Below are 57,671 nucleotides of genomic sequence, written 5' to 3'. Positions count from 1 at the left end.
ATACTTATAAAACCCTTTTCAAACCCCGTCATAAACAGTTATGTGATTATGTAAAATCGCATAGTCAGATGCACACCTTTATCCATTCCTGTGGTTCCATCTCTTCATTGATGCTCCATATGATCGAGGCAGGGATCGAAGTCTTCAACCCTATGCAAACAAATGCCATGGGCATGTCTCCCGAATTTTTGAAAAAAGAGTTCGGACAGGATTGTACTTTCTGGGGTGGTGGCGTAGAAACCGTCGGTACACTGAACAACGGCACACCGGCTCAAGTTCGTGAACAAGTTCTGGAGCGTTTAGAGATCATGTCGTCCGGAGGTGGCTTTGTCTTTAATACCGTACACAATATACTACCGGATGTTCCGCCGGAGAATATTATCGCGATGTTTGATGCGGTAAAAGAATTTAATGGGAATATTTAGATTGAAGAAGCCTGAAGTTAAATAGGAAAAAACGTTTCTCATAATTTGTGGAACTAAGGGCTTCTTCCTACTTTTGTAAACCAATCTCTGGCATCATAAGCTATGAGGTGATTTTATTTATTATGAGAAGCGTTTTTATGATATTATCCTAACATTGAAACTTCGACACTTTCATGCTCTTTGGATAGTAGACAGCGAACGCTCACATGCTTGTTTTTGTTATATCCCTATGTTTTTGCATATGGAAATATTCAAAATAAAAGGGTGTGAGCTGTTGTTTATATCAATGAGCAGGGCAGTCGAAGGCCTCAATGTTAGATATATCAGCAGTCCTCACGCCTCTTTTTATTTATTATCCAGTCAGAGGATTGATGGATTCAAATGTTTTCCTAAATTTGATGCCTCATATGGAAATGAATTGCAGTAAATCAGAAAATATTCTTTGGAAGAGTTTCAGAAACGGAGATAATGACAGTTTTGAACTCATCTATAAAAACTATGCAGATATTTTGTTTAGGTATGGTATTCAGTTCACCTCTAATGAGTCTCTGGTTAAAGATGCAATCCATGATGTTTATGTAAAACTATATAATGATAGACTACGTTTAAAAACGGAGGTTAATATCAAATTCTATTTATTTACTTGTTTGAAAAACCACCTGTATAATCTTTTAAAGCGGGAATTGTTTTTTGATAAAGTCGATCTGGAAGAAGGTGAATATCTGGATCCGTGTGCGGAAGAACAGGTTACAGTTACATTAAATCAGAAAGAATTACAACAAACAGTTCGAAAAGTTCTGAGTATGTTGACCGACCGGCAGCGGGAAATAATCTATTATCGTTATATGGAAGAACTTTCGATAGAAGAGATCGCTATTTTAATGGATATGAATTATCAATCGGTACAGAATTCCATACAACGTTCGATTAAAAAAATACGGGAGTCTTTTCCCGTTCTTGTTATTTTCTTCATTTTATACAAAAAAATGTATTCTTGCTGAGTATAAAATTTTCATTCGATTGTATTCTCCATAGGAAAACCTATTAGGTACAATTGAGAATGAAAGAAAAAGACTATACTGGTTATTCGGCAGAACAGTTGTTGGAAGATGATTTTTTTATGAAGTCATTTTTTCATCCGACTGATGAATCACAAGCTTTTTGGCAAGAACAAGCTCATAAAGATGAAGTTCTTGCTAAAGAAGTTGTATATGTGAGAGTTATTCTTTGTTCTGTTCCTTACCGTAAATCCACTTTTTCTTCTGAGGATAAAGAATTTCTTTGGAAGCGTATTTCCAAAACAAATAATAAAAAACGATTACGTAAATATTGGTATTCTTCTGTTGCTGCAATATTTCTATTATTAATGGCAACGGGAAGTTTTTATTATGCTAAATATCATAAAAGCCCTGAATTGACTGCGATTGAAAGAGTGCAAAAACCTGAATGTCCGGTAGAAACAATCCAATTAATTTTGGCAGATGAAAAGAAAGTTACTATTGAAGATAATAATTCACATTTACAGTATAATAAAGAGGGAGAGCTACATATTAATACTCAAAAGTTGAACACGTCACGTAAGCCGCTGACAAACTCTAATAATAAAAGTGAGCCGGTTTACAATCAGTTGATCGTTCCGTCTTCAAAACGATCTTTCCTAGAGTTGGCTGATGGTTCAAAAATTTGGGTAAATGCAAATACACGAGTCGTCTATCCGGTTACATTCGATGAAAAACAACGGGAAATATATGTAGACGGTGAAGTCTATATGGAAGTTTATCCGGATAAGGAACGACCGTTCATTGTTAAATCAAAGAAGATGGATGTTCAGGTGTTAGGGACGAAATTTAATATTTCGACGTACGAATCCAATCAGGAAGTATCGGTTGTTCTGGTTTCAGGAAAGGTGAATGTGCGGACTGATAATTCTATAGAAACAGTGTTGGATCCGTCTGATCGGCTCACTTATGAGAAGGGTACTACTGATATAAAAAAAGTGAATGTAGAGAATTATATATCCTGGAAGGATGGATTTTACACATTTGATAATGAATGCTTTTCAATCGTTTTGGATAAATTGTCTAATTATTATGGTAAAAAGATCACATATAGTGGTGCAGTAGGTTCCTTGCGTTGTTCCGGTTCCTTGAATCTGGATGAAGATATGATAAAAGTATTGACAGGCTTGGGATCGACGATGCCTATCGATTTTACACTAGAGAGAGAATATATATCAGTTATTGTTAAACCTCAAAAATAATATAATTATGAAGTAAAAGAAGAATGAAAAAACAGAACCGGATAATAGTGGGTATTATCCGGCCGTAATTTTGAAAGAAAGAATTTTAGCAGAATTCTTTCCAGTTAAATCAAAAATCAGTACAAATGTATGAAAAACAAACGAATAATTAACGTAGGAATACGTGAGTTTAGAAGATTATGGTGTATTGTAGTCGCATGTCTGGTTGCGACATCTTGTTGGGGCATGGAATTCTCTGTAAAATTGGCCTATTCACAAAAGACCCAGATATCCTTGAATCTTACCAACAGGACGCTAAAAGAAGTTTTCAGAGAGATTGAACGGAACAGTGAGTTCGTTATATTCTATTATGAAGGAGTGATTGATGCCGGTAAGCGAGTTGGAATTAGTGTAAAAGATCAAACAGTCGATAAAATATTGGATAGACTGTTTGAAGGAACTGATAATGCTTACAATATTGTAGACAAGCAAATTTATATTACGAAAAAAAATAAGAAAGAAGAAATAAAAACGAATCTCCCGGTTACTCTACAGCAAAAAAAGATTACTGGTAAAGTGGTCGATGATTTAGGGGAACCGTTGCCCGGAGTGGCCATCCAGGTGAAAGGTACACCGCGTGGTGTAACAACTGATATTGACGGCTCTTTTTCTATCGATGTAAAAGAAACGGATATATTAGTATTCAGTTATTTGGGAATGCAGGATCAGGAATTGGGGGTTGCTAATAAAAAACAGTTATTTGTAACTTTAAAAGAAAAGACCGATGAATTGGAAGAAGTTACTATTGTTGCGTTCGCTAAACAGAAAAAAGAAAGTGTGTTAGCTTCGGTAACGACTGTTAAACCCTCTGAGTTGAAAGTACCGAGTAGTAATCTTACTACAGCGCTTGCCGGTAGAATGTCCGGTATTATTTCGTATCAACGTAGCGGAGAACCAGGACAGGATAATGCCGATTTTTTTGTTCGTGGTGTTACGACGTTCGGTACAGGGAAGGCGAATCCGCTTATTTTGATCGATGGCGTTGAATTATCTTCAGAAGATCTGGCCCGTTTGAATACAGACGATATTGCTAGTTTTTCAATTATGAAAGATGCGAATGCTACGGCATTATATGGAGCACGTGGTGCAAATGGTGTCATATTGGTTACTACAAAAGAAGGTGTGGAAGGTAAGGCGAAATTTTCCGTCCGCTTTGAGAATTCTTTTTCTTCTCCGGCAAGTGAAGTGGAGTTGGCTGATCCGATCACCTATATGCAATTGCATAATGAGGCTATTAGAACACGTAATCCGCTGGGTATATTGCCTTATTCGAATGAAAAAATAGCAAATACGGGCAAAGGTCTTAATCCATATGTATATCCTGCTACTGATTGGAAAAAGACAATGTTCAAAAATTTCACGACTAATCAACGGCTTAATTTAAATATTAGCGGGGGCGGTAAAGTTGCTCGTTATTATGTCGCTGCATCCTACAATCAGGATAACGGTATACTTCGGGTTGATAAACGAAATAATTTTAATAGTAATATTGACCTGAAGAAATATCTGCTACGATCCAATGTAAATATAAATGTAACTCCTACGACAGAGTTGATTGTCCGTTTACATGGGACATTCGATGATTATACAGGACCAATAGATGGCGGTTCGGGTTTGTATAATAAGGTAATGAGAACGAATCCTGTCTTATTCCCAGCCTATTATCCTGCTGACAAAGCGAATAAATATTCTCAGCATATTTTGTTCGGTAATTATGATGGGGCGAAACATATCAACCCGTATGCCGATATGGTGAAAGGTTATAAAGACTATAGTAAAACACTGGTCTTGGCTCAATTGGAGTTGAAACAGGATTTGAGTTTTATTACAGAAGGTCTGTCTGTGAGAGGGTTATTTAACACATCCCGGTATTCCTATTTTGATGTATCACGCTATTATACGCCATTTTATTATAAGATCGGGATGTATGATAAACAGAATGACAACTATGTTCTTATGCCATTGAATGAGAAGGAAGGAAAAGAATATCTTGATTATTCTGAAGGGAAAAAAGAGGTGAACAGTACGATCTATTTTGAAGCTGCAGCCCAGTATAACAGGACATTCAATAAGAAACATGCGACAAGTGCATTGCTGGTATTTACAACCCGGGAAGAATTAAAAGGGAATGCCGGCGATTTACAACTCTCTCTCCCTTACCGAAATGTGGGATTGGCAGGACGTCTTACCTATGGATACGATAACCGTTATTTTATTGAAGGTAACTTCGGTTATAACGGTTCAGAACGTTTCGCAGCTTCTGAACGTTACGGATTTTTCCCTTCGGTGGGAGCTGGTTACCTTATTTCTAATGAAAAGTTTTGGGAACCATTTAGCAAAGTTGTCAGTAAACTGAAATTAAAAGCAACTTACGGGCTTGTCGGTAATGATGCGATCGGTGAGGATAAGGATCGTTTCTTTTATCTGTCTAACGTGAATTTGGATAATGGCGACCGGGGATATACATTCGGTACTGATTTCGGATATTCATTAAACGGTATATCTATTTCCCGTTATGAGGATCCTTATATTACCTGGGAAAAAGCGTATAAGCAAAATTATGGTATTGAACTGGGGTTATTGGAGAAATTAGAGATTCAGGCTGATTATTTCCGTGAAAACAGAAAAAATATATTACAGAGCCGTTCTTCTATCCCTACGACAATGGGACTTCAGGCCAGTCCGCAATCAAACATCGGAGAAAGCTTCGGTTCGGGTATAGATATTTCCGTAGACTATTCGGAGTCTTTTAATAAAGATCTTTGGGCTTCGGTCAGAGGAAACTTTACGTATGCAACCAGTGAATTTCGGGTGTATGAAGAACCAGATTATGCAAAAGCTCCCTGGCGTTCACATATTGGCCAGAGTCTCGGTCAACAATGGGGGTTGATCGCGGAACGTCTTTTTGTCGATGATGAAGACGTAAAAAATTCTCCAGTACAACAATATGGTGAATATAAGGCCGGTGATATCAAGTATAAGGACATTAACCGGGACGGAATTATTGACGATCAGGATAAAGTACCTATCGGCTATCCTACTACTCCTGAAATTATTTATGGTTTCGGTTTCTCCCTGGGGTACAAAAACTTTGATTTGTCCGCATTCTTCCAAGGGTCTGCCCGTTCTTCGTTTTGGATCGACACGAAAAACTTGTCTCCTTTTGCTGATACGGATGACGACGGTAATGTCGTTTCTCAAAATGCATTACTGGATAAAATTGCAAAAAGTCATTGGTCGGAAGATAATCGTGATCCTTATGCTTTTTGGCCTCGTTTGTCTGACTATGTTGTCAACAATAATAACCAGAGAAGTACCTGGTTCATGCGTAACGGTTCATTTCTCCGTTTAAAATCAGCTGAGTTAGGATATACTGTACCCAAAGAGATTACCCGTAAGATTCATATAGGAATGATCCGTGTTTATGTCAGTGGAACCAATCTGCTTACATTCAGTAAGTTCAAGTTGTGGGATCCGGAAATGGCAGGTAACGGATTGGGATATCCTGTTCAGCGGGTTATAAATTTAGGTATTAATGTTAGTTTATAATACATGTAAAATATGAAAATAATTAATGCATTATTGCTCTTTATAAGCTTAACCACATTAAGTTCATGCAGTGATTATCTGGATGTGGTTCCTGATAATATTCCTACAATTGACCATGCGTTCAATAATCGGGTTAACGCGGAAAAATATTTGTTTACTTGTTATTCTTACTTGCCTAATCCGGTTGATCCTAATGCAAATGAAGCATTATTGGGAGGATATGAAAGTTGGATCGCTCCGGAAGGATGGTGGTATTTTGATAATAGTAATAATCTATATGCCTGGAAATTAGCAAGAGACGGTCAGAATTCGAACGATCCTCTATTAAACTCCTGGGATGGGGGAAATGGTGCCGGTAATTTGTTTATTGCTATACGTGATTGTAATATTTTCCTTGAAAATATAGACAAACCGGTCGATCTGGAAGAATATGAGAAAGTCAGATGGGTATCTGAAGTCAAATTCTTAAAAGCTTATTATCATTTTTATTTATTGAGAAAGTATGGACCGATTCCAATCGTGGATGAAAATCTACCTGTTTCTTCTACCCCGGAAGAGGTACGCGTATATCGTGAACCTGTAGACGATGTTGTCAAATACATAGCAGATTTGTTAGATGAATGTTTGGAAGATCTTCCCGATGATATCCAAAATCAGACACAGGAAATGGGACGAATTACCAAATCTGCCGCATTGGCGTTAAAAGCCAAAGCCTTGATTTTATGTGCCAGTCCCATTTTTAATGGCAACCCTTTCTATACGAATATAAAAGATAATAAAGGACGTAGCCTATTTTCAACATCTTATGATCCTGCAAAGTGGACTGTAGCTGCCGAAGCAATAAAGCAAGCGATCGATTTTGCAGAAAGCCATGGTGCAGGCCTTTATTATTATCAAGGATTTGATCCGATTAGTGACTCTACTCGTATAAAATTAAATGTACGCGGTGCTGTTACGGAAAGATGGAATAAGGAAATTCTATGGGGTTCCACAAAGAATGATAATTTTCTGCAACAAGTAGCTGCCGTAAGGTTACAAAATGCCCCGGCTTCTGCCCCTGTTATTTCTATGATGTCGCCGACTATCCAGGTTGCTGAGCGTTTTTATAGTAACCATGGTGTACCTATTGAGGAAGATAAAACATGGGACTATGCCAACCGTTATAAAACAGGTATTGTATCGCAAGAGGAACGTTATTATCTGAAAGAAGGTTATGAAACTGCTAATCTTCATATGAAACGTGAACCGAGGTTTTATGCATCGTTAAGTTTCGATGGTTGTATCATTTATGGTAATGGTGTTGTTGGTGATCAGGACTATTCGAAACTGAATTATGCCCAGATGAAAAAAGGACAGACTGGTGGTATGACAGCTGCTGAGAAATATTCGGCTTCCGGCTATCTTCCCAAGAAACTGGTGGGAGTGGAGAGTGTTATTAATGGGAGTAACTGGACTTCCAAACGTTATTCTTTTCCGGTAATCCGTTTGGCCGATCTTTACCTGATGTATGCTGAAGCATTGAATGAGTCGAAAAGCACTCCCGATAACGACGTTTATTTTTGGATTGACGAAGTAAGGAAACGTGCCGGACTGGAAGGGGTGAAAGAAAGTTGGACTAAGTATTCAACCAATTCATCTAAAGTGAATACAAAAGAAGGCATGCGTGAGATTATACATCGTGAACGCATGATCGAACTTTCTTTTGAGGGCGAACCTTATTGGGATCTGCTACGTTGGAAAGAAGCGGAAAGTGAATTTAAGAAGCCGATTACAGGATGGAATGTGAAAGGTGAAAATACGACTGAATACTATGAAGTGAAAGTTCTGACTCAACCTCAATTCAGTATTAAGAATTATCTTTTCCCGATCAAACAAAACTCGCTGGATGTCAATCCTAATCTTATCCAGAATTTTGGCTGGGGAACTTCGAATTAATTTGATCACTAAATTTAAAAGATTCAAGAATGAAACGTTTATTATATATTGTTACTACCTTCTTGTTGGTCGTTTTGTTTAACGGCTGTAAGGAAGAGTTTGTGGGACAGCCTGCCACTGATAACGTTGCTCCCGGGTCGATCAGGAATCCTAGGGTGGAGAACTTGCCTGGCGGAGCTGAAATAACTTATGATTTACCGCAAGACGATGATCTACTGTGTGTAAAAGCTTATTATACAATTAATGGAGTGGAAAAAAATACAACTTCGTCTATGTATACTAATTCATTAGTGGTAGAAGGGTTTGGTTCGACAGATCCACAAACAATTAAATTATGCTGTGTAGACCGCAGTAACAATCAATCCGACCCGGTAGAAGTCACTATTAATCCGACAACACCTCCGGTTGAGTTGGTTTTTCAGTCAATGACTATGGAAAAAGGATTTGGCGGCGTACAGTTGAAATGGAAAAATGAAAATAAATCGGATTTGACGATTTATGTGCTTGCAGCTGATTCTGTCGGCGATCTGAATGTGGCGGATGTTGTTTATACCAGTGCGACTGAAGGTAAATATTCTTTGCACGGATTTGATGATTCCAAGCGTGAATATGCAACTGTGATCCGTGACCGTTGGGATAATTATTCAGATACATTGAAAGGTTTCTTTACTCCTTATTTTGAAATGAAACTGGATAAGTCGAAGTTTAACCGCCAGATTCTGATGGGTGATAATGAGACAAACCTCGGTGGTTGGGAATTCAACAAAATGTTTGACGACATTGTCGGTGACCAGGGATTCCATACCAGTTCAGGTAAAACACCCATGTATTTTACTATTGATTTGGGAGTGACTGCCAAATTAAGCCGTTATACATTATGGCCTAGAATCGGTTATGAATTTAAGCATCATAATTTGAAAAGATGGAAGATTTATGGTACCACAAGTTTAAAGCTTGATAACCATGAAAACAGTTATTGGGTACAGGGAGGATTTAAAAATGATTGGAATTATATGATGGATTGTTATAGTTTCAAACCTTCGGGTGAAGACGGCCCTATAACTAATGAAGATGTAGAATATGCAACACAAGGATTTGAATTTGAATTCCCCTTGGATTCTCCCCCTATCCGCTATATCCGGTTCGAAGTAGAGTCGACCTGGAGTGGAGGTGATATGATGCACATTTCGGAAATTTCTTTCTGGGGTGAAATAAAAGAATGAACTATCCAATTAAATAAGAATTATGAATAGAAATATTATTTTATACTGCTTTTCATTTTTATTCCTGCTTGCCTGCGATGGAATGAATGATAATATTAAGGAATATTTGGATCGGGGAGAAATAAATTATATCGGGCGAGCGGATTCCGCTACTGCTATGGGAGGAATCAATCGGATCAAATTTATGTGGAAAATAAATACGGATCCGCGTATTACTTCAGGTAAAATTTATTGGAATGATAAACAAGATTCGATTAGTTTCCCAATTGACAGAGGTTTAATAGATAAAGACGGTTATTTCACTCATATTTTGGATGATATGCCGGAAGGTACGTTTATTTTTAATTTGTATCATGTCGGGATGGATAATAGTTTATCTATAGGATATGAAATACCAGGTACTATTTACGGGGATATTTATAAATCGACTTTAAGTCCCAGAAAAATTAAGAGAGTGGAAGCATTGGCGGATAAAGTCAATTTGTATTGGGGTGATGCCGGAAGTTCTTCGGGTATTTTATTTACTTATACGAATAAAACCGGGGAGAAGAAAACAATTGATATTCCGGCTTCGGAGACTGTGACTGTGATTGACGATTATGTATTAGGGGGTGAGTACTATTACAAAACAATGTTTTTACCTGAAAAAGATGCATTGGATCAGTTTGAACTGGATTCTCCTGTCGATAAGTTTCCGACCTATTATGTCGGAGATGGTTCTTTGGATGATAATTTCCCTGAATATCCGAAATTGGACAGAACAGTTTGGAAAATAATTGATTTTTCTTCGGAAGAACCGACAGGTGAAGGAGCCAATGGTCGTGCAGCTTTGATTATAGATAATGATCCTTCAACGTTTTGGCATAGTGAATGGGAGGCTACTACGGCTCAGTTACCGCATTATATTTCGATTGATATGAATACGGTAAAAAACGTAAAATGTGTAACTATCGCTAAAAGGCAGAGTAATACGGATTTGAAGACCGCTCATATTGAAATCAGTACGGATAACCATAGTTGGGAAATTGTCGGAAAAGTGGAATTTGAAAAAACGGAAAATCCGAATGCCAGGACGATTGTATTGGGAGAAACGAAGAAGGCCCGATACATGAAGTTAGTCATTACGGAAAGTCATCGTTCTCCGTCTGCTTCTATATCAGAGGTATATGTGTTAGGAACAGAGTGATGTAAAAAGCGAAGGAGATGCCGTTAAGGTATCTCCTTGTTTGTATTATAAAAGAAAAGGTCACCTAACTATCCGGAAATTTCCGTACTTTTGTCTTCTAATTTAAAGAACAGACAAAAGCAATGAAATATCTCATAAAAAGCCCGGAAGGAGCTATCCGGGCTTCCGTACAACTTCCTGCTTCCAAAAGCATCAGTAACCGTGCATTGATATTGAATGCCCTGAGTTATAGTCCTTATGATATACAGAACCTTTCCGACTGTGATGATACGGAGGTGATGGTTAGGGCGCTGAACTCCGATAGTCGTGATTTCGATATAAAGGCTGCCGGGACCGCCATGCGCTTCCTTACTGCTTTCCTTTCTAAAATAGTGGGTGAATGGACGATCACAGGAACGGAGCGGATGAAAAACCGCCCGATCAAACTGCTGGTCGATGCACTCAACTCATTAGGTGCCCGCATTGAATATATCGAGAAGGAAGGTTATCCACCTTTGCGTATTTTCGGAAGCGCTTTGCAGGGAGGTGAGATATCGTTGGCAGGAGGCGTCAGTTCGCAGTATATTTCGGCTCTGTTGATGGTTGCACCTCTGATGGAGAATGGATTGATATTAAATCTGGAAGGAAATATTATCTCCCGCCCTTATATCGATCTGACGTTACAATTGATGGAACAGTTCGGGGTGAAAGCAACCTGGAACGGACAGACTATCAGGATACTTCCCCAGGAATATAAACCGATCCGTTTTACCGTGGAGTCGGATTGGAGTGCCGCCTCTTACTGGTATTCCATTATGGCTTTGTCGAAAAATGCCGAAATAGAGCTACTCGGTCTTTTCAAAAACAGCTTGCAGGGCGATGCCGCCGGTGCGAAACTGTTTTCCCAACTGGGTGTCGGAACGGTCTTCACAGATCGGGGTGTCCGGTTGAAACATACCGGTAATGTGACAAAGAAGCTACTCTATAATTTCGTCAATGAACCGGATTTGGCTCAAACCTTTGTTGTCTGTTGCGTGTTACTAAATATCCCCTTCCGTTTCACCGGACTTCAGAGTCTGAAGATAAAAGAAACCGACCGTATCGAAGCACTGAAAACAGAACTTCGCAAACTGGGTTATCTGCTAACCGACAGTAATGACAGTATCCTGGAGTGGAACGGGGAACGGTGCGAACCGGAAACGGACCCGGTTATTGCGACCTATGAAGACCACCGTATGGCAATGGCATTTGCCCCGGCTGCACTGATTTTGCCGCAGGGATTAAAAATAGCCGAGCCGGAAGTGGTGACGAAGAGTTATCCTGCTTATTGGGAGGACTTAAAGCAGGCAGGGTTTGATATAACTGAAATTTAATAATATAACAGACAGTCCAGGCATTTGTAATTATCAACTGTCAACTGTCAACTGTCAACTAATATGTGGTATATTATCATTGGTGTTATCGTGCTGGGCGTTATTGCAGCCATAGCCGGTTATTTCAGGAATAAAAAATTACAGCAGATGCTGGAACGCGGGGAGATCAGCGAGATACCTGAAGCGCGTGAAATACCCGAAGAATGTTGCGGCCAGCATGAGACCTGTGAGCGTGACAGTCTGTTGGCTGCCGTCAGCAAAGAGATCGAATATTACGATGACGAGGAACTGGATCGTTTCCGGGGACTGGAGGGAGATGAGTATGAAGAGGATGCCGTCGATGAATTCCGCGAGGTGCTTTATACCCTGCAGTCGGAAGAGGTGGCCGGATGGCTCCGTAGCCTGCAGCTTCGTGGCGTGAACCTGCCGGATGCACTGAAGGATGAAGCATTCCTTATTGTCGGTGAGAGAAGAATACATTAAACGGTAGAGAGCGTCGACAAGTGTTCGACATAAATATTGTTTCTCCCTAATGAAACACTTGTTTCTATACGGTGAAACAGTTGTTTCTTACTGGTGAAACTTTCTGCACCTCGTACTGGATATAAAGAAAAGATTGCACAAATAAGACGAACCATCATACGGAATGAATATGGATCTATTACAATATACTTTTTTTCAACATGCCTTGCTGGGCAGCTTGCTAACTGCCATCACTTGCGGTATTGTTGGGACATACGTTGTCGCACGTCGGCTGGTATTTATTAGCGGCGGTATAACACATGCCTCTTTCGGTGGGCTGGGACTTGGTTTTTACCTGGGGACGAATCCCATCCTGATGGCGATGCTCTTTTCTGTCCTGTCCGCTTTCGGGGTGGAGTGGGCGAGCAAGACGCAGAACGTTCGGGAAGACTCGGCGATTGCCGGTGTCTGGGCGTTAGGTATGGCGTTGGGGGTTATTTTTATTTTCCTTACCCCCGGCTATTCGCCGAACCTCTCTGCTTATTTGTTCGGTAATATTCTGACGATCTCTATGACCGACATCATCTGGGTGGCTGCGTTAGCTGTTGTTCTGATCGCGGTCTTTTCCCTTTACCTGCGCGAAATTGTTTATGTCGCTTTCGACAGTGACTTTGCCAAGACGCAGCATATCCATGTCAAATGGATCGAGTATATGATGATGTTCTTCATTGCACTGACCATCGTACTCTCTATCCGCCTGGTCGGTATTATGTTATTAATGAGCTTGCTGACCTTACCGCAAATAACGGTTAATCTGTTTACCTCCGACTTTAAAAAGATCATCTGGGGAAGTATCGGTCTTGGTTTCCTGAGCTGTGTGACCGGTTTGGTCCTTTCCTATTTCCTGAACGTGCCTTCGGGGGCTTTCATAATTCTGGTGCTGGTAATGATCTTTTTGATCCTTAAAGCTGTATTATTCTTTACGAAAAGGCAATAAAACAGTCTCTTTCCAGTTTATTATATGATAAAGAGCGCACATTATACGTGAAGAAAGGTTTTTACTATATAATTTCATTGTTCGTGGTACTCTTGCTTTGGTCGTGCAGTACGAAGAAAAACACCAAGGCAAGCCGGTTCTACCATTCTTTTACATCCCGTTACAACATCTATTTTAACGGAAAGACTTCTTTTGATGAAGCCTTGAACTCCATGCAGACCGGGTATAAGGAAAGCTATTCCGAAATGATCCACATGTATCCGATCAGTGCGCAACCTAAAGACAAGAAAGAGACCGGCGGCCCTTTCGACCGTGCTATCGAGAAAGGCAATAAAGCCATCAAACTCCACTCGATCAAAGCGAAACCGGCCAAAAAACCGGGTTGGCGTAACGATCCCAAACAACGCGCTTTCCAGGAAAAAGAAGAATACAATCCTTTCCTGAAGAAATGCTGGTTGCTGATCGGACAGGGGCAATTCTATAATGCCGACTTCCTACAGGCATCTGCAACCTTCTCCTATATTGCCCGCCATTATGCACAAGACGAAGAAGTAGTGGCCGAGGCCCGTTTGTGGCAGGCTCGCTGTTATTCGGAGATGGACTGGTTCTATGAGTCCGAAGATATTTTGGGAAAATTGAATACCAACGGGATTCCCCGGAAAAATCTGAATCAGTATGCCGCAGTTTATGCCGATTATCTGGTAAAAAGTAAACAGTACGATGAGGCCGTCCCCTATTTTAAGACAGCCATCAAAGCAGAAAAGAATAAGCTCCAGCGCACCCGCATGAAATATCTGTTAGGGCAAATTTATGCTGCACAGGATCAGGACGGACTGGCTTATAAAATGTTTAACGAAGTAGCTAAAGCCAGCCCTCCTTACGAACTGGAATTTGCCGCCCGTATCCGTCAGACGGAAGTCTTTTCAGGTGCTAACTATCAGAAAGTTGTCAAGATGCTCCACCGGATGGCGAAGAGCGATAAGAATAAAGACTATCTGGATCAGGTGTATTACGCGTTGGGAAATGTCTATCTGAACAGGGAAGATACGGCGAATGCGATAAAGAATTATGAACTGGGCGTTGAGAAAAGTACTCAGAACGGACTGGAAAAAGCGATTTGCCAGATTAAACTGGGGGATCTTTATTTTACCATGCGCGATTATATAAAGGCCCAACCTTGTTTCAGCGGGGCTTTGTCGGGTATCCAGAAAGAATATAAAGACTTTAAACGTGTTTCGAAACTGTCTGCAGTTCTTGATGAATTGGTTGTACATGTAGAAGCCGTTCATCTGCAGGATAGTTTGCAGACATTGGCAAAGATGCCGGAAACAGAACGGTTGGCAGCCATCGATAAAATCATCGAGCAGGTTAAAAAGGAGGAAGAAGAAGCGAAGGCTTTAGCAGAAAAGGAGGCTTACCTGGCTGATCAGGCAGCCAAAGGAACCGGTATAAACCGCCCGGGTACGGAAACAGGAGGAATTGTTCTTCCGACTTCATCGGGCGGTGCAGCTTTCTATTTCTATAATCCGTCGACGGTATCGCAGGGGAAGGCTCAGTTCCAACGTAAATGGGGACGCCGTACGCTGGAAGATAACTGGCGCCGACGTAAAAAAGAAATGTCGACGTTTGACGAAGAGCCTTTGGATGAGACGGAAATGGCCGAGGGTGAAGCCGGTGTTGTCGGACCGGACGGACAACCTTTGCCTGCCGATTCTCTGGAAGCCGGTTTGCCGGAAGTCGCTTCCGATGACCCGAAATCACGCGAATATTATTTGCAGCAATTACCTTTTACCCAGGAAGAAGTGGATGCTTCGAATATAATTATCGAAGACGGTTTATATAACATGGCTATGATCTATAAAGATAAACTGGAAGATCTGCCTTTGTCGATCGAAGCATTTGAAGAGTTGGAACGCCGTTTCCCGGATAATTCGCATCGTCTGGAAAGTTATTATCAGGTTTATCTGATGGCTCTTCGTACAGGTAATACGGCTTTGGCTGCCGAGTATAAGGCAAAAATGATCAATGCCTTCCCGAATGAAGATTATACGATTGCCATTTCCGATCCGAATTATGAATATAATATACGTATGATGGATTCCGTCCAGGATTCTATCTATCAGGCGACTTATAATAGTTATCTGGCGAGCGACACCGTTAGTGTACGCCGGAATTTCCGCAATGTCAGTGCCAAATATCCGCTGGCAACCCTGATGCCTAAGTTCATGTTCCTGGATGCGTTGACTTACGTGCAGGCTGGTGATGCCGAAGGTTTCAAGGCTGCACTGAAGGCGTTGGTAGAGAAATATCCTACAGCCGATGTGACGGAGCTGGCCGGTGAAATGTTGAAAGGAATCCTTCGTGGCCGTACTTTGATGCAGGGCAGTATAACAGGTATGACCTGGAACCTGCGGTTTGGCCTGGGTGAAGACGGATCGTTGTCTGCCGCAGACTCGGCCCGTACATTTACTGCCGAAGCAAATACTCCGTACCGTATGATCCTGATGTATCCGACCGGAAGTGTGGATAAGAACCAGCTGTTGTTTGCGGTGGCTGCCTATAACTTTGCCAACTTTATGGTGAAGGAGTTCGATCTCGCCTTTGAAGAAGCAGGTCCGATGTCTATGTTGAATATTAGTGGATTCACCGGTATTGAGGAGATCCTGCAATATTATAAGATGATTTACGGTAAAGATGGTTATGCCCAGGCTTTGGATAGGAATGTGGCTATCCTTCCGATCTCTGAAGATAACTACGAAACGTTGATGCGTGGGAAGACCTTGGAAGAATATATCAGCTTCTTTGAAGAAAACTTCGGAGAGAAAGCACCGGAACTGGCTACACGCTGGAAGAATCGTATGCTGGTAGAAGAAGAAAAGCAAAAGGAAGCAGAGGCTGAAGCTGCTGAAACCGGTATGGAATCTCCGGATGAAGAGCAACCGGAAGCAATAGAACAACCGGAAGGTGAAGCCCCGTCGAAAGAAATTAAATCGGTACGTAAGAAAGAAACGCCGGTAGAAGAAACAGAAAAGGCCGCAGAACAACCTGCTGCAAAAGATTCTATTCCGGAAACCGCTGTTCCGGATACGGTAGTCAGCGTTCCTGTTCCGGAAATTAAAGCTCCGGCAGATACGGTTTCCGTACAGCCTTCGGTTCCTGATACGACGATAATATCCGCTTCTCAGGATACTGTCCCTGCTGTTCAGGCTCCGGAAGAACGAAAAGAACTTACATTGAAAGAGATAGAAGCTATCCGCAAACGTGAAGCCGAGGAAGAGGCTGCCCGTAAGGAAGAAGCCCGCAAGGAATTCGAAGCACAGCAGAAAGCCGAAAAAGAACTGCAGGAGCAGAAAGCGAAAGAACGTGCCGAACTGTTGAAGAAACAGGAAGAAGAAGAAAAAGCTCTTCTGAAAGCGAAAGTCGATCGTGAAAAACAGCTCGAACAGGAACGTAAGGATAAACTGAAACAGGCAGAGGCCGACCGTAAAGCAAAGATGAAAGCTCGCGAAGAACTGCGTAAACAGAAAGAACGCGAGTATAAAGAAAGGCTTAAACAAAAGGAAAAAGAACGTAAGCAGAAAGAAAAAGCATATAAGGAAACACTGAAAGCAAAAGAGAAAGCCCGCCGTGAGGCCCGGAAAGCAAAGGAGGCGGCAGCGGCAGCACGCAAGAGATGATGATAAAAGTATCTCACTCTGTTTTTGATTTTGTGTATCTTTTAGAAAAGAATATATTTGTAGTCAAAACAGGTGTGACTCAATGGCAAATGTTGTATCATTGGTAGAAAGGTTAAAGAGAGGAGATCGTGCTGCATTTAATGAAATATATGAATTGCATTATCTTTCTGTGCGCTTTTATGCCGACCTGATGCTGGATGCCGATGATGCGGAAGATGTTGTGCAGGATGTTTTTTTGAATCTTTGGTTGCATAGGGAAGGGTTGGACGATACACTTTCCATCCGGGGATATTTGCTCCGTTCCGTATATAATTCCGCGTTGAATATATTAAAGAAGAGGAAGCATGCGAATGATTATTACTCTTCCTGCGAAAAAGAGATAGAGGAGATGGGTTATGATTATTATGATCCGGACTCTTGCGACATCATTCGACGGCTTTACAATGAGGATTTGAGGGCCGATCTGCAGGCTGCGATCGAAAGCCTTCCTGTCCGTTGCCGCGAAGTCTTTGTGTTGAGCTATTTGCAGGATATGCCCAGTAAGGAGATAAGCCGTAAGCTGGGGATTTCTTTAAGTACAGTCGATAATCATATCTATTCGGCTTTAAAGCAATTGAGGGATAAGCTGGGAGGATATAAGGCAGGACTGACTCTCCTGTTTTTATTTTTGTCGAATGGTGGAAAAAATCTATTTTGAATAGGTATTTTGAGCTTCATCGTTGTATAATATATATAAACGGTATAACATGATGGATGAAACTATAGTTTACAGATATCTTTCGGGAACTGCCACAGAAGAAGAAAAGCTACAATTGTTGGATTGGCTGAAAACTTCTCCTGAGAATAAGGCTGCTTTTTTCGATCTCAAAGCTATTTGGCATGCAAAACATAGTATCTCCCCGGGTAATAGAACTTCGGACCAACTGAAAGATTCATTATCTGTCATTAATGAACGGATAGACCGTTTCGTTCCGATAAATAAAAAAACGGTTAATCATTTATGGAAACGCTGGGCGGTCGCTGCCGCTGTTATCCTGTTGGGTTTCATCTCGATCTCGATATTATATAAGGTGCCGAAAGTCACTCCGGATACCGATATTGTCTATGTCAACCAGTCTCCGGATTCTGTGAGAAAGGTTTTCCTGCCGGATGGGACGTTGGTCTGGTTAAACACCCACTCCAGTTTAACCTGTCCTTCGGAATTTACAGGCGATCAACGTCTGGTAGAATTGCAGGGAGAGGCCTTTTTTGAAGTCGTAAAAGATACTTTGCATCCGTTTGTCGTGAAAACCAAAGCAATGATGGTAAAGGTTGTCGGAACATCTTTTTGTATAACGACCTCACCTGACGGGGCAATAAGTAAAACCACGTTACAATCCGGTTCTGTACAACTGCTCCGTGCCGACGGGAAAAAACTGGTAACTTTGAAACCGGGTCAACAAGCAGTCTGTTCGGAGGAAACAGATAGAATCGAAGTCCGCCATGTCAATGTGGATGAATATATCTCCTGGCGCTTTGATTTGATAACTATGTCGGGCGTTAAAGTATTCTCTATAATTGAGAGCATAGAAAGCCTGTACGGTGTTAATATAAAAATGGATACCACAGCGATAAAAGACAATCGTTATAACTTCTCTTTCAGAAAACATAAAGGTGCTTCCGATGCACTTCGCCGTCTTTCTTATATGACGGGGATACCCGTAGATACTATTCGTTAAGTCTTTTTACCCTCTTCTCACCCTCTTGTATTGCATTATTTAAAAATTAAATCAAAAAAATACATTTTTGGCTAGGTAGTTTTATTTCATTAGTTGTAATTAATATATAAGGAAAAGGAACGAATTGATATTTATAAGTGTGATTGTATTTAGCTAATTGCTTTTCCGGTGCTTAAAAGTTTCATTCTGTGAATGGAGTTATCGTGGGAAGAGTTATGTGTGTTATGTTAATTTTTAAAATGGTAAAGTATGAAAAAGAGAGCTATTAGTCGATCTTCTGTAATGCATTGGTGTGTTGGGGCCTCTTTGTGTTGTTTAATGATCGCTCCTGTGCAGACAACTTTTGCTGCTGCAAATCTGAATCAGAAATTCAGCGTAGAGCTTTCATTGACGAATGCAACACTAAAGAATGTTGTTGAATCATTGAAAAAGCAAACCGACATTGTTTTTGCTTATGACCTCGCCCTGGAAGGTATGAAAGTGAATAATATTTCGGTAAAGGCCGAACAGGAAGAGATCGGGGCAATACTTGATATGGTTTTTAAAGGGACAGGTATTGCATATAGGATAGATGATCATATAGTGGTTTTGTATTCTTCTTCCAGTAAGAGAATAGCGCAGGTTGCCGATATCAAACAACAGGCAAGAAAGATCAGTGGTATCGTGAAGGATGCTTCGGGGGAACCTGTAATAGGTGCGAATGTTGTCGTGAAAGGCACGACTATCGGTATGATCACGGGAGTCGACGGTGATTTTGAACTGGAAGTTCCCAAAAATGCCGTGTTGCAGGTAAGTTATATCGGTTATATCCCGCAGGAAGTAGCCGTCGGAAGTAAAACATCATTGAATATTATCCTGAGTGAAGATACACAGAATCTGGATGAAATTGTAGTAGTGGCTTATGGTACCAGCAAGAAATCGGCTTTTACCGGTTCGGCAGCCAGTATCGATAACACGAAACTGCAGACCCCCAGTGCCTCTTTCGATAAATCTTTGCAGGGACAGGTGGCCGGTTTGCAGGTAATGTCTTCTTCCGGTCAGCCGGGATCGACATCTTCTTTCCGTATCCGTGGTTCCGGTTCTCTGAATGCATCGAACGAACCTTTGTACGTAGTGGACGGTGTGCCTATTTCTGCCAATACGAAATATAGCAAGCTGGCGGATGATAACGATAACTCATCCAGTATACTTGCCACGTTGAACTCACAGGATATCGAATCGATCACCGTATTGAAAGATGCAGCGGCAGCTTCTTTGTATGGTTCGCGTGCAGCTAACGGTGTTGTCCTGATCACGACAAAGAATGGAAAGTCAGGTAAAGCCTCTGTATCATTCAATGCGCAATTCGGCTTTTCATCCGTACCGAAGGCCTATGATATGATGAGTTCGGCCGAATTTTATCGTACTAAATGGCAATCCCATTATGATCAGAAACTGGCTGCCGGAATGAGTGCGGCAGATGCTGCTTCGTCGGCCAATACGTTTGCACAGGGAGCGATCACATTCAATCCATATAATGTAGATCAGCCGATCGATGCAAACGGGAATCTGGTTAGCGGTGCCCGTATTATCGTGGATACCGACTGGCAGGACGAGATTTTCAAGACTGCACTGACACAGGATTATAATGTGAACGTAACAGGTGGAAACGATAAAAGCAACTATTTCTTTTCTGCCGGTTATTACGATCAGGACGGTGTGACTCCTTCTGCTTCATATAAAAGATATTCCGGTAAAGGAAATATATCTTCACAGGTGACATCCTGGTTGAAAGCCGGCATGAACGTAACCTTCTCCCATTCTGTCCAGAATATGGAAGTAGGCGGCGGTGCAGGAGCAAGCCCTCTTTATAATGCATTGCTTTTCCCTAACGGGGTACCGGTTTATCTGACCGACCGCGATGGAAATCCGATCCTGGATGCTTCCGGTAATAAACAGTATAATTTTACCAATCCGACTTCTCTGGACTTTAACCCGATAGCTATTCCGCAGATGGATATGAACAGGAGTAAGAACTATCGTTTCCTGGCTTCGGCATTTTTGGATTTTCAATTATACAAAGGACTGAATTTCAAGACTGTGTTTTCTCCTGACTATATCCATTATTCAGAAGCTAAATACTGGAATAAAGAACATGGTAACGGACCTGCCTATAACGGACGTGCAGACCGTTATAATACGACAGATGTGATGTACACATCGACCAATACCTTGAATTATTCGATTCAGTTTGCAAAAGTTCATAATTTGAATGCGATGGTCGGTTTCGAGTATTGGCAAAGTGATTATGAGAGAGTAGAGGCAGGTGTTACCTCCTTCCCTTTGAACGGTATGCATGAATTGAGTTCCGGAGCTTCTGCTTTGAGCCCGCAATCCAAAACGACTAAAGAGACGTTGATCTCTTATCTGGGACGTATCGAATATACTTATAATGACCGATATAATTTCTCCGTCAGTTTGCGTAGTGACGGTTCTTCCGTCTTCGGACAGGATAATAAATGGGGAACATTCTGGAGTGCCGGTGCTTCCTGGAGAATAGAACAGGAGAACTTTATGAAAGATCTCACCTGGCTGGATCAGTTGAAGTTGCGTTTAAGTTATGGTACTTCCGGTAATAATCAGGGATTGGAACGTTACCAGTCTTTAGGCTTATGGGATACGGGTGCCGATTATATTTACGGAACTTCTTCCGGTACAGGACATACCCAGTTAGCCAACCCGCATCTGAGATGGGAAAAGCAGGCAATGTTCAATATGGGTGTCGATTTCCGTTTTATGAACCGTTTTTACGGATCGTTCGAATATTTCCACAAGAGTTCAAAGGATTTGCTTTATAAATATCCGCTTGCTGCTTCAAACGGTTTCGAATCGATCATGATGAATATGGCGAAAGTTTCCAATTATGGTGTGGAACTAACTTTGGGTGCTTATATTTTCAGAGATACGCCTGTCAAATGGAGCGTTGACCTGAACCTGTCTTCTATACGTGATGAGATTAAAGACCTGGTGGGAGACGATCAGATTATTTCAGACACGAAGAAAATCTGGTCGAAAGGATATAGCCAGTATGAATTCTATATGCCGACATGGGTGGGCGTCGATCCGGCTAATGGCGATCCGTTATGGGTGAAAGTCGATGCAAACGGTAACCGTGGTACAACCAATGTGTACAGTCAGGCCACTTATGAAAAACAAGGACGTGCCACTCCTGATTTTTATGGAGGTTTGAATACGAATCTTTCTTATAAAGGTTTCGATTTGTCTTTGTTGTTCGCTTATAGCTGGGGCGGTATGGTTTACGATGCACTGTATTCACAAATCATGCATGATGGAAATCAGGCAGGTGCGCAGATGCATAAAGATGAGTTGTCGGCCTGGACACCGACCAATACCATTACGAATGTGCCGAAATACGTCAACAACAATACAAATTCTTCTGACGGTGTTTCTACCCGTTATCTGTATGATGCGACAAACATTAAACTGAAGAATATCACATTGTCTTATACATTGCCTTCCAACCTGGGAACCGTATCGAATGTATTGAGAGGCGCAAGGGTTTTCGTTAGCGCGGATAATCTCTTCACCTGGTTTAAAGATGATTGGAAAGGATATTCCGATATCGATATTTTCGGAGTCGGCGGATATAATGCATTAACGGCCATTCCTGTTCCCAGAACATTTACGATGGGCTTTAATCTGAATTTCTAATTATAAATGAATAATTAAAAAGAATCGAATATGAAAATAAAATATATATTGCTCGGTATAGCTTTCCCGTTATTCTATTCCTGTTCAAATGATATGTTGGATCAGGAGCCTTCCACTTCCGTATCGGATGACGCGATCATGACAGACGTAGCCGCAGCAAAGACCGCATTAATGGGGGCTTATGCCCAACTGGGAGATTATCGGTATCATACGTTGGCTACTGTAACCTCTGACCTGATGGGAGAGGATTTGACAATGACCAGCGGCGCTTATGGTTTTTCTACCTATAACTGGCTTGTTTTCTCTTATCAATATGCACAAACACCGGTAGATGATCCCTGGTGGACCGGCTATTGCGCTTATATCTGGCGCTTTGCTTATAAATCGATCGATCAGGCCAATACGATTATCGCCAGTGCGGAAACATTAAAACCTGAAGGTACGGAGAAAGAGGATATGATTGCCCAGGCCTACGGTTTACGTGCTTATAACTTTTTGGTGTTGACCCAGTTGTTTGCTCGTGCCTATACGGATCAACCGGATTCGAAGGGAATCCTGTTACGTCTCGAACCGGGTTCCAGTGATGAAACACAAAACGTACCGCGTACAACGGTAAAAGAAGCCTATCAGCAAATCCTGTCGGACTTGACATATGCATACGAACATTGTACGGGAACGGATGCCCAGTATGTAAATCAGAAAGGTGTCGCTTTGTTGTTGGCCCGCACTTATCTGAATATGGGTGACTATACGAATGCTGAAAAATATGCAACCCTTGCTGCCGGTTCTTATACCGGTGAAAATCTGATGTCGCAAACGGAATATCGTGCCGGTTTTAAAGATCATAATAAAGAATGGTTATGGTTTTTCAATTTTACATCTAACACTTGTAACCTGTATGCTTCCATTCCTTCTTTCTATTGGTACTGTACGGATTTCCAGGGATATGAATATGGAGCGAAAATAGATCCGAAAGATGTAGAAAGTAAGGCGACCAATATGTTGAAAGGATATAGTACGGTACGTGCCAGTGCTTCTTTCCGTGATATGTTTGAAGATACCGACAGCCGTAAGTTATTCCCGGGGTATGTTTATGAAGAGGATGGCTATTTTATCAGTAAATTCGGACACCGTGCAAATATCGGAGATGCCGAATATCCTTTCTGCCGTATCGGAGAAGCCTATTTGATAAAGGCTGAAGCCGAGTTGCAGGCCGGTAATGCAGTAGAAGCCAAAAAGGTGCTTAATACTTTGCAGGAAATGCGCGGAGCCACTCCGACCGATGCGACTTTAGACGATATCTGGAAAGAAAGAAGAAAAGAATTATACGGCGAAGGGTTCGCTCTGAATGATATGAAACGTTTACACAAACCGTTGAAACGTACCGGTCCCGATCAATGGGCCGGCGTGAAGGAACTGCCGGCAAACAGCCCGCGCTTCATGTTGCCGATACCGAATACGGAAATGTTTTATAACAAGAAGCTGACAGCTGAAGATCAGAATGAATATTGGAGAAATTAGTAAACACACTTTTTTATTATGAATAAACTAATAGTAGCTTTGATGCTGACGATGGCCTGTATGGCCTCGTCAGCTCAACAGAAGGCCTCCGACCTGGTATTGAAATTCCAGGGGAGGAATGTGGACATTGCTCCTTTCTTTGAAGACTTCCCTTATTCTCAGTTTTCATTGAGTGATGACGGGCAGAAGTTATTCTTTTTTAAAACCTCCAACCAGAATAAGTTGCAGTGGTTGGATATAACAAAGGAAAACGACTTGTCGAAGGCAACCGATGTTGTCGATCTCGACTTCTCTAAACGTAATTGCTGGCAACCTGTCTATAATGAGAAAGACGGGAATGTCTATTGGATCGGGGATGAGAACAACGAAGAGATCATCAATATCTACCGGAGCAATCTTCTTTCCCCTAAACCGGAAAAACTGACAAGTGTACCTTATATTTATGCTTGGGATTTTAACCCGGATAAAACAAAGATCGCTTATGTGGCGAGACTTGCCCAGAATGAAAAAAGACTGGATGAATTGCGTATTCTCGACCTGAAGACCGGTGCAGATGAATTGGTTTGCCAGGATAAACCGGATTTTCGTTATACCTGGGGCGATGTAAGCTGGCAACCGGACGGAAAAGGTTTGATGCTGCTGGCTTTGAAAGATGCCGACCGTACCTATGCAAATATTATTTATATCGATACGGAAACCAAACAGACAACAGTTCTGACCGACCCTTCCAAACCGGGTAGTTATGCAGGAACCTCTGTAATGGATAAATGGATATCCGGTGATGAATGTTTCTTCTTCTCCGATCAGGATGGATATAAGAACCTGTATCGTTTTGACCGCCGGACGATGAAAGCGAGCCAGGTGACTCATTTTACATCTGATATAGAAGATGCCCGTTTTGTAACGATCAAGAATGAGAAATATTTGTTCGTCTTGCAAAGTAACCCGATAGAAACATCATTGATGTTGATGGATATCAAAACCGGCAAGATGTTATACAAACAATCCTCCGATCTGTCTTTGTCTATCGGTGCGGTTCAGGGCGATCAGGTAAGTCTGCTGGCAAATTCTACTTCAGTAGTATTCCAGATTGTGAAGGCGGAGGTCGGTAAAAAAAGCATGAAGCTCTCTGTTGTATTCGATTTACCCGAGGCACTGAAAGATAAACTGGTTCACTCGGATGTGGAACGTCTTTCTATCCCGACTTTCGATGTGGATCCGGCTACCGGAAAAACACGTATGTTGCATGCTTATCTTTATAAGCCGAAGAATCCTCTTCCAAAAGGGAAGGAATTGATTATGATCGAATCTTTCTACGGTGGTGAGAACAGATATAATACGGAATATGAAATTTTCAATGCAGCAGGTATTACGGTTCTTAGCCCTTCTCCACGCGGTAGTGCAGGTTTCGGCCGTGATTTTGCAGCTATGAATGATAAAGATCTGGGTGGAAACGAGATCATCGATATTATTTATTGTGCGGATTATATCTCGAAAAAACTGGATGTTCCCGCGGAACGTATCGGAGTCTTTGGAATGAGCCACGGAGGGTATGCCACGATGCGTCTGGTCACATTCCCCGGCGAAGTAAATGGAAATAGAGCCTCTTTTAAATTCGGTTTTGGAATTGAGACAGCCGGTTTCTGTGATATTATTTACCAACATATGCATTCCAATATCCCTGACTGGACAGCTCTTGAGGCAGGTGATCCGGTGAAGGATGCAGCCCGGTTGATTGACCGTTCTCCTTTGTATCATGCCGAGAAACTGACCGGTCCTTTACTGTTGTTACATGGTAATCATGATAACCGTGTGGATATCGAAGGTTCGCGTTTGCTGGACCGTAAACTGACACATCTGAACCTCCCTCACCGCTATGTGGAATTCGAAGGGTTAGGACATGGTATAAAAGGTGTCGATAATAACCGGAAATTTTATTATGAATGTTTCCGCTTCCTGGATGAAATAGAGAGCGGGAAATAATAGCACTATAAGTTACTGTATGATAGTATAAAATAGAATTAAGTAAAAAGAGACTGTCTCAACAAAAATGAGATAGTCTCTTTTTGTTTTTATATCGTTCTTATGGAAATGGATTTTTAAAGGGAGGAGAGGACGTTTTTCTGAATATTAGTTCTATGAGAACTATTTCATATTAAATAATCTATCACATTATGAAAACAAAATTATATAAAAAATAATGTTAGAGCAAAACGCAAGCTGATAATATAACATTTGTTAACCATAAATCATCGTCATCATTCTTATAAACAGGGTTTGTATATTTCCACATACTCCTTGATTTTACTTATTGGTCTAATATATAGCTAGTTATTTGTATGCCATAGTTCTCATAGAACTGCGGTGATTAAATGATTTATTCATTATACAATTCTTAGACCTATATTTATTTATTAACCTTAAATTGGTAAGTGTGATGATTAGATTGCGAAAGATGCATGGCGATAAATGCCATCTGTTTCAGAAAATTCAGTGCACAAAGCCGGGAATATATTCATATGGATGGATATTACCGGTATTTTTATTAACAATTGCGTGGGTACCATCCGGGGAACTAAAAGCCGAAATCTCCCCTGTGGTATCAAATGTTCAACAAACGTCAAAGTTCAAAGGGAAAATCTCTGATGCGGGGGGAGAGCCTTTACCTGGTGCGACAGTACAGATAAAAGGCAGTACGAAAGGAGTTATTGCCGATATGGATGGTAACTTTGAATTTGATGATTGTCCTCTTAATAGCACCCTGGTTGTTTCGTATATCGGTATGGAAACCAAGGAAATTAAGTATACCGGGCAGAAAATCCTGAATGTCGTACTGGAATCGAAGGCGGACGAGCTGGAAGAAGTAACGGTCGTTGCTTTTGCCAAACAAAAAAAAGAAAGTGTGGTATCCGCCATTACGACAGTGAAACCGACGGAGTTAAAAATCCCGAGCAGTAACCTGACAACGGCTTTTGCCGGTCGTGTTGCCGGATTGATCTCCTATCAGACAAGTGGTGAGCCGGGACAGGATAACGCCAGTTTCTTTATCCGTGGTATTACGACTTTTGGTGCTGAGGCAAAGAAAGATCCGCTTATTCTGATCGACGGTATTGAATTGAGTACGGATGACCTGGCCCGTTTGAATACAGATGATATTGCCAGCTTTTCGATCATGAAAGACGCTACGGCTACGGCATTATACGGTGCACGCGGAGCGAATGGCGTAATCTCCGTTACAACGAAAGAAGGTAGAGAAGGAAAAGTAACCATTAACGCCCGTGTGGAAAACTCATTCTCATCTCCGACCAAAAAAATCGGTCTGACCAATCCTGTTACTTATATGCGGATGCAGAATGAAGCGATTAAAACCCGTGACCCACTGGGATTGGCTTTATATTCTGAAGAAAAAATAACGATGACCGAACGTGGATTATATCCCGATATCTTCCCGACAACGGACTGGTATGATACCATGTTCAACGATGTGATCTCCAACCAGCGTGCCAATCTGAGCCTTAGCGGTGGTGGAACGGTTGCCCGTTATTATGTGGCTGCCAATGTGTCGAAAGACAATGGTAACATGAAAGTCGATAAAAGAAATAATTTTAATTCCAATATCAGTCTGATGAAATATTCGATCCGTTCGAATATCAATATCAACCTGACAAAAACGACGGAGTTGGTATTGCGTATGAGCGGAACGTTCGATGAATATACAGGACCTATCGGCGGCGGTTCTTTCATGTACAAGGAAGTGATGATGGCCAATCCCGTATTGTTCAAACCTTATTATGAACCGGATGAACAGTACGCATATTCCAAGCATATCTTATTCGGTAACTATGGTGCCGGTAATTATGTAAATCCGTATGCACAGGCTTTGAAGGGATATAATGATTACAGTAAGAATACGATGCTGGTTCAGTTCGAGGGTAAGCAGAAGTTGGATATGTTGACCGAAGGGCTTGCTATCCGTGCAAAGATTAATATAGACCGCTATTCCGAATATTCGGTAAACCGTGCTTATGATCCTTTCTTCTATAACATATCATCTTATAACCTGCTGGATAGTTCGTATAAATTGAATCGTTTGAATCCGAGTACCGGTACGGAGTGGATTAATTATAACCCGGGAAACAGATATGTAAATACGAACTTCTACCTGGAAGGAGCAGCGGAATACACCCGTAATTTTGACAAACATGGAGTAAATGGCTTGCTGGTTTATACGATGCAAAGTAAAAAGACCGGTATAGCCGATAACCTCCAATTATCTTTACCTGGTCGTAATATCGGTTTGGCCGGACGTGCAGCCTATAATTATGACGGACGTTATTTCGGTGAATTTGTTTTTGGATACAATGGTTCGGAACGTTTCTCCAAAAATAACCGTTGGGGGTTCTTTCCTTCTGTAGCCGGCGGCTGGATGCTCTCGAAAGAAAGCTTTTTCGAACCTCTGAAGAATGTGTTCGATCAGTTTAAATTCAAGGCATCTTATGGATTAACAGGGCAGGATCAGATTGGGGATGGCAATGACCGGTTCTATTATCTGTCGCAAGTGACTTTGAATAGCGACAAACGGAAAGTGAATTGGGGTACTCAATTGAATTATAATCCGGGAGGAATTATTGTAGACCGCTATGCCAATGATGAAATCGGATGGGAAAAATCCTATAAGCTGAATGTGGGAGCGGAGATGCGTACGGTATTCGGACTTTCGGCTAATATTGAATATTTTACGGAACGACGGGAAAATATTTTGCTGAACCGTATCATTCCGAATACAATGGGTATCATTCCTGATGTAAAGGCTAATTTGGGAAAGGCAAAAGGAAAAGGTGTGGATATGGAACTCAACTATGAGAAGAGTTTCAATAAAGATTTATGGATCACAGGACGCGGAACATTAACCTACGCAACGAGCGAAGCGGTAGAATGGGAAGAGCCGGATTACAGCGAGACTCCCTGGTTGTCGAAAGTAGGAAAATCGTTGACCCAAACCTGGGGATATATAGCAGAACGTCTGTTTGTGGATGAAGAGGAGGTAAGGAATTCTCCCACCCAATTCGGTGAATATATGGCCGGTGATATCAAATATCGTGATGTAAACGGTGACGGTAAAATCTCGGAATTGGATAAAGTGCCTATCGGTTATCCGACGACGCCGGAGATCAACTATGGTTTCGGTCTGTCGGTAGGTTATAAAGGAGTAGATGCTTCTTTCTTTTTCCAGGGATCGGGACGTCAGTCTTTCTGGCTGGATCTTAAAAAGATTACTCCGTTCTTGGATGGAGATGCGGGAGATAACGATCAGGATAATTTGTTGGGACAAAATGCTGTACTGGACGTGATAGCCAATAGCTATTGGTCTGAAAACAACAGGAACCCTTATGCTTTCTGGCCCCGTCTGGCTAATCAAACAGTTGAAAATAATAATCAGACAAGTACCTGGTTTATGCAGGATGCTACTTTCCTCCGGTTGAAATCGGTTGAAATCGGCTATACCGTGCCAAGAGATTTAGTGAAGAAGTTCAAGGTTCAGAACTTACGTTTTTATGTGAGCGGAACCAACTTGCTTTGCTGGAGCAAATTCAAACTATGGGATCCTGAAATGGCGGGTAACGGATTAGGTTATCCTGTTCAGCGTGTGATCAATGTGGGACTTAATTTAGGATTCTAATTTAATAAAACGGAAAATATGAAATCGATATATCAATATTTAATATATATATGCACTGCTTTTTCAATAGCCTCCTGTAACTATCTGGATGTTGTCCCGGACAATGTTCCGACATTGGATAATGCTTTCTCAGACCGGTATACAGCTGAACAATATCTGGCTACCTGTTATTGGGGAATGCCTAAGTCGGCCGGATGGAATGAAAATCCGGGAATATTCGGATCGCTGGAAATGATCTTCAATAAAGAAGGAAGTACAGAGAATGGTATGAAATTCGGGTTGGGTACCGATAGTCCGACCAGTGCTTTGATCAATTATTGGGGCGGCACAGGCGACATGATCCGTTCTTTGTATGCAGGTATTCGTGAGTGTAATACCTTTATGGAAGGAATTGTCGGTGTAAAAGATCTGAACCAGTACGAGATCAGGCGTATGATTGCAGAAGTGAAACTGATCAAAGCCTATATGCACTTCTACCTGCTGACCTATTACGGACCGATCTGTCCGTTGCGTGAAAATATACCGGTGAACGAATCGACGCAAGGTGTCAGGGTATATCGTGAAAAAGTCGATGATTGCTTTTCCTATATCCTGGAATTATTGGATGAGGTAATAGAAGGCGATCCGCTTCCTCTGGTGATTGAAAACCAGACAAGTGAATTAGGCCGTTTTGCTCGTCCGGCAGCATATATGCTGAAAGCAAAAGTTTTGACCTATTGGGCCAGTCCGTTGTATAACGGGAATACGGATTACAACAGTTTCCGTAATCATAACGGAGAACCGTTCTTTAATCAGACGTATGATGAGACACGTTGGCAAAAAGCAGCGGAGGCTTGTAAAGAAGCAGTCAATATTTGTGAAAGTGCCGGTATCCGTCTATACCAGACTTCCGATTATGTGGCTACTAAAACTCTTTCGGATGAAACCCGGTTGGTGCAGACTCTGCGTGGCTCTGTAAGTGACCGCTGGAATTGTGAGCTGGTATGGGGAAATTCTTCTTATCCGCTGAATGACGGTCTGCAGGGACAGTGTATCTGTTATCTGGAACAGGCAACCTCTCTGAGCTATGGGACACGTATGAGTGTTTCGATGGCAACGGTCGAACAGTTCTATTCCAAGAACGGTGTACCCATCGAAGAAGATAAAAATTATGATTATTCGAACCGTTTCAATGTACGGACCGGAGACGAGGATCATAAATATTATATCCAGAAGGGTGAGCAGACTGCGGCTATGAACTTTGACCGTGAACCTCGTTTTTATTCGACATTAGGTTTTGACCGTGGTAAATGGTATGGAAACTCATATAAAAATGTGCCGGATGACGATGCAGAATGTCTGTATCCCAAAAACCGGTTCGGTGAATTTTCATCGGTAGCCAATCCGGGTAATTATAATGCGACAGGTTATTGGCCGAAGAAGCTGGTTTCGATCAACTCCAGTTTCCGTAATGCCAATGATATCAGCTGGGAAAACTTTGCTTTCCCGGACATGCGTTTTGCCGACCTTCTCTTACTATGCGCCGAAGCTTTGAATGAGTCGAAAGATGCTCCCGATGCGGAAGTTTATAAGTATATAGATATGGTACGCGAACGTGCCGGTTTGAAAGGGGTGGTAGAAAGCTGGCAGAAATATTCGAACCAGGCTAGTAAACCGTCGACCAAAGCAGGGATGCGTGAAATCATCCAGCGTGAACGTAAGATCGAACTGGCTTGTGAAGGTGTTTATTATTGGGACAGCCGCCGCTGGAAAACAGCCCAGAAAGAGCAGAACCGTCTGATACAGGGTTGGAATGTCAATGCCAAAGAGGTCGTGGATTATTATACTTTGACTACGGTCTATACGCAGTCATTTACTTATAAAAACTATTTTGCCCCGATACCAGAATCTGATATTGTGAATAATCCGCAATTGGTACAGAATCCGGGGTGGTAATTAATAATGTAATACAGAATTATGAAAACGAAATATTATTTCAGTATGCTGACTTCGGTTCTATTGCTTTGCTCTTGTTCGGAAAAGACACTGGAACCTATAACCGGAAGTCTGGGAAAACCCGGAGTGGTGACCGATGTAAATGTGGAACCGATAGCCGGTGGTGCCGTTGTTTCTTATCGCATTCCCAATTCGGAGGATATCCTGGCTGTAAAAGCCGTTTATACGCTTACGAATGGAAAAGAGACGGAAAGAGTCGCTTCTTTTTATGAGAATAAGATCAAAATAGAAGGATATAACGATACCATCCCGAATAAGGCGAATATTTATGTGATCAATCGTGCTCAGGAATTGTCGGATCCTGTGGAAGTGACTTTTACTCCGTTGGAGTCTTCTTTGAGCAAAGCCATCAAGACAATATCGATCGTACAGGATTTTGGCGGTGCCCAATATAACTGGCGGAATGAAGACAAAGCTCCCTTGACGATGGAGTTTCTTGCACAGGATTCCCTGGGGCAAATGCAGACTATGCGTATTATGACTTCGGAAGCTGATTCGAACCGTTATAGCTTGCGCGGCTATAAAGCCGAGCCTCGTTATTTCGGGATGATCATGCGGGATAACTTTGACAACGCTTCCGATACTATTTTCCCTTCGGAAGGTCAGATAACACCGCTTTTCGAAGAAAAACTGAATAAAAAGAAAATGGTCGTTATGAAGTTGGGATCTGATGCCAGCTTTACGAACTGGGAGGGGATGGACAGCTATCTGATCGACGACGACCATGATACTTTCGGCCATTCGGCATCCAATTCCATGCCTGCCGCATTTACCATCGATCTGGGATGTATAGCGAAACCCAGCCGTGTCGTGATGTTCCAGCGTAAATATTCCGATTCGTATTATAACTGGGGAAATCCGTTGGATTTCGAGGTGTATGTGTTCAAAGGAACAGGAACACCTTCTCAGAGCGGTGACTGGAGTGAATGGGAAAAAGTGATGGATTGCCTGATTGTCAAACCTTCCGGATCTCCGAGTGGAACAGTAACGGATGAAGATGTTACAGCTGCTGAAGAAGGGCATGAGTTTGCTTTTGAGTTATCACAGGAACCGATACGTTATATCCGCATTAGTATATTGAATACTTGGGGTGGTTCTTCCTTCTGTCACCCCGCTGATGTAGATATATATGGGGAAGTGGTTGAATAGTATAAATTAAAAAGGAATATATAAACCATGAAAAGAATATATAGTTTATTAGTATTTATTGCATGCACTCTCCTGATTACTTCCTGTGAAGATTTTATGGATGTGCATAAAGAATATATTGAAGGCGGAGAGATCATTTATGCTCCTAAACCGGATTCAATAGCGTTTATTGCGGGAAAAGAGCGTATTCTGTTTTTTTGCAGGGCATATAATTCTCCGAACGTGAAATCGGTGAATCTGTATTGGAACGACGGATTGGATTCGTTGCTTATTCCGGTATCCTTTAATTCAAGTTATGACAGCATCGAGGTCGTATTGGATAACATGGAAGAGAAGTCATATACATTCACAGTACAACTGGTGGATAATTTCGACCATCGTTCTTTGTCTGTAACGGACTTCGGAACTTCCTATGGTGAGAATTATCTGGCAACGCTAATGGATCGTCGTATAAAAAATATCTCGCTTACGGACAAGGGTGCGTCGGTGGAATGGTATTCCGCTGCGGAAGGCTTATTGGCCAATGAGGTCAGATACATAAAGAATGATGGTATGGAAAGTATTATCCGGATGCCGTCGGAAGAATATACAACATTCTGTCCGGATGCCAAGGCGGGTGAAGAGTTTGAGTTTCGTTCTTTATTCATTCCGGAAGAAGAGTCGATCGATACTTTCTATACGGCATGGAGTAAGTATGACGAGGCTTTTCCTGCCGAATACAAGTTCGACCGTAGCGGCTGGAAGGTAACCGTTTCCGATGAAACAGCCAGCGACGGTGGTGGAAAAGACGCGATTATTGACGGAAAACTGGATACCTGGTGGCACTCCAATTATACGGATGGTGATACGCCTCTGCCGCATTGGGCTGTTATAGATATGGAATCACCGAAAGAAATGTCGAAAATAGAAGTTTATCGCCGTTCCGGTACCACCGATACGAAAAGTGTTGAAATTTATGTAGGAAATAGTCCGGATGCCAATGCTACAGATTGGGTTCAGTTGGTAACCGGAGTGTTCGGCGATGGTGATAGTTTGGAATTACCCATTCCCGGATCCATAGATACAAGCCAGGGCCGTTATCTTAAAATTCTCTTGCCAGATAGTAACCGTGAACCTTTTACTAACATTGCAGAAGTGTATATTTATGGCAAGTGATCGTTTTTCATAGTACTAATTTAAGTATTGAAGTACGCCAAAAGAATAATCGATTGGCGTACTTCTTTTATTTTATCAGAATCCGAAATACTCTTTCGCATTCTGATAGCTGATATCTTCTACCATCTTGCCGATGAAAGGAATTTCAGAAACAGGCAATTCGCCGTTTTCTACCTCCTTACCCAGCATATTGCAAAGGATACGGCGGAAATATTCGTGACGCGGATAAGACAGGAAACTGCGTGAATCGGTCAACATACCGACAAAGCGGCTCAATAAGCCCAGGTCGGAAAGTGTATTCATCTGAGCTTCCATACCGTGTATCTGATCGAGGAACCACCAGCCTGCACCATACTGCATCTTGCCCGGCTGTGAGCCGTCATTGAAGCTGTAAGCTGTAGTCATCATGACAGCGCTGTCTTTCGGATTCAGGTTGTAGAAGATCGACTTCGCCAACATTCCTTCTTCTTCCAGGCGGCTCAGGAAATGGATCATCGGAACCGCAACCGGTGCATCGTCGATCGCATCGTATCCGGTATCAGGACCTAACAGTTTGAACATACGGGCATTGTTGTTGCGCGTCGGACCGATGTGGAACTGCTGTACCCAGTCGGTTTTTGCATCCATAACAGCCAGCTCATACAGGATGGCAGAACGGAATTTATCCACTTCTTCAGCCGTTAAAGCCTTGTTCATACGTGCTTTCATGAAGATCGCTTCGATTTCGGCATTCGTATACGATGCGGCATAGAACGTGGTCAGACCGTGGTCGGACACGCGGCAGCCTTCGGCAGCAAAATAATCGTGACGTTTCTGCAAAGCACCCAGCAGATCCTTGAAAGAAAGGATTGTCGTGTCGGATGCCGCTTCCAGTTTACCAAGATATTCGTTGTAGGCAACCGTATTGTCGATCGCCATCGCTTTGTCCGGACGCCAGGTAGGAAGAACTTTGGTCTTCAACGGGGTGTTGCGGATGGCTTTGTGATATTCCAGCGAATCGACCGGATCGTCGGTCGTACAGACTACCTCTACATTCATGCGCTCCATGATGGCTTGTGCACGGAATTCCGGGGTTTGCAGTTTGGCGGTACATTCGTCGTATATTTCGCGTGCCGTGGAAGGATTCAACACCTTGTCGACACCGAATATGCGGCTCAGTTCCAGATGAGTCCAGTGGTAAAGCGGGTTACGCATCGCATGTTGCAGCGTGTCTGCCCATTTCTGGAATTTCTCAAAAGCCGGTTTATTGCCGGTAATATATTCTTCGGGAACACCGTTTGCACGCATGGCACGCCATTTGTAATGGTCTCCGCCCAGCCAAATCTCTGTCAGGTCGGCAAATTGATAATTGTCGGCTATTTGTTGCGGGATCAAATGACAGTGATAGTCGATGATCGGCATTTTTTCTGCATGCTCGTGGTACAGCTTTTGTGCTGTTTCCGTCTGTAGCAGGAAATCTGAATCAAGAAATGGTTTCATAACTTAACGGTATTTTTTGATGATCTCTAATGCATTGACACAAAGGTCTGTGATTGCTTTCCAGTCTTTCGCTGCGATCGCTTCTTTCGGGAATAGTTTGGAACCCATACCCACGCAGGTAACGCCGGCCTTGAACCAGCCTGACAGGTTCTCTTCTGTCGGTTCTACAGCTCCGGTTGCCATGATCAGCGACCAGGGCATCGGCGCTTTCATATTCTTTACGAAGGAAGGGCCGCCTACGTTTCCGGCAGGGAATACCTTGCACAGGTCGCATCCTACTTCCTGGGCAAAACCGATCTCGGAAACAGAACCGCATCCCGGAGTATAAGGAACCAGACGGCGGTTACATACTTTTGCAATTTCCGGATTGAACAACGGGCCTACCACGAAGTTTGCTCCCAGTTGCAGGAACAATGCGGCAGTAGCCGGATCGACGATTGAACCGATACCCAGGATCATTTCCGGACATTCTTTTGCTGCATATTTTACGAGTTCGGCAAATACTTCGTGCGCAAAATCACCACGGTTTGTGAATTCGAATGCACGGACACCACCATCGTAACAAGCTTTCACTACTTGTTTCGCTGTTTCTATATCACTATTGTAGTAAACAGGTACCATGCCGGTGCTGATCATCGCATTCAATACCTGTAATTTATTAAATCTGGCCATAATTATGTATATTCTTAATATATTACTGTCAACTGTCAATTTTCAACTGTCAACTATCTTGAAACGCGTCCTGACCCGTCGCCTTCCATCAGTTTTTCCACTTCGTCGACAGTAACCTGGTTGAAGTCGCCGTAGATGGTATGTTTCAGGCAAGAAGCGGCAACAGCAAAGTCGAGCGCTTTCTGGTCGTCAGTCGTATAAGTAAGCAGACCGTAGATCAGGCCGCCCATGAAAGAGTCACCGCCACCGACACGGTCGACGATGTGGGTAATATCGTAACGGCGAGACTGATACAGTTTGCCATCCGCATATAAAACGCCTCCCCATGTATTGTGGTTGGCATTGATAGAACCGCGCAAGGTGATGATCACTTTCTTTGCGCGTGGGAATTTAGCCATCAGCTGTGTACATACCGATTCAAATTCGGCAGCATTCACCTGACCTTCAGTCTGTGCCACATCGAAACCTTCCGGCTTGATACCGAATACCTTTTCCGCATCTTCCTCGTTGCCCAGGATCACATCGCAACCGGCAACCAGTTCGGGCATTACTTCAGAAGCCTTCTTTCCGTATTTCCAGAGATTTTTGCGGTAGTTCAGGTCGCAGGATACAGGTACGCCCAGTTTATTGGCAGCCTGAATCGCTTCCAGACAGGCATCGGCAGCACCTTGTGAGATAGCCGGAGTGATACCGGTCCAGTGGAACCAGGAAGCATCTTTCAGTACTTCTTCCCAGTTGATCATTCCCGGTTCTATTTCAGCGATAGAAGAATGAGCACGGTCGTAAACAACCTTACTGGCGCGGGCTACGGCTCCTGTTTCCAGGAAATAGATACCCAGACGGTCGCCTCCGTAAACGATGTGAGAGGTTCCGACACCATATTTACGTAAATCCATTACGCAGGCACGTGCAATATCATTTTTCGGCAAACGGGTAACGAACTCAGTGTCGATTCCATAATTTGCCAACGATACGGCAACGTTTGCTTCGCCACCTCCGAAGGTAGCATTCAGTTGATTTGTCTGATTGAAACGGAGATAATCTGGTGTGGCCAGTCTAAGCATTATCTCTCCAAAGGTGATTACTTTTTTATCCATGGCATAAACTTTTATATTCCAGTGCAAAAGTAGTAGATTATATTTAATATCCTACAATGTGTGTGCGAAAACATTTGCACAAAATGGAATTAAAACAGGCATGTCTTGTTTATATTCTGCGTTAAGAACGATTTCCCTTTCCTGTTCCTTATATTGAATGGCTATAGCGGCTTTATTTGTAAAATACTATCGGAGTGTGAGTGTTTTACTCTTTGATGCAATGAGAAAAAAAGCGGAACGTTCTGTTATATCCTTGCATCTTCATCGAAATATGGAGATTTGTTCATATATTTGTTTCACTCTTAAAATAAGATAATAATATGAATACGGAAAATGTAAAGGATAGGAATGTTCATCAGGGTGCTAATGTCAGAAGGATACGTCGGTATGAGGGTATGAAACAGGAAACGTTGGCCAATGAATTGGGCGTCAACCAACAGTGTATTTCCCGACTGGAACAGCAGCCTGTAATAAAAAAAGAATATATGGATAAAATTGCGGCTATCCTGAAAGTTACACCGGAAGTTATTGAAAATATGGAAGAAGCACCAATTTCTGTAATTTTTGAGAATAATAAATTCGAAAGTGGAAGTAATAATAATGCTATAGGCTGTAATAACGGTGAAATAAATGACAATAGGCAAATTCATCCTGTAGAACAAATTCTCGAACTTACCAAACAGAACGCCTCCTTATACGAACGTATGATGGCTAATGAAAAAGAGAAAGTAGCCTTATTGGAGAAGTTAGTGAACGAGAAGAAATAAATAGAAAAATGTAATATCATCTATCATACTATCATTATTCTGTGTAAGTGATATATAATCAGTTTGTTATTTTATGATAGTTCCCGTTTTTAACTATCATTCAACTATCATAGGACTATCATTGCCTATTTTGAAAGTTGAATAGACAGTGTCTTTTCTTGAATGATTATATAGTTAAAAGTCAGAGATATAATAATTAATGTTGTTTGACATCCGGGTCTCAATATCCTCGACACCCGGGTGTGAGCATCGTCGGGATGGGGGTGTGAAAAGGGCTAAGACGGGCATCCCGGCAACAAAAAGCAACTACTTTCATGAAAATAGATTATAGTTTCCGGATAAAAAAGTAAGAGGAAGATTCGAATGGAAGTAGGGTATCCGCTAACGGGATGCGTTTTTTAATGAGTGGGATGAGGCGTTATGATATAAAAAAGGGCCGAATGTGTCTATTCATCCATGAAAGATGTATATCTTTGTGAATTACGTAACACATAAAACACTTAATTATGAAAAATTCAGATCCGAAAGCCATGGCAGAGAATGAAAGAAAAGAATTGCAGGACCGGTATATCCGTTTCGATTGGGCCATCAAACGTTTATTGCGTCAGAAGGCCAACTTCGATGTGCTTAACGGCTTCCTGACCGTCATGCTGCGGGAAGAGGTCAGTATCCTTGAAATTCTCGAAAGCGAGAGCAATCAGGAAAGTGCCGACGACAAATTCAATCGTGTCGATATCAAAGCCTTGAACAGTAAAGGTGAGGTTATCATCGTTGAAATCCAGAACACTCGCGAAGTTCATTATCTCGAACGCATTCTTTATGGTGTAGCCAAAGCCATCACCGAGCATATCTCGCTGGGTGAAGGTTATCAGAAAGTGAAGAAAGTGTACTCCATCAGTATCCTTTATTTTGACCTCGGTGTGGGTACGGATTATTTCTACCACGGGCAGAATCATTTCACAGGTGTGCATACCGGCGACCGTTTGCGAATCAACATGCGCGACCGTGATGCCGTCATCACCCGCCTGCCGGCTGAGATCTTCCCCGAGTATATCCTGATCCGTGTAAACGAGTTCGACAAAGTTGCCTCGACACCTCTGGACGAATGGATCAAATACCTGAAAGACGGTACGATCCGTCCCGACACGACAACGCCGGGTCTTCGTGAAGCACGTGAAAAGCTGAAATACTATTCGATGTCTTCGCAGGAACGTCATGCGTATGATGAACACCTGAATGTGATCATGATCCAGAACGACGTGCTCGATACCGCCAAATGGGAAGGCCGGATCGAGGGGCTTGCCGAAGGAAAAGCGGAAGCCTTACACCAGACAGCTGCCAATATGAAATGTATGGGTATGAAAATTACCGACATTGCAAAATGTACGGGATTGCCGGTTGAGGAGATAGAGAAGCTATAGAATGTGAAATATTTTTCAGTTGACAGTTGACAAGTGATAGTTACTTCGGCTTTCGGTAGATTTATTTATCTGGCATGAAGTTTAACTGTCATTTGTCAACTGTCAACTTTTGAAATGAATATTATTTGTAATTGATCCAGGTCAGTTTATGCCATATGCCTTCCAGTGGTCCTTGTTTATGTCCCTTCAACCACCATTTACAGAAACTAACCTGCAACAGAAACAAAACGAAACCGATCAGCAGACTGACTGTGTATCCGCAATAAGGAGCCAGGTATAATCCGAACGGGAAATAGATGATAGCTCCCAGAATAGACTGAGAGATATAGTTTGTCAGACTCATTTTTCCGTAAAAACGCAAGCCTGAAGTCAGTTTCTTGAATGATTCTTTCTGATAAAGCAGGACGAAAGAGGAAACCAATACGGCTGTGAAAGCAAATTTCTGCCACATATCCAGGATGACACCGACTGTTTGTTTTATCATAACGGCGTCGCTGTTATCATACAGCGTCACTTTTAGCTGGTAAAGCGGGCAGAACAGGATCGCAGAGACGATAAGCGCCTTTACCCAGAAACGGGTGTTGTTGTCGGAAGTAACGAACAGTTGCTTTCTGCCGATCAGTAATCCCAGCATAAATAACCCGGCTGTTTGCAGGAAGCGTCCGGCACCGATCGCCCAGAACAAACTGGCTTTCTGTCCCAACGTAATATTGCCCCAGATGAATTTCCAGAAATTACCTTCTTTGGTATATTCGGCAACTTCCTTATACATATCGCCGACCCCCAGATTCGGTAAGGTATATTCCGAATTGAACAGGCTGGCGATGTAATGGAACCATTCGACAGGTTGCAGCAACAGGATGATCGCAGTGATCAGCACGGCTTTGTCGCTCCATTTGCGGACGAGGAAGAGGAATAGTCCGACTACGCAGAATAGTAATAACACATCTCCTGCCGGGAAAAAGGCTGCGTTCAGCGTTGCGAAAATGGTCAGCAAAAGCAAGCGCCAGAGGAAACGGTATCCGAAGTCTTTCCCTTTTATCTGTTGGTTGGTATATTGAATGTAAAATGTGAAGCCGAATAGCAACGAAAAAATAGCATACGCTTTCCCCGCAAAAAGTGAGAAGGTAACACTGAACACGCCTTCGTCCAGGATATTCAGCCATTCCGGTTGACTGGCAGGGTCGGGATATACCGGGAAGATAAAGTGTTCCAGATTATGAACAAGAATAATTGCTAATACAGCAAAACCGCGCAGGGCGTCTACCACCTCGATGCGGGGAATTTTAGAAAGAGTTTGCATATCGATTGTTTTTCATTGATTGATAGATTCACGGCAAATATAGGTATAAATTGGAAAAATGCTGTCGAAATGTACGGTCTTTGTTCCATAATGTTTACTATCTTTAGATAATCTTTGTTGTTGAATTTACCATAGGATAATTTTTATCCGGTTCCAACCTGCTAATTTTGCACTGCAAAATAGAAATATCAAGTTATGAAGCAATTTATTTTTCTGTTTCTGGCGATAATGCTGGAGGTGGTAGGAACAAGTGGGTTGAAAGCATCTGCTCAATTTACAAAGCTAGTGCCGTCGGTGATCACGGTAATTGCTTATGTTTGTGCTTTTTATTTTCTGGGATTGACGCTGAAGACGCTTCCTGTGGGAATTGCTTACGCGATTTGGTCGGGAGTAGGGGTTGTTCTGATTTCCCTTATCGGACTCCTCTTTTTCAAACAGTCTCTGGATTTGCCGGCAGTGGCCGGACTGGGGTTGATTATAGCCGGGGTTATAATCATTAATATATTTTCAAAGTCGGTTTCTCATTAGGATATGTAACATTGTATGAAATATTTTATAACTTGGCTGCGGTTTATTTATCTGATATATTAATTCTTTACATAATGAAACGCAGACTTCCTTTATATTTAGTGCTTTTTCTTTTACTGACAACTTTGCTGATTTCCTGTAGTGGGCTTGAAAGAGAAAAAGATACGCTTAAACTGGATAAAACTTCCATGACTATCAATCAGGAAGGAGGAAATGAGTATCTGACTCTTAAAAGCAACGGTCCGTGGCAGGTACAGGATGTCCCTGACTGGATTTCGATGGACAGAACGTCGGGTGACTATTCGGACGGTATTACGTTAGAGGTGGCAGAAAATCCGGAAAATGGTCGTCGAAAGGCCTCTTTGCTATTTATCCGGGGAAAAGCCAGCGAGGCATTGGAGGTCGAACAGTTGGGGCTGGATGAGGTCGCTCCTTTTATAGAATTGGATACTTACATGCTGAATTCAAGCAGCTTGGTTAGCAGTTTCCGGGTAAAACTGACTACCAACCGCCCCTGGAAATTGTACTTTGCTCCGGATTGGATCACTGTTACACCTTCTTCCGGCGATCAATCGACCGAGATAACGGTTTCCATAGCCGAAAATCGTAATTTGGAGGGGAGGGAGTCGGTTGTTGTATTTCAGGGTGAATCTGAAAATAAGCCGTTGAAGGTTAGTCAACAGGGACTTGGTGATATGGTCATATCGCCGGGATTATTTATCTTCCATTTTGAGAGGATGAGATATGATTCAAAATTAAATCAGTTGGAAGGATGGGCTAATTATTTGTTTATTAATCCTTCTATACAAGATGATATCTATCTGGGTAATCTTGTTTGTCCAGCAGCTCAGTCCAATACATATATACCCGGCTTTTCCGGATATACATACAATCCGATAACCGTTTCGACATCTTCACCGGCCGTTTCCGAAGTCATGAAAACCTATCTTCCTTCGTTGTCGGAACAGGATGCTTTTGCCCGGCAGATCGCAGAACAAATAACCAACGGGGAAGGTGGAGCTATTATTGAAAGTTTAAAAGGATCGTCATTTTATAATCATAAGCAATTGCATGTGATCGGCATGATTAATCTGGGTGTGAAGCTGGATGAACTTGTGTCAGGAGCATCTTATATGGAAAAAGATATGCCCCGGAAGTACGGACTTATTTATTCTTTCAAACGAACATTCTTTAGCTTGGATATGGATATTCCTGAAAAACTGATACAGGAGGAATTAAAAGAGGCAGATAGGGAAAAAGGAGCGGCATATGTTTCGTCGGTTACTTACGGCAGGGTCGGTTTGCTGATTGTCGAGTCGGATGCAGATCCGGGAGAGGTACAAGCGGTTATAGATAAGCTGATGGGAAATAAACCTTTATCGCAGCAGGAGACAGAACTGCTTTCAGTAACAGATATTTACTATGTTTATTTCGATAAAGACAAGAACGTACAAATCGAAAAAGGCGGTCAAGAGGTTGTAACTGCTTATAAAGAAGCTATACGTATAGGAACAGATGGTATTTATCCCGTCGAATTTAGTTTGGCTAATTATATGGATAATTCCCCTTATACGTTTTCGTTCGTTTATATGCCGGGGAAATAAAATATGCAGATGACACGGATTAACTTGTCTGATCCGTGTCATCTGCATGCCATTTAAGTCTGACTAGCATGTTCTGTATTTACATATATCATCTACGGATACGACCGTCATGTCATGTAATGTGGCAAAGCGAATGATTTCGGGAAGTCGGGCCATCGTTCCGTCCTCGTTGGTTAATTCACATAAAACGGCTGTATCGCCCAATCCGGCAAGTTTGACCAGGTCGACGCTTCCTTCCGTATGTCCTCTTCTTTCCAGCACTCCGTTTTCTTTGGCCTGTAAGGGAAAAACGTGTCCCGGGTGTGACAGGTCTTCCGGTTTTGCATCAGGTGCAATAGCTGTTTTGATCGTTTGTATCCTGTTGGCTGCCGATACGCCGGTGGTAACTCCCTCTCTGGCTTCTATCGAGATGGTGAATGCGGTCTGATTCTTACTTGTGTTCTCTCCTACCATCTGACGTAATCCGAGTGAGTCGCATTTTTCAGGGGTGAGGCAGAGACAGACGATACCGCTGCATTCGCGTATCATTAATGCCATATCTTTTACCGTCATTTTTTCTGCGGAATAAATAATGTCGCCTTCATTTTCCCTATTCTCGTCATCGACAAGTAGAATTCCCTTGCCTGCCTGTAAGTAACTGATTGCTTTTTCTACACGTGCTTTGTAATCGATGCCGAAATCTTTGATCGTTTTCATTTTCAAACCCTGTTTTTAAGTAGTTGTTTATAATTAAGGTATTACAACAGGGCTGGAAGGTATTACATATAACATTCTCCTACATATATAAATATATAGGCAGATATTATATTATACATTATAATGTCTTCTTCTCTCATCCAGACTTTAACTGTCGGTTCCGGAATTACACCAGATCAGTCCCCTGTGATACAGAGGAGTCGCGGACTGTCACCGCCGGTAGGGAATTACGCCCTGCCCCGAAGAATACTCACCACAAAAGTAACAAGAATTAGGAAATGTGAGAATATGAAACGGTTAAAAATGTTTGAATTCTGATTTAAGTATCGATTTGATAATGGAAGAATATTTTGCCGAAGCTATTTTACTGATACTTACATGGTCCCCTTGAATGTTGATGTTTGTGTGGAATGAGAGACATTGTGAAAATATCTCTAGTTCTGAAAGAACTCTGTTTAGTCGAGACAAATATATTAAAATATTTACTTAAACATGATTTAATTATATAAAAATGTGGTGGCATGGTCCAATTTTAACAAATGGAATAGGTGTATGTGCAGAATGCTCTAAAAATAAATCAAGAAATTGATACCATACCTTACAATTTATAAGCTCAATGGAATGAAGCTGGTACCCTGTATATAAATATGTCGATGTAGGGACAGAGTTCTTTCAGAACTAGATAAAAAACAACAAGCAAATGAGAATAAAAAGTACGCCAAATTTCATAGTATGAGAATGAATATAAGTGATCATACGCAGGACTGACGCCCTTTTTATAAAAGATGTATTCTTTAAATTATAACTTTATGTTGAAAAAAACTAAATTAGTAAGTCTAATGCTACTGGCGGGAGTTTTAACTGTTCCCGTAGGAGTTTCTGCGGATATAACGCCGGAGAGACCGTCAGTAAGTCTGGCCCAACAAAATGGGAAGGTCACATGTGTGGTAGAGGATTCATTCGGCCCTGTGGTCGGAGCTTCAGTTATTATTAAAGGAACAACCAACGGAAATGTGACCGACATGGATGGTAAGGTTGTACTGGAAGATGTAAAGAAAGGAGATGTTATCCAGATTTCATACATCGGATATGCAACACAGGAAATTACGTATACAGGACAACCTTCAGTCTCTGTAAAACTAAAGGAAGACTCACAAGCTTTGGAGGAAGTGGTGGTCGTAGGATACGGCACACAGAAAAAAGAGAATTTGACCGGTGCTGTAGCGCAGGTTGCAGGCGATGTTTTGGAAAACCGTCCTATTACGAATGTGGGACAAGGGCTGCAGGGGGTTGTACCCAACTTGAATGTAACGATGAGTAAAGGAGGGGCTCCGGGAAGTAGCTCTGATTTTAATATTCGTGGTAATAACTCTATTAATGGCGGTAGCCCACTGGTGCTGGTAGATAATGTCCAAATGGATGCTAACCTTGTTAATCCGGATGATATTGCCTCTATTTCTGTTTTAAAGGATGCTGCATCTGCCGCTATCTATGGCGCTCGTGCTGCTTATGGCGTTATCCTGATTACGACAAAGAAAGGTAAAAGTGAACAAAAGCCTCAGATTTCCGTATCTGCAAGCGGTTATTGGCAAAGTCCGGCATTAAGGATGCATAATATTAACTCTCTGGATTATCTGGAAATGAGAGATATTGCAGCAGCAAATAGTGGAATGAGTTCTTTGATCACTCCGGGACAGTTGGATTACGTAAAGGCTTATATGAATGGCTCTTACAAATATCCGGAATATTTCGATCAATCGCAAGATCAAAGTAGATGGCTTTATTGTGGTAACACTGACTGGTTTAATGAGCTGTACAAAACAAGCTTTTCACAACAATACAACGTTAATATCAGTGGTGGAGATTCAAAAACCACGTATTATGGTTCAGTCGGTTTTGCAGACCAGAATGGTATTTTGAAAACTGCTGATGATAATTACAAGAAACTTAATGCCACATTGAATCTTTCTTCGCAATTGACAAAATGGCTGCAGGTAAGTGCTAAAATCACAGATAACTATTCTACGGAGGATCACCCTATTACTAACTCTACGGCAGGAATTGATGCTTATGGTGGTATGTTGAAAAATGACTTAAGTCCGTTGATGCCTGTACGTTTCGGGCATACCGGCAGACTGGTTTACAGTCCTGGTGCGGCTGCTATTAATGATTCCGGTTTAGGTATCCAGACCTCAGGCGATTATGTTTATGAAGATGAGGGTGTTAATAACTACTCCGGGCAGAATGGAAACACGAATCCAGCTGCTGTCGGAGATTTAGGAGGCTATACGAAATATAAAGTCAACGATATATGGTTAACTGGTGCCGTGAAGCTTACTCCGTTAGAAGGGTTGGTTATTAATGCAGATTATACATATAATATATATAGCAAGAATTCTTCAGAGGTTCAGCGGACATTTACTGATTATACAGCAGTTGCCGGAACCGAAGCTCTTTATGGTTGGACAAAGCCGAGTTATGCCAATTATACGACTAATGAAGATTATTACTATGCTTTCAACGCATTTGCAGAATATACCAAATCATTCTTGGATAATACGCATAATTTCAAAATTATGGCTGGTTATAACCAGGAGAAAAAGTCTAACAAAAAATATAATGCTAAGCGCACAAACCTGATTGTTGAAGATATTCCTGACTTGGATTTGGCTACAGGCGAACAGAGTATGTCTTCAGAAGATACTTATTGGGCTATTAATGGTTTCTTCTTCCGTTTCAATTACAACTATAAACAACGTTATCTGCTTGAAGTAAACGGACGTTATGACGGTTCATCCAAGTTTGCGAAAGATCATCGTTATGCTTTCTTTCCATCTGTTTCTGCTGCATGGCGTATTTCAGAAGAAAACTTCTGGCAACCGTTGAAAGGTTGGTGGAATGACATGAAGATTCGTGGATCTTACGGTTCATTAGGTAATCAGGTTATGGATGATTTGGGCAATTTCCCTTATTTAGCAACTTATGGAACAAACTCATCTTATAATTATTTGATCAACGGTTCCAAACCCGTTATTGTAAAAGCTCCGGGACTTGTTGCTTCTGATTTTACCTGGGAGACTGTTACTCAAATGGACTTTGGTTTTGATGCTTCATTTTTAAGTAATCGTTTGACCGGATCATTTGACTGGTACCGTCGTAATACGAAAGATATGTTGGTAGCAGGAGCAACTTTACCCGCAACGCTGGGAGCGAGTGTTCCTAAAAGCAATTCTGCTGATATGAAGACGATTGGATGGGAACTTTCTTTAGGTTGGAACGACCGGTTAGAAAACGGACTCTCTTATTGGGTAAAAGGTGTTTTATCCGACTATCAGGCAACAATTACCAAATATGCTGGAAATGATGCTGGTTTCTATTCACAGAGCGATGATGATGGTAAGTATTATGTAGGACAGAAGATCGGCGAAATCTGGGGGTATCATTCAAATGGTCTTTTCCAATCGGATGCTGAAGCAGCTGCAGCAGACCAAAGTGAGCTTTATGCAGGTAAATGGGGTGCCGGTGATGTAAAATACGAAGATTTGGATGGTGATGGTAAAATAACAAAAGGTGAGGAAACAATCTATAATCCCGGTGATAAGAGTATTATAGGTAATAAAACACCTCGTTATCAGTTTGGTCTTACTGTCGGGTTTGATTATAAGAATTTTGATTTTGAAATGTTCTGGCAAGGAACAGGAAAGCGTGATTATATGCTGAGTGGCGCTCAGTTCTGGGGTTTCACCAGCCAGTGGGATGTTCCGTATACTCCGGCTTTGGATTATTGGACTGAGACGAATACGAACGCTTATTTCCCAAGACCGGGATGGCAAAATGGCGGTAACAGGGTGACAAGCGATCGTTATTTGCAAAGTGCAGCTTATGGACGTTTGAAAAATTTGACGGTAGGTTATACAATCCCGAAGAATCTGACAGCCAAATGGGGTATTTCTCGTCTGAGGTTATATGTAACAGGAGAAAACTTGCTGACTATCACTCCGCTGAATGATGCATTCGACCCTGAGACTCTGGGTGGTTTGACATACCCGATTAACAGAAAAGTTGCAATTGGATTAAATTTAACACTGTAAAAACAAGAGAAGACAATGAAAACTAAATATATTTTATTAGGATTAAGTCTTGGATTATTGGGAGGATTTACGGCTTGTGACGTGACGGATCTCAATCCTAAAGACAGTATTACTGATAATAGCTATTGGAATACGGTAAGTGACCTGGAAAATTATGCCAAAGGCTTTTACATGAATTTGACAGGAAAGGGATTAAGGTCAGACGGAACTGAAAATCTGGATGATTTAACGGCCCTTGATGAAAGATGTGACAATCGTTTAACCGCTTCTCCCGATCAGTGGCTGTTTAATGAATGGGTTATACCTTCTGAAGCAAATTTCGATTCAAAATGGTACTGGAATAATATTCGCAACCTGAACTATTTTATGACTCGTTATCAACGGGTAAATGCTTCTGAATCTGAAGTGAATCCGGTTGTTGCCGTAGTCCGCTTTTTCCGTGCTTTTGACTATTTTGATAAGATTAAAACATTTGGAGATGTACCCTGGTATGATAAGGATCTGACAACTGCAGATACCGATGAATTGTATAAGGCACGTGACGACCGTGACTTGGTATTGGGGAAAATTATCGAAGATCTGGAATTTGCAATCGAATGGCTGCCGGAGAAAAGCGCGGCAGAGGTAGGTGCTTTACATAAGGATGCTGCCCGTACATTCTTGGCTCGTGTTTGTTTGCATTACGGTACGTATAAAAAATATCATAATGTTTCGACTTCTCCTACATCTCAGGAGTTATTGCAAAAAGCAGCAACTCTCGCTAAAGAGGTTATGGATAGTGGACTTTATGATATTGTACAAGGGTCGGATGCCGGAGCAAACCAATCTGCGTTTGCCAATTATCCTTTGTATTATGCCAACCAGTTTACACAGGAGGATTTAGCAAGCAATAAAGAATGTATTTTGGCCCGTGTTTTTGAAACCGATGTATTGACTCACAATCTAGCTCGTGGTGGAGGTGCCGGTCTTTCTAAAGATTTTGCAGAATCGTTCCTTTGTACGGACGGTTTACCTATTGCAAACAGTCAGGCGTATAAAGGTGATGAAACACTGGATGATGAAATGACAAATCGCGATCCTCGTATGTATCAGATTATAGACAGTAAGTTCCGTCCATATACAGTGAAAAGTAATGGTATGCGTGTGGTAAATTCCGGTATCAATGATAAGAAAGAATTCAGTGGCTCTGAAGAACCGGGGGCTACTGTTCATTCTGCACCGGGATTGACAGGTACATCTACAGGCTATTCACCTATTAAACTGGTTTCGGCAAGTCAGAGTCAGCAGGATGCTGTTAAGACTTCTTCTTATGATTGGTTTGTTTTCCGCTATGCCGAAATCCTGTTGATTTACGCTGAAGCAAAATGTGAATTGAGCGAGTGTACACAAGCTGTTTTAGATGAAACGATCAATAAATTGCGTGACCGTGTTAATATGAAACATCTGACTGTCTCTCCGGTTGCTGATCTGGATCCGGTTGATTACGGATATTCAATAACTCCGCTGTTGTATGAAATTCGTCGTGAACGTCGTATCGAGTTGGCATTAGAAGGTTTCCGTTATGACGATATTATGCGTTGGAATGCGATGAAATTGTTTGAAAATCCCAAAACATATCTGGGTATGCGTGTCACGGATAAAGTAAAAGAATTATATCAACCTGAAGTATTCGAAGGAGCAACAGCTCGTGATTTACTCGAATATAATGGTAAAACTTATATCCGCATGTATTCAGGGAAAAGTCTGAGCGAAGCGGGTCGTAAATGGACTACGAATGATAAGCGTTTATATTATCCGGTTCCGACAAGCCAGATTACATTATCTGCTAGTTACGGTTCTCTTCTGAAGCAGAATCCGGGCTGGGAATAACAGGTCGTTATTAACTGATAAAAACAGGGGATGGGAACATATCTGTCCCCTGTTCTTATTATTTCCTTATTATGAAATTATCCAATATGAAATATAAGAACCTGACATCCGGATTTATCTTGTTCTTTTTGCAAGTTATAGTCTTATTTTATGTATTCCGTTTCCTGTATCCTTTTAAGGAACAATTTCAAATGTTTCAGTTTACGGGACAGTATGCTGCTGCAACATGGAAGCAAGCTGGTGGTGTGGCTCTTTATCTCTCGGAATTTCTTTCACAGTTTTATATTATTATAGGGATAGGTCCCGTTATTACAGCCTTTCTTCTGACTTTGGTCGCTATAGTCTCTTCATTGATTCTGAAAAAAATAAGTATTCGGAATGATTTGCCTGTTGTTTTCTTTCTTCCCTGGCTCTCTTTGCTGATCATGCACCTCGATTACGACTATCTGGAACAGGGAACGATAGCTTATTTGTTTTTGTTACTTTTTTTATGGATATATGTAAACTTATCCCCTCGTATCCGACTTGTTTACGGTTTATGTATAATACCTCTCCTTTATCTGATCGCCGGACCGATTACTCATTTATTTGCTGTTTCCGCTTTTCTTTTTGAGTTTCTGATCAATGGAACAAAGAAATATATTTGTATCATTTATCTGCCGGTTGCCGTTATTTCAGCTGTTGCCGGTTGTTATTCAGGATATAGTCCGAATATCGTTATGGCTTTTTTACCGGATGCTTATTATAATCCGCAAGTCCATAATTCACAAATTTGTTATTCCTGGTATGCCCTTCCGGCAGCCATGTTATTGGCTGCTTTTTTGAAAAAGTATAACTCTCCCGTATCTTTTAAAGGGAAATGTCGGTGGGTAGGTTTTCAATGGGCGATTATTTTTTTATTAGGTTATGAAAGTATCATCCATTTCGGAAAAATAGATGCTCTCGACCAGTTTCAGCAAGACTATTATGTCCGTACCGGGCAATGGGATAAGATCATAGCTGGTTTTGACCAAACAGTTTTGTCAAAAAGGCGTATGTGTAATTTGAATCTGGCATTGGCGCAGACGGGACAATTATCGGAACGATTATTCGATTATCCGCAGGGAGGGATAGAGACATTGATGTTACGTTGGGATCAGTCGGTGTTCACGGCTGAATTACATAGTGATCTGTATTATTGTATGGGGATTATCAGTACTTCCCGGAAATTTGCTTTTGAGGCGTTGGTCAGTTCCCGCCCTTCTGGTAATCCACGGATGTTGAAGAGACTGGTGGAAACAAATATTATAACAGGAGCTTATCCGGTAGCGGAGAAATATATCCGGCTGCTCGAAAATACCTGGCATTATAAAGAGTGGGCTTCTTCTTACCGTCGTTTTCTGCAGAATGACCGGGCGGTAGAACAAGATCCTGTTTTAGGGTTAAAGCGTCGTTGTTGGAAGGCTGAGGCTGCTATTCCTGAATTATATACAGATCCGGTCAGTACGTTGACACATCTTGTGCCGGCTTGTCCGGATAATAAAAGTGGTTTGCAATATCTGACATCATTCCTGTTACTGAATAAAGATATCGGTACATATATGGTTTTGCAGGAATCTCTTTTCAGGACTCCGGCCTGGCCTGAAATGACTGATAGCCAGCAGGAGGCTGTTGTGATTTGTCGTCCTGACGATCTGCATTTCTGGCTGGAACATGGAGTGAGTGTAAAAGTAAGGAATCAGGCGCTGGCTTTTATGCAGAAAGTAAAAGAGGGAACCCGTTTCGGACAGAACCCGGCAGTAGTACTGGCTCCCGAGTATGGAAAGACTTACTGGTTTTATTATATGTTTAATACAATGGATAAATGAAACAATTGTTATATTTTCTGTTTGCTATATTGTTATCAGGGGGATGTTCTCCTGATCGGCCGCCTGTCGCTTCCGTTCAAATCGATGAGCTACCACCCGTTTATCCGGATTATGTAGATGTGACAATTCCCGCGACAATGGCTCCGCTTAATTTTTCTGTCCGGGGATTCGGGAAGGTCTGTACGGTTTTTCAGACGGAAGGATATACATTTTCTGTCTGTACGTCGGATGGATCGCTTTCTATCCCGGAGGAGAAGTGGAAGAAACTGCTGGCTGTGGGCAAAGGAAAACAGGTTGATATCTCTGTGTTGGTGGAAGACGAGGGTAAATGGAAAGCCTTTCGTACTTTTCATATAGATGTGTCGACAGATCCTATCGATCCGTATATTGCTTATCGCTTGATTGATCCGGGTTATCAGTTGTGGGGTAGTATGGGTATCTATCAGCGAGAACTCAACTCTTTCAAACAAGAGGCTATTCTGGAAAACCGCCTGACGGATAGTAATTGTATGAACTGTCATTCGTTCTGTAACCAGGATCCGGATAAAATGTTGCTCCATATTCGTGCTAAATATGGGTGTACAGTGTTAATCGACGGGGAGAAAATAGAGACATTGGATACGAAGACTGAAAATACTATATCACCGCTGGTTTATCCGTCATGGCACCCGTCTGGAAAATATATCGCTTTTTCTGTTAACAATACGACTCAGGATACGCATCCGGTCCATCGGACGGAGGTTTATGACAAAGCTTCCGATGTTGTTGTCTATGATGTGGAAAAACAGACGATTCTGACAACCGGACTTTTATTTTCAAAGAATCGTTTTGAGACATTTCCTACTTTTTCACCGGATGGGAAATCTCTTTATTTCTGTTCAGCCCCGGCTGTGAAGGTTCCGGGAGGATTGAAAGAGCTTCGTTACAGTCTTTGCCGTATTTCGTTCGATCCGGAAAGGGGGATATTCGGATCTGCGGTCGATACGATTTATCATGCGGAAACAGAACAGCGAAGTATCTTGTTCCCCCGCGTTTCTCCGGATGGAAAGTATCTGCTTTGTACGACTACCTCTTACGGAACATTCCCGATCTGGCATAAAGATGCAGATCTTTGTATGTTCGATCTGGCAACAGGCGAACAGATTTCAACAGAGGAAGCGAACAGTCCGGATACGGATAGTTATCATTCCTGGTCGTCCAACAGTAAGTGGGTTGTATTTAGTAGCCGACGGTTGGATGGATTGTATACGCGTCCTTTTATTGCCCATGTCGATGAAGGCGGTATCCTTTCGAAACCGTTTCTTTTACCACAGGAATCTGCCGATTATTATACATGCCTTACCAAGTCGTATAATATTCCGGAATTTGTCAAAGGGAAAGTAAAAATGAATATGTACCGGTTCGCATCCCGGATCAAGGAAGGTAAGAACCGGAAGGTCTCTTTTAGAAGAGTATCAACATAATTGATGGTGATAGCAAGTGCCTGTGAAGGTACTTGCTGTTTTTTTATTACTTTTGTGCAGATCTGTAAAATTACTTATTATGAGTCATAACTGTAACAAATGCCCTTTGAGGGCAAGGCATGATAAAAAGCCACAATCTCTGCTGGGGCGTTTCTGGCGTTGGCATATCGATTTTTGTCCGGGATGGAAAGCTTATTTCACTTCCTTAAACATTGAAGAGCAACAAACTTTACGTGATAAGTATAATTTCACGAAATACCGTTGAATAAGATTACAAACGAATTAGATAATAAGAGACAACTAAAAAAGAAATGCCACTCAATAGAATAACAAACATTCGTTTGTGGAGCCAGCAATTGGTAAAACCAGAGTTTAAGGATCCAAAGGAATTGGTTGCCTGGATGGGAGCTGTTCAGGCACAAGATTATAGAATGGTCAGATGGGCACTTGGTGTCCGGTTGAAATCCGGTTCGTTGAAGGCTGTTGAGGATGCCTTTCAGAAAGGAGAGATCCTTCGTACCCATGTGATGCGTCCGACGTGGCATATGGTTACTTCCGACGATATTCGTTGGATGTTGAAGTTGTCTTCGCAGCGGATCATAACAGCATGTAATACGTTTGCCAAAGGGAACGGAATAAATATATCGGAAGAGCTTTATTTCAAAGCGAATGATCATTTTATAAAGGTGTTGGCAGGGAATAATCATCAGACTAAACAGGAGTTGGGTGAAGAGATGGTAAATTCCGGTATTATCTCTGATGCTGAAGGGATAGGATATCTGCTGACACGGGCAGAACAGGAAGCTATTGTCTGTAGCGGAGCGGACAAAGGAGGGAAAGCTACTTATGCTTTGCTGGCCGAACGTGCTCCTATGGCTAAAGAATTACCACGGGAAGAGTCGATTGCTTTATTGGCAAGAAGATACTTCAGTAGCCATTCGCCAGCCAGCCTGAATGATTTCATCTGGTGGTCGGGGTTGTCGGCGACGGAGGCACGCCAGGCGATCGGACTTATCGATTCGGAATTGATCAAGGATAAATTCGCTTCACAGGAGTTATTTGTTCATCAGCTTTGGGATAAGCGAATCAAGAGTAATGAGGTTCTGCATTTTCTACCTTCTTTTGACGAGTATCTGATCAGTTATAAAGACCGGACAGCTGCAATGGATAAAGAGCATCATCCGAAAGCCTTTAATAACTACGGAACTTTTTACCCTGTGATCTTACATAACGGAAAGATTGTCGGAAACTGGAAAAAAATGATAAAGAAAGGTGAAATCAAATGTGAAACTTCTTTCTTTGTCGACTGTCCGGATCTGGATAAAGAGTTACTGGAAAAGGCAGAATGCAGGTATAGGGATTTCTATAAAAGATAATTTTAGTGGAACCTGGCGATTCGTTTATATTTTTACTTTTCGCTAAGGCTGCAAAATCAATTTCTAATCAGGTCAGATATGAAACTTACGGTATTAGTTGATAATAATACATATATAGACCAGTATTACTTAGGGGAACCGGCGGTTTGCTATTATATAGAAGATGGCGAAACCTGCTTATTGCTCGATACAGGTTATTCGGATATTTTCATCCGTAATGCGGAAGCGTTGGGTATAGATCTGACACAGGTCTCTGTTATTACTTTTTCTCATGGTCATAACGATCATACCCGCGGATTGCAATACTGGTCAGGAGAGATAGGGACTAAAGTGCACATCGTAGCGCATCCTGATACTTTTAAGGAACGGAAATGTGGAGAACTCTCAATAGGTTCTCCTTTATCTGAAGCCGGTTTAAGAGAGAATTTCAGATTAACCCTGTCGAGAGAACCGCTAAAGATAAGCGATCGTATCACTTTCTTGGGTGAGATCCCGCCATTGAATGATTTTGAACCTCGTAAATCTTTTGGCACTTTGGTAGACGGACCGGCTTGTTCGGAAGACTTTGTCGCGGATGATACAGCCTTGGTATATAACAATGGAAACGGTTTATTTATTATTACCGGTTGCTCTCATAGCGGTATTTGTAATATTATAGAATATGCAAAGTCTGTTTGTAATGAAAAGCATATAATCGGTGTGATCGGAGGTTTTCATCTTTTTGAGGTATCGGAACAGTTGCGACAGACGATTGCTTATTTCCAAATGAATCATATCGAAGAGCTATATCCTTGCCATTGTGTGTCTTTTGCTGCAAAAGCCGAGATCCATCGACATATTCCTATCCATGAAGTTGGAGTCGGGTTGGTAATTGATGTTAAGTATCAACCGAAGATTCGGACTGTGGGTGGTGTTATCCAAAAGGTAACATTGGAAGACCTGCCGGATATTATAGATTTGCAAAAGAAGGCTTTTACGCAAGTGGCACTATGGATGAATAATTTTGATTTACCGCCTTTGCACCAGACAATTGATGAACTGAGGAATGAATATGAAAAAAGTATTATCCTGAAATATCTGTCAGACGAAGGAGTGATAGTCGGTTCGGTTCGTGCCCATATGGATAAAGATCATATTTGTCATGTTGGAAAACTGATTGTGCATCCCGATTATCAGAATCAGGGAATTGGGTACGCTTTGATGTGTGAGATAGAGAAATATGTTCCTCATTGTGATAAATATCTGTTGTTTACAGGCGAAGAGACACCGAATACAAAATACCTGTATGAGAAAGTAGGGTATGTTGTTGTCGACAAACAGGAGATGGGTGGACTGGCTATGTTTATTATGGAAAAGAAGAATAAAGCGATGTTATGATATACCTGTCATAATACAGGTTTTTCAAGGTCTTCCGGAACAAACACATTTCCTGAGAAATTTTAACTGAGAAAGAATGCCGTTACCTCCTCCTGCATCTACTAGTAAAACAGCGTTGTTTTGTTTCAGGGCAAAGCAGGTATTATAACATCGGGTAACGGTTGCATTGCCTGTTCCCAGTACGATCAATTCTGTATTTTGCATAAATTTATCTTTCAGTTAGTGGGTGCAAAGATAAAAAAAAGAAAAAATCCGTGCAGTCTTTTCTATGTTGACGTATCATAACTATATTAGTGCTGTAATACATGGATAAACGGGAACTGGTTGATTTGTGCAAAGAGGGTGATGAGCAGGCGCTGGACTTACTCTATAAAACTTATTCGGGGAAAATGATGGGTATATGTCTCCATTATGTGTCCGACAGACAAATCGCACAGGACCTACTTCATGACGGCTTCATTGTTATCTTCACGTCTATCGATTCGTTGCGTGATCCGGAGAGGCTGGAGAGTTGGATGGGAGTTGTTATGAAAAATATTTCTCTCCGTTATCTTAACCAGAATAATGCTGCAAACATTATTCCCTTGTCAGAGATGTCCGAAGAAGATGAACCGGCGGAAAGTTCTTTTGACGCCGATTTCGTATCGTATGACCAGATAATGGAGTTGGTGGAGAGCTTGCCTGAAGGTTATTCGAAAGTGTTTAAACTGGCGGTATTGGAAGGGTTGCCCCATAAAGAGATCGGTGATTTGCTGAATATCGCTCCCCACTCATCGTCTTCACAATTATATCGCGCGAAATCTTTGTTGAAAAAGATGCTCGGTGAGTATCGTTTACTTCTGGTTTTGCTGTTGCTACTCCTTGTACCGCTGTTCTACAAATATGTGTATCGGTGGCCACGACAGCAAAAACTGCCACCTAAGGACCTGGTACAACAGGCGGAAACAAACAAAAAGGAAGGAGATAAACAGATCGATTCTCCGGAACCGGTCGTTCTCTCTGGTAAGGTTGAGCGTCCGCAACTTTCGGAGATGCTTATTGCCCCGACGTCGGGGCATGCGGAAAAGATGTCATCCCTGCTGTTTCCGGAAGAGATTACTGTGGATGTACAACCTGCTGTAAAGCCTTTATTTATCAACGAATTGCCTCGTAAGATTGTTTTCAGTCCGTATCCGTCAAAAGAGTTTGTCTCTATGCGGCAGAGTAGGAAGTCGAATAAATGGAAGTTTATGCTGGCCGGATCGTTGGGACCACAACTGGCTCAGAATCTCTACAAACTGATTGCTACTCCTCATTCCGGCAGTGAAGGAAATCCGGATCTTCCTCAGCAAGTAAGCACATGGGAAGATTATTACACCTATCTGCATACCCGTTATCAGGAAGGAGTTTTAGGCGATTCACTTACGCTGATGCAGATCGCTGAGGGGAATCGGGGTAAAATTGTAGAACATCAGCACCATGATGCTCCTATAACCATTGGACTTTCTGTAAACAAAAAGCTGAACGAGCGCTGGAGCTTTGAAACAGGATTACAATATACTTTCCTGAAATCTGATTTTATCACTGGCGAAGACTACCGTATCCAGGAAACGCAAAAGCTCCATTACATCGGTCTTCCCCTTCGTGTTTCTTATCGTTGGGGGCATTTCAGGAAGTTCTCGTTCTACTCGACAGCCGGTGTCCAGGTCGACATTCCGTTGAAAGGAACGCTCCGTACTTCACATGTAACGGATAGTGTCCCCATCGACATAAGCCGCCAGTCATTGGCTGTGCCTCTGCAATGGTCGGTCAATGCCAGTGCAGGTGTACAATATCATTTTACACCTCATATCAGTTTCTATGTAGAACCGACTCTCAATTACTATATTCCCGACGGAAGCGGGCTACGTACTATCCGAAGGGAGCATCCGGTGACATTCACCGTTCCTGTCGGCTTGCGTTTCAGCTGGTAGAAAGAACGATATCTTAGTAAAAAACGTTTTAGGCATGCAGTCTTTCTCCTGAATCATTATCATATTAATAGATAATAAAACAGGAAAGATGCAGG

At 41.9% G+C, this 57,671-nt stretch carries 38 protein-coding genes, 1 pseudogene and 1 riboswitch (2 of these 40 cut by a window edge); of the genes and pseudogenes, 33 read left to right on the top strand and 6 right to left on the bottom strand.

The window, feature by feature from the left end; translation table 11 throughout:
- From DWX23_RS15950 to DWX23_RS15855, 20 genes are all read left to right on the top strand, one after another.
- Positions 1–425 carry the 3' end of a uroporphyrinogen decarboxylase family protein gene (locus tag DWX23_RS15950; protein ID WP_122375192.1) on the top strand. 826 nt of this gene lie to the left of the window's left edge, so 425 of the gene's 1,251 nt are visible here — the last part of the coding sequence; the start codon falls outside the window, past its left edge; the stop codon is at positions 423–425.
- A 407-nt stretch (positions 426–832) separates the two neighbouring features.
- A complete protein-coding gene (locus DWX23_RS15945; protein WP_158607085.1) occupies positions 833–1,426 on the top strand; it encodes an RNA polymerase sigma factor in 594 nt (197 codons plus the stop codon).
- Positions 1,427–1,485: 59 nt separating this feature from the next.
- Positions 1,486–2,685 (top strand): FecR family protein, encoded by a 1,200-nt coding sequence (locus tag DWX23_RS15940; protein ID WP_122375190.1) that lies wholly within the window; start codon positions 1,486–1,488, stop codon positions 2,683–2,685.
- A 129-nt stretch (positions 2,686–2,814) separates the two neighbouring features.
- Positions 2,815–6,273, top strand: a complete 3,459-nt coding sequence (locus tag DWX23_RS15935) for a TonB-dependent receptor (protein ID WP_233587635.1) — start codon at positions 2,815–2,817, stop codon at positions 6,271–6,273.
- 12 nt (positions 6,274–6,285) lie between these two features.
- The gene (locus DWX23_RS15930) at positions 6,286–8,208 is read left to right on the top strand and encodes a RagB/SusD family nutrient uptake outer membrane protein (RefSeq protein ID WP_122375189.1); all 1,923 of its coding nucleotides are present in this window, start codon (positions 6,286–6,288) and stop codon (positions 8,206–8,208) included.
- A 29-nt stretch (positions 8,209–8,237) separates the two neighbouring features.
- Positions 8,238–9,431, top strand: a complete 1,194-nt coding sequence (locus DWX23_RS15925; RefSeq protein ID WP_122375188.1) for a DUF5000 domain-containing lipoprotein — start codon at positions 8,238–8,240, stop codon at positions 9,429–9,431.
- A 22-nt stretch (positions 9,432–9,453) separates the two neighbouring features.
- Positions 9,454–10,617, top strand: coding sequence for a DUF4998 domain-containing protein (locus DWX23_RS15920; RefSeq protein WP_122355130.1), 1,164 nt, complete (start codon positions 9,454–9,456; stop codon positions 10,615–10,617).
- A 122-nt stretch (positions 10,618–10,739) separates the two neighbouring features.
- The gene (locus DWX23_RS15915; protein WP_122375187.1) at positions 10,740–11,969 is read left to right on the top strand and encodes a 3-phosphoshikimate 1-carboxyvinyltransferase; all 1,230 of its coding nucleotides are present in this window, start codon (positions 10,740–10,742) and stop codon (positions 11,967–11,969) included.
- 63 nt (positions 11,970–12,032) lie between these two features.
- Positions 12,033–12,452, top strand: coding sequence for a phospholipase (locus DWX23_RS15910; RefSeq protein ID WP_122355126.1), 420 nt, complete (start codon positions 12,033–12,035; stop codon positions 12,450–12,452).
- Positions 12,453–12,621: 169 nt separating this feature from the next.
- The gene (locus tag DWX23_RS15905) at positions 12,622–13,428 is read left to right on the top strand and encodes a metal ABC transporter permease (RefSeq protein ID WP_122355202.1); all 807 of its coding nucleotides are present in this window, start codon (positions 12,622–12,624) and stop codon (positions 13,426–13,428) included.
- A 47-nt stretch (positions 13,429–13,475) separates the two neighbouring features.
- Complete coding sequence (locus DWX23_RS15900; RefSeq protein ID WP_122375186.1) at positions 13,476–17,105, top strand: tetratricopeptide repeat protein; 3,630 nt, start codon at positions 13,476–13,478, stop codon at positions 17,103–17,105.
- 82 nt (positions 17,106–17,187) lie between these two features.
- Positions 17,188–17,802, top strand: coding sequence for an RNA polymerase sigma factor (locus tag DWX23_RS15895; RefSeq protein ID WP_122355094.1), 615 nt, complete (start codon positions 17,188–17,190; stop codon positions 17,800–17,802).
- A gap of 52 nt (positions 17,803–17,854) precedes the next feature.
- Positions 17,855–18,823, top strand: coding sequence for a FecR family protein (locus DWX23_RS15890; protein WP_158607084.1), 969 nt, complete (start codon positions 17,855–17,857; stop codon positions 18,821–18,823).
- A 249-nt stretch (positions 18,824–19,072) separates the two neighbouring features.
- Positions 19,073–22,534 (top strand): TonB-dependent receptor, encoded by a 3,462-nt coding sequence (locus tag DWX23_RS15885; protein ID WP_233587634.1) that lies wholly within the window; start codon positions 19,073–19,075, stop codon positions 22,532–22,534.
- Positions 22,535–22,564: 30 nt separating this feature from the next.
- Entirely contained in the window at positions 22,565–24,055 is a 1,491-nt protein-coding gene (locus DWX23_RS15880; RefSeq protein ID WP_122375184.1) for a RagB/SusD family nutrient uptake outer membrane protein, read from the top strand.
- A gap of 18 nt (positions 24,056–24,073) precedes the next feature.
- Complete coding sequence (locus DWX23_RS15875; RefSeq protein ID WP_122375183.1) at positions 24,074–26,038, top strand: S9 family peptidase; 1,965 nt, start codon at positions 24,074–24,076, stop codon at positions 26,036–26,038.
- Positions 26,039–26,492: 454 nt separating this feature from the next.
- Positions 26,493–29,735 (top strand): TonB-dependent receptor, encoded by a 3,243-nt coding sequence (locus DWX23_RS15870; protein WP_122355200.1) that lies wholly within the window; start codon positions 26,493–26,495, stop codon positions 29,733–29,735.
- A gap of 18 nt (positions 29,736–29,753) precedes the next feature.
- Positions 29,754–31,670, top strand: coding sequence for a RagB/SusD family nutrient uptake outer membrane protein (locus tag DWX23_RS15865; protein ID WP_122375182.1), 1,917 nt, complete (start codon positions 29,754–29,756; stop codon positions 31,668–31,670).
- Between the two features lie 21 nt (positions 31,671–31,691).
- Entirely contained in the window at positions 31,692–32,879 is a 1,188-nt protein-coding gene (locus DWX23_RS15860) for a DUF5000 domain-containing lipoprotein (protein WP_122375181.1), read from the top strand.
- 27 nt (positions 32,880–32,906) lie between these two features.
- Positions 32,907–34,034: a DUF4998 domain-containing protein gene (locus tag DWX23_RS15855; RefSeq protein ID WP_122375180.1), complete on the top strand. Its 1,128-nt coding sequence runs from the start codon at positions 32,907–32,909 to the stop codon at positions 34,032–34,034.
- Positions 34,035–34,109: 75 nt separating this feature from the next.
- Here the strand turns inward: DWX23_RS15855 and uxaC are convergent, their stop codons facing one another.
- Genes uxaC through DWX23_RS15840 form a run of 3 tightly spaced genes read right to left on the bottom strand, consistent with a single transcriptional unit; the run spans position 34,110 to position 37,282 of the window.
- A complete protein-coding gene (gene uxaC / locus DWX23_RS15850; RefSeq protein WP_122375179.1) occupies positions 34,110–35,513 on the bottom strand; it encodes a glucuronate isomerase in 1,404 nt (467 codons plus the stop codon).
- 3 nt (positions 35,514–35,516) lie between these two features.
- Positions 35,517–36,185, bottom strand: coding sequence for a bifunctional 4-hydroxy-2-oxoglutarate aldolase/2-dehydro-3-deoxy-phosphogluconate aldolase (locus tag DWX23_RS15845; RefSeq protein WP_122355076.1), 669 nt, complete (start codon positions 36,183–36,185; stop codon positions 35,517–35,519).
- 53 nt (positions 36,186–36,238) lie between these two features.
- Positions 36,239–37,282 (bottom strand): sugar kinase, encoded by a 1,044-nt coding sequence (locus DWX23_RS15840; RefSeq protein ID WP_122355074.1) that lies wholly within the window; start codon positions 37,280–37,282, stop codon positions 36,239–36,241.
- Positions 37,283–37,602: 320 nt separating this feature from the next.
- Here DWX23_RS15840 and DWX23_RS15835 point away from each other — a divergent pair, with 320 nt between their 5' ends.
- Together DWX23_RS15835 and DWX23_RS15830 are read left to right on the top strand one after the other, a co-directional pair.
- Entirely contained in the window at positions 37,603–38,049 is a 447-nt protein-coding gene (locus DWX23_RS15835) for a helix-turn-helix domain-containing protein (RefSeq protein ID WP_122375178.1), read from the top strand.
- Positions 38,050–38,555: 506 nt separating this feature from the next.
- A complete protein-coding gene (locus DWX23_RS15830; protein ID WP_122375177.1) occupies positions 38,556–39,470 on the top strand; it encodes an Rpn family recombination-promoting nuclease/putative transposase in 915 nt (304 codons plus the stop codon).
- Between the two features lie 121 nt (positions 39,471–39,591).
- Here DWX23_RS15830 and DWX23_RS15825 read toward each other — a convergent pair whose 3' ends face one another.
- Complete coding sequence (locus DWX23_RS15825; RefSeq protein WP_122375176.1) at positions 39,592–40,773, bottom strand: DUF418 domain-containing protein; 1,182 nt, start codon at positions 40,771–40,773, stop codon at positions 39,592–39,594.
- A 195-nt stretch (positions 40,774–40,968) separates the two neighbouring features.
- Here DWX23_RS15825 and DWX23_RS15820 point away from each other — a divergent pair, with 195 nt between their 5' ends.
- Both DWX23_RS15820 and DWX23_RS15815 read left to right on the top strand, forming a co-directional pair.
- Positions 40,969–41,301 (top strand): multidrug efflux SMR transporter, encoded by a 333-nt coding sequence (locus tag DWX23_RS15820; RefSeq protein ID WP_122375175.1) that lies wholly within the window; start codon positions 40,969–40,971, stop codon positions 41,299–41,301.
- Between the two features lie 74 nt (positions 41,302–41,375).
- The gene (locus tag DWX23_RS15815; RefSeq protein ID WP_122375174.1) at positions 41,376–42,905 is read left to right on the top strand and encodes a BACON domain-containing protein; all 1,530 of its coding nucleotides are present in this window, start codon (positions 41,376–41,378) and stop codon (positions 42,903–42,905) included.
- Positions 42,906–42,968: 63 nt separating this feature from the next.
- Here DWX23_RS15815 and ribB read toward each other — a convergent pair whose 3' ends face one another.
- The gene (ribB, locus tag DWX23_RS15810) at positions 42,969–43,601 is read right to left on the bottom strand and encodes a 3,4-dihydroxy-2-butanone-4-phosphate synthase (protein ID WP_122375173.1); all 633 of its coding nucleotides are present in this window, start codon (positions 43,599–43,601) and stop codon (positions 42,969–42,971) included.
- A 124-nt stretch (positions 43,602–43,725) separates the two neighbouring features.
- Positions 43,726–43,852, bottom strand: a riboswitch (FMN riboswitch).
- 558 nt (positions 43,853–44,410) lie between these two features.
- Between ribB and DWX23_RS15805 the strand changes: the two genes are divergently transcribed.
- From DWX23_RS15805 to DWX23_RS25175, 7 genes are all read left to right on the top strand, one after another.
- The gene (locus DWX23_RS15805; protein WP_122375243.1) at positions 44,411–47,692 is read left to right on the top strand and encodes a TonB-dependent receptor; all 3,282 of its coding nucleotides are present in this window, start codon (positions 44,411–44,413) and stop codon (positions 47,690–47,692) included.
- A gap of 15 nt (positions 47,693–47,707) precedes the next feature.
- Positions 47,708–49,561 (top strand): RagB/SusD family nutrient uptake outer membrane protein, encoded by a 1,854-nt coding sequence (locus DWX23_RS15800; RefSeq protein WP_122375172.1) that lies wholly within the window; start codon positions 47,708–47,710, stop codon positions 49,559–49,561.
- Between the two features lie 86 nt (positions 49,562–49,647).
- Positions 49,648–51,408 (top strand): DUF6057 family protein, encoded by a 1,761-nt coding sequence (locus DWX23_RS15795; protein WP_122375242.1) that lies wholly within the window; start codon positions 49,648–49,650, stop codon positions 51,406–51,408.
- A complete protein-coding gene (locus tag DWX23_RS15790) occupies positions 51,405–52,871 on the top strand; it encodes a PD40 domain-containing protein (RefSeq protein ID WP_122375171.1) in 1,467 nt (488 codons plus the stop codon). Before DWX23_RS15795 ends, DWX23_RS15790 begins: the two co-directional genes overlap by 4 nt.
- 79 nt (positions 52,872–52,950) lie before the next feature.
- On the top strand, positions 52,951–53,136 hold the full coding sequence (locus DWX23_RS15785) for a hypothetical protein (RefSeq protein ID WP_122351995.1): 186 nt from the start codon (positions 52,951–52,953) through the stop codon (positions 53,134–53,136).
- Between the two features lie 46 nt (positions 53,137–53,182).
- On the top strand, positions 53,183–54,247 hold the full coding sequence (locus tag DWX23_RS15780; protein WP_122375170.1) for a winged helix DNA-binding domain-containing protein: 1,065 nt from the start codon (positions 53,183–53,185) through the stop codon (positions 54,245–54,247).
- A gap of 78 nt (positions 54,248–54,325) precedes the next feature.
- Positions 54,326–55,624, top strand: coding sequence for a GNAT family N-acetyltransferase (locus tag DWX23_RS25175; protein ID WP_122375169.1), 1,299 nt, complete (start codon positions 54,326–54,328; stop codon positions 55,622–55,624).
- Between the two features lie 60 nt (positions 55,625–55,684).
- Here DWX23_RS25175 and DWX23_RS15770 read toward each other — a convergent pair.
- Positions 55,685–55,828, bottom strand: a pseudogene (locus DWX23_RS15770) (MBL fold metallo-hydrolase); the annotation flags it as partial.
- A 101-nt stretch (positions 55,829–55,929) separates the two neighbouring features.
- Here DWX23_RS15770 and DWX23_RS15765 point away from each other — a divergent pair.
- Together DWX23_RS15765 and DWX23_RS15760 are read left to right on the top strand one after the other, a co-directional pair.
- On the top strand, positions 55,930–57,576 hold the full coding sequence (locus DWX23_RS15765) for a sigma-70 family RNA polymerase sigma factor (RefSeq protein WP_122375168.1): 1,647 nt from the start codon (positions 55,930–55,932) through the stop codon (positions 57,574–57,576).
- An 88-nt stretch (positions 57,577–57,664) separates the two neighbouring features.
- A protein-coding gene (locus DWX23_RS15760; protein ID WP_122375167.1) for a bifunctional 2-polyprenyl-6-hydroxyphenol methylase/3-demethylubiquinol 3-O-methyltransferase UbiG crosses the window boundary here: on the top strand, positions 57,665–57,671 show its 5' end (the start). It continues 776 nt past the right edge of the window; 7 of the gene's 783 nt are visible here — the first part of the coding sequence; the start codon lies at positions 57,665–57,667; its stop codon lies off the right edge, out of view.

The sequence above is a fragment of the Parabacteroides sp. AF18-52 genome (assembly GCF_003479145.1).
Taxonomy (GTDB): domain Bacteria; phylum Bacteroidota; class Bacteroidia; order Bacteroidales; family Tannerellaceae; genus Parabacteroides; species Parabacteroides faecis.
Note: the sequence above shows the minus strand (reverse complement) of the source record. Positions and strands in the feature narration are given on the sequence as shown.

What these genes read in the sequence shown, in the direction of transcription:
- DWX23_RS15800 (WP_122375172.1), top strand. Translation starts at nt 47,708, where the DNA reads ATGAAAACTAAATATATTTTATTAGGATTAAGTCTTGGATTATTGGGA.
- DWX23_RS15780 (WP_122375170.1), top strand. Translation starts at nt 53,183, where the DNA reads ATGCCACTCAATAGAATAACAAACATTCGTTTGTGGAGCCAGCAATTG.
- DWX23_RS15945 (WP_158607085.1), top strand. Translation starts at nt 833, where the DNA reads ATGGAAATGAATTGCAGTAAATCAGAAAATATTCTTTGGAAGAGTTTC.
- DWX23_RS15880 (WP_122375184.1), top strand. Translation starts at nt 22,565, where the DNA reads ATGAAAATAAAATATATATTGCTCGGTATAGCTTTCCCGTTATTCTAT.
- DWX23_RS15790 (WP_122375171.1), top strand. Translation starts at nt 51,405, where the DNA reads ATGAAACAATTGTTATATTTTCTGTTTGCTATATTGTTATCAGGGGGA.
- DWX23_RS15935 (WP_233587635.1), top strand. Translation starts at nt 2,815, where the DNA reads ATGAAAAACAAACGAATAATTAACGTAGGAATACGTGAGTTTAGAAGA.
- DWX23_RS15925 (WP_122375188.1), top strand. Translation starts at nt 8,238, where the DNA reads ATGAAACGTTTATTATATATTGTTACTACCTTCTTGTTGGTCGTTTTG.
- DWX23_RS15895 (WP_122355094.1), top strand. Translation starts at nt 17,188, where the DNA reads ATGGCAAATGTTGTATCATTGGTAGAAAGGTTAAAGAGAGGAGATCGT.
- DWX23_RS15820 (WP_122375175.1), top strand. Translation starts at nt 40,969, where the DNA reads ATGAAGCAATTTATTTTTCTGTTTCTGGCGATAATGCTGGAGGTGGTA.
- ribB (WP_122375173.1), bottom strand. Translation starts at nt 43,601, where the DNA reads ATGAAAACGATCAAAGATTTCGGCATCGATTACAAAGCACGTGTAGAA.
- DWX23_RS15910 (WP_122355126.1), top strand. Translation starts at nt 12,033, where the DNA reads ATGTGGTATATTATCATTGGTGTTATCGTGCTGGGCGTTATTGCAGCC.
- DWX23_RS15805 (WP_122375243.1), top strand. Translation starts at nt 44,411, where the DNA reads ATGTTGAAAAAAACTAAATTAGTAAGTCTAATGCTACTGGCGGGAGTT.
- DWX23_RS25175 (WP_122375169.1), top strand. Translation starts at nt 54,326, where the DNA reads ATGAAACTTACGGTATTAGTTGATAATAATACATATATAGACCAGTAT.
- DWX23_RS15920 (WP_122355130.1), top strand. Translation starts at nt 9,454, where the DNA reads ATGAATAGAAATATTATTTTATACTGCTTTTCATTTTTATTCCTGCTT.
- DWX23_RS15855 (WP_122375180.1), top strand. Translation starts at nt 32,907, where the DNA reads ATGAAAAGAATATATAGTTTATTAGTATTTATTGCATGCACTCTCCTG.
- DWX23_RS15940 (WP_122375190.1), top strand. Translation starts at nt 1,486, where the DNA reads ATGAAAGAAAAAGACTATACTGGTTATTCGGCAGAACAGTTGTTGGAA.
- DWX23_RS15815 (WP_122375174.1), top strand. Translation starts at nt 41,376, where the DNA reads ATGAAACGCAGACTTCCTTTATATTTAGTGCTTTTTCTTTTACTGACA.
- DWX23_RS15830 (WP_122375177.1), top strand. Translation starts at nt 38,556, where the DNA reads ATGAAAAATTCAGATCCGAAAGCCATGGCAGAGAATGAAAGAAAAGAA.
- DWX23_RS15890 (WP_158607084.1), top strand. Translation starts at nt 17,855, where the DNA reads ATGGATGAAACTATAGTTTACAGATATCTTTCGGGAACTGCCACAGAA.
- DWX23_RS15865 (WP_122375182.1), top strand. Translation starts at nt 29,754, where the DNA reads ATGAAATCGATATATCAATATTTAATATATATATGCACTGCTTTTTCA.
- DWX23_RS15870 (WP_122355200.1), top strand. Translation starts at nt 26,493, where the DNA reads ATGATTAGATTGCGAAAGATGCATGGCGATAAATGCCATCTGTTTCAG.
- DWX23_RS15840 (WP_122355074.1), bottom strand. Translation starts at nt 37,282, where the DNA reads ATGGATAAAAAAGTAATCACCTTTGGAGAGATAATGCTTAGACTGGCC.
- DWX23_RS15930 (WP_122375189.1), top strand. Translation starts at nt 6,286, where the DNA reads ATGAAAATAATTAATGCATTATTGCTCTTTATAAGCTTAACCACATTA.
- DWX23_RS15885 (WP_233587634.1), top strand. Translation starts at nt 19,073, where the DNA reads ATGAAAAAGAGAGCTATTAGTCGATCTTCTGTAATGCATTGGTGTGTT.
- DWX23_RS15835 (WP_122375178.1), top strand. Translation starts at nt 37,603, where the DNA reads ATGAATACGGAAAATGTAAAGGATAGGAATGTTCATCAGGGTGCTAAT.
- DWX23_RS15915 (WP_122375187.1), top strand. Translation starts at nt 10,740, where the DNA reads ATGAAATATCTCATAAAAAGCCCGGAAGGAGCTATCCGGGCTTCCGTA.
- DWX23_RS15860 (WP_122375181.1), top strand. Translation starts at nt 31,692, where the DNA reads ATGAAAACGAAATATTATTTCAGTATGCTGACTTCGGTTCTATTGCTT.
- DWX23_RS15875 (WP_122375183.1), top strand. Translation starts at nt 24,074, where the DNA reads ATGAATAAACTAATAGTAGCTTTGATGCTGACGATGGCCTGTATGGCC.
- DWX23_RS15765 (WP_122375168.1), top strand. Translation starts at nt 55,930, where the DNA reads ATGGATAAACGGGAACTGGTTGATTTGTGCAAAGAGGGTGATGAGCAG.
- DWX23_RS15785 (WP_122351995.1), top strand. Translation starts at nt 52,951, where the DNA reads ATGAGTCATAACTGTAACAAATGCCCTTTGAGGGCAAGGCATGATAAA.
- DWX23_RS15845 (WP_122355076.1), bottom strand. Translation starts at nt 36,185, where the DNA reads ATGGCCAGATTTAATAAATTACAGGTATTGAATGCGATGATCAGCACC.
- uxaC (WP_122375179.1), bottom strand. Translation starts at nt 35,513, where the DNA reads ATGAAACCATTTCTTGATTCAGATTTCCTGCTACAGACGGAAACAGCA.
- DWX23_RS15825 (WP_122375176.1), bottom strand. Translation starts at nt 40,773, where the DNA reads ATGCAAACTCTTTCTAAAATTCCCCGCATCGAGGTGGTAGACGCCCTG.
- DWX23_RS15905 (WP_122355202.1), top strand. Translation starts at nt 12,622, where the DNA reads ATGGATCTATTACAATATACTTTTTTTCAACATGCCTTGCTGGGCAGC.
- DWX23_RS15795 (WP_122375242.1), top strand. Translation starts at nt 49,648, where the DNA reads ATGAAATATAAGAACCTGACATCCGGATTTATCTTGTTCTTTTTGCAA.